The sequence below is a fragment of the Leisingera sp. ABM4_103 genome (genome assembly GCF_056158685.1).
Window position 1 is genome coordinate 3,276,073 of record NZ_JBSWTU010000005.1, and the last position, 56,212, is coordinate 3,332,284.

Annotated in this window: 51 protein-coding genes, 2 tRNA genes and 1 pseudogene (2 of these 54 running past the window's edge); 20 read left to right on the plus strand and 34 right to left on the minus strand. The window is 61.7% G+C overall.

What is annotated here, in order from left to right; all coding sequences use genetic code 11:
• The 3 genes in view from ACXAED_RS17880 to ACXAED_RS17890 are tightly spaced (each overlapping or abutting the next) and all read right to left on the minus strand, a layout consistent with a single transcriptional unit that may run on beyond the window.
• Positions 1-284, minus strand: partial view of a uracil-DNA glycosylase gene (locus ACXAED_RS17880; RefSeq protein WP_475051966.1) — the beginning only. It extends 370 nt beyond the left edge of the window; only the first 284 of its 654 coding nucleotides appear in the window; the start codon lies at positions 282-284; the stop codon falls past the left edge of the window.
• Entirely contained in the window at positions 281-1,300 is a 1,020-nt protein-coding gene (gene trpD, locus ACXAED_RS17885) for an anthranilate phosphoribosyltransferase (protein WP_475051968.1), read from the minus strand. Before trpD ends, ACXAED_RS17880 begins: the two co-directional genes overlap by 4 nt.
• Complete coding sequence (locus tag ACXAED_RS17890; RefSeq protein ID WP_475051970.1) at positions 1,297-1,878, minus strand: anthranilate synthase component II; 582 nt, start codon at positions 1,876-1,878, stop codon at positions 1,297-1,299. Before ACXAED_RS17890 ends, trpD begins: the two co-directional genes overlap by 4 nt.
• A gap of 191 nt (positions 1,879-2,069) precedes the next feature.
• On the opposite strand from ACXAED_RS17890, the gene ACXAED_RS17895 reads away from it, so the two are divergent.
• Positions 2,070-3,644 carry a divergent polysaccharide deacetylase family protein gene (locus tag ACXAED_RS17895; protein ID WP_475051971.1) on the plus strand — a complete coding sequence of 525 codons (1,575 nt, stop codon included), beginning with the start codon at positions 2,070-2,072 and terminating at the stop codon, positions 3,642-3,644.
• Between the two features lie 80 nt (positions 3,645-3,724).
• Here the strand turns inward: ACXAED_RS17895 and trpE are convergent, their stop codons facing one another.
• The 5 genes from trpE to fabI all read right to left on the minus strand — a co-directional run bounded on the left by trpE (position 3,725) and on the right by fabI (position 9,915).
• A complete protein-coding gene (gene trpE, locus ACXAED_RS17900) occupies positions 3,725-5,236 on the minus strand; it encodes an anthranilate synthase component I (protein ID WP_475051973.1) in 1,512 nt (503 codons plus the stop codon).
• Between the two features lie 15 nt (positions 5,237-5,251).
• A complete protein-coding gene (locus ACXAED_RS17905) occupies positions 5,252-7,093 on the minus strand; it encodes a peptidyl-prolyl cis-trans isomerase (RefSeq protein WP_475051975.1) in 1,842 nt (613 codons plus the stop codon).
• 118 nt (positions 7,094-7,211) lie between these two features.
• Positions 7,212-8,387, minus strand: a complete 1,176-nt coding sequence (locus ACXAED_RS17910) for an aminotransferase (RefSeq protein WP_475051977.1) — start codon at positions 8,385-8,387, stop codon at positions 7,212-7,214.
• Positions 8,388-8,536: 149 nt separating this feature from the next.
• Positions 8,537-9,040: a xanthine phosphoribosyltransferase gene (gene gpt, locus ACXAED_RS17915; RefSeq protein ID WP_475051978.1), complete on the minus strand. Its 504-nt coding sequence runs from the start codon at positions 9,038-9,040 to the stop codon at positions 8,537-8,539.
• 71 nt (positions 9,041-9,111) lie between these two features.
• Positions 9,112-9,915 carry an enoyl-ACP reductase FabI gene (gene fabI, locus ACXAED_RS17920; protein ID WP_421055384.1) on the minus strand — a complete coding sequence of 268 codons (804 nt, stop codon included), beginning with the start codon at positions 9,913-9,915 and terminating at the stop codon, positions 9,112-9,114.
• Positions 9,916-10,049: 134 nt separating this feature from the next.
• On the opposite strand from fabI, the gene pdxH reads away from it, so the two are divergent.
• The 5 genes from pdxH to ACXAED_RS17945 all read left to right on the plus strand — a co-directional run bounded on the left by pdxH (position 10,050) and on the right by ACXAED_RS17945 (position 16,299).
• Entirely contained in the window at positions 10,050-10,655 is a 606-nt protein-coding gene (pdxH, locus tag ACXAED_RS17925; protein WP_475051979.1) for a pyridoxamine 5'-phosphate oxidase, read from the plus strand.
• Positions 10,656-10,788: 133 nt separating this feature from the next.
• Positions 10,789-11,328, plus strand: a complete 540-nt coding sequence (locus ACXAED_RS17930) for a cold-shock protein (RefSeq protein ID WP_475051980.1) — start codon at positions 10,789-10,791, stop codon at positions 11,326-11,328.
• 4 nt (positions 11,329-11,332) lie between these two features.
• Positions 11,333-11,809: a DUF192 domain-containing protein gene (locus ACXAED_RS17935; protein WP_475051982.1), complete on the plus strand. Its 477-nt coding sequence runs from the start codon at positions 11,333-11,335 to the stop codon at positions 11,807-11,809.
• A gap of 43 nt (positions 11,810-11,852) precedes the next feature.
• Positions 11,853-11,929, plus strand: a tRNA-Pro gene (locus tag ACXAED_RS17940).
• A 725-nt stretch (positions 11,930-12,654) separates the two neighbouring features.
• Positions 12,655-16,299 (plus strand): vitamin B12-dependent ribonucleotide reductase, encoded by a 3,645-nt coding sequence (locus ACXAED_RS17945; RefSeq protein WP_475051984.1) that lies wholly within the window; start codon positions 12,655-12,657, stop codon positions 16,297-16,299.
• Positions 16,300-16,630: 331 nt separating this feature from the next.
• Here the strand turns inward: ACXAED_RS17945 and ACXAED_RS17950 are convergent, their stop codons facing one another.
• The 3 genes from ACXAED_RS17950 to ACXAED_RS17960 form a co-directional block, all read right to left on the minus strand.
• The gene (locus tag ACXAED_RS17950; RefSeq protein ID WP_475051986.1) at positions 16,631-17,494 is read right to left on the minus strand and encodes an acyl-CoA thioesterase; all 864 of its coding nucleotides are present in this window, start codon (positions 17,492-17,494) and stop codon (positions 16,631-16,633) included.
• Between the two features lie 68 nt (positions 17,495-17,562).
• Entirely contained in the window at positions 17,563-18,774 is a 1,212-nt protein-coding gene (locus ACXAED_RS17955; RefSeq protein ID WP_475051988.1) for a serine hydrolase domain-containing protein, read from the minus strand.
• On the minus strand, positions 18,764-19,045 hold the full coding sequence (locus ACXAED_RS17960) for a hypothetical protein (protein ID WP_475051990.1): 282 nt from the start codon (positions 19,043-19,045) through the stop codon (positions 18,764-18,766). Before ACXAED_RS17960 ends, ACXAED_RS17955 begins: the two co-directional genes overlap by 11 nt.
• A 3-nt stretch (positions 19,046-19,048) precedes the next feature.
• Between ACXAED_RS17960 and aroQ the strand changes: the two genes are divergently transcribed.
• Positions 19,049-19,498 carry a type II 3-dehydroquinate dehydratase gene (gene aroQ, locus ACXAED_RS17965; protein WP_475051992.1) on the plus strand — a complete coding sequence of 150 codons (450 nt, stop codon included), beginning with the start codon at positions 19,049-19,051 and terminating at the stop codon, positions 19,496-19,498.
• Positions 19,495-20,250 carry an autoinducer binding domain-containing protein gene (locus ACXAED_RS17970; RefSeq protein ID WP_475051995.1) on the plus strand — a complete coding sequence of 252 codons (756 nt, stop codon included), beginning with the start codon at positions 19,495-19,497 and terminating at the stop codon, positions 20,248-20,250. The genes aroQ and ACXAED_RS17970 overlap by 4 nt, the downstream gene beginning before the upstream one ends.
• Before the next feature lie 489 nt (positions 20,251-20,739).
• Here ACXAED_RS17970 and tsf read toward each other — a convergent pair whose 3' ends face one another.
• The 5 genes from tsf to ACXAED_RS17995 form a co-directional block, all read right to left on the minus strand.
• Positions 20,740-21,615: a translation elongation factor Ts gene (gene tsf / locus ACXAED_RS17975; protein WP_475051997.1), complete on the minus strand. Its 876-nt coding sequence runs from the start codon at positions 21,613-21,615 to the stop codon at positions 20,740-20,742.
• 79 nt (positions 21,616-21,694) lie between these two features.
• Positions 21,695-22,468 (minus strand): 30S ribosomal protein S2, encoded by a 774-nt coding sequence (gene rpsB, locus ACXAED_RS17980; RefSeq protein ID WP_475052000.1) that lies wholly within the window; start codon positions 22,466-22,468, stop codon positions 21,695-21,697.
• 188 nt (positions 22,469-22,656) lie between these two features.
• Positions 22,657-23,487, minus strand: coding sequence for a lyso-ornithine lipid O-acyltransferase (gene olsA, locus ACXAED_RS17985; protein ID WP_475052002.1), 831 nt, complete (start codon positions 23,485-23,487; stop codon positions 22,657-22,659).
• Positions 23,484-24,245: an L-ornithine N(alpha)-acyltransferase gene (olsB, locus tag ACXAED_RS17990; RefSeq protein WP_475052004.1), complete on the minus strand. Its 762-nt coding sequence runs from the start codon at positions 24,243-24,245 to the stop codon at positions 23,484-23,486. Before olsB ends, olsA begins: the two co-directional genes overlap by 4 nt.
• Before the next feature lie 105 nt (positions 24,246-24,350).
• A complete protein-coding gene (locus ACXAED_RS17995) occupies positions 24,351-24,533 on the minus strand; it encodes a DUF3553 domain-containing protein (protein WP_475052007.1) in 183 nt (60 codons plus the stop codon).
• 34 nt (positions 24,534-24,567) lie between these two features.
• On the opposite strand from ACXAED_RS17995, the gene ACXAED_RS18000 reads away from it, so the two are divergent.
• A complete protein-coding gene (locus ACXAED_RS18000) occupies positions 24,568-25,164 on the plus strand; it encodes a histidine phosphotransferase family protein (protein WP_475052009.1) in 597 nt (198 codons plus the stop codon).
• Between the two features lie 63 nt (positions 25,165-25,227).
• Here ACXAED_RS18000 and ACXAED_RS18005 read toward each other — a convergent pair whose 3' ends face one another.
• The 7 genes from ACXAED_RS18005 to ACXAED_RS18035 form a co-directional block, all read right to left on the minus strand.
• Positions 25,228-26,493 (minus strand): glutamate-5-semialdehyde dehydrogenase, encoded by a 1,266-nt coding sequence (locus ACXAED_RS18005; protein WP_475052012.1) that lies wholly within the window; start codon positions 26,491-26,493, stop codon positions 25,228-25,230.
• Positions 26,494-26,568: 75 nt separating this feature from the next.
• A complete protein-coding gene (gene proB / locus ACXAED_RS18010; RefSeq protein ID WP_475052014.1) occupies positions 26,569-27,675 on the minus strand; it encodes a glutamate 5-kinase in 1,107 nt (368 codons plus the stop codon).
• Positions 27,663-28,697, minus strand: a complete 1,035-nt coding sequence (obgE, locus tag ACXAED_RS18015) for a GTPase ObgE (protein WP_475052017.1) — start codon at positions 28,695-28,697, stop codon at positions 27,663-27,665. The genes proB and obgE overlap by 13 nt, the downstream gene beginning before the upstream one ends.
• 121 nt (positions 28,698-28,818) lie before the next feature.
• Entirely contained in the window at positions 28,819-29,355 is a 537-nt protein-coding gene (locus ACXAED_RS18020) for a GNAT family N-acetyltransferase (protein WP_475052019.1), read from the minus strand.
• Between the two features lie 283 nt (positions 29,356-29,638).
• Positions 29,639-29,908, minus strand: a complete 270-nt coding sequence (gene rpmA, locus ACXAED_RS18025; protein ID WP_222475790.1) for a 50S ribosomal protein L27 — start codon at positions 29,906-29,908, stop codon at positions 29,639-29,641.
• An 11-nt stretch (positions 29,909-29,919) separates the two neighbouring features.
• Entirely contained in the window at positions 29,920-30,474 is a 555-nt protein-coding gene (gene rplU, locus ACXAED_RS18030; protein ID WP_475052022.1) for a 50S ribosomal protein L21, read from the minus strand.
• A gap of 201 nt (positions 30,475-30,675) precedes the next feature.
• Positions 30,676-31,527 carry a DUF2059 domain-containing protein gene (locus tag ACXAED_RS18035; protein WP_475052025.1) on the minus strand — a complete coding sequence of 284 codons (852 nt, stop codon included), beginning with the start codon at positions 31,525-31,527 and terminating at the stop codon, positions 30,676-30,678.
• 119 nt (positions 31,528-31,646) lie between these two features.
• On the opposite strand from ACXAED_RS18035, the gene ACXAED_RS18040 reads away from it, so the two are divergent.
• Positions 31,647-31,736: transfer RNA gene (locus tag ACXAED_RS18040), tRNA-Ser, on the plus strand.
• 205 nt (positions 31,737-31,941) lie between these two features.
• Here ACXAED_RS18040 and ACXAED_RS18045 read toward each other — a convergent pair.
• The 3 genes and pseudogenes from ACXAED_RS18045 to ACXAED_RS18055 all read right to left on the minus strand — a co-directional run bounded on the left by ACXAED_RS18045 (position 31,942) and on the right by ACXAED_RS18055 (position 34,262).
• Positions 31,942-33,002 (minus strand): annotated as a pseudogene (locus ACXAED_RS18045) (methyltetrahydrofolate cobalamin methyltransferase).
• A 9-nt stretch (positions 33,003-33,011) separates the two neighbouring features.
• Positions 33,012-33,938 (minus strand): methylenetetrahydrofolate reductase, encoded by a 927-nt coding sequence (locus tag ACXAED_RS18050; RefSeq protein ID WP_475052028.1) that lies wholly within the window; start codon positions 33,936-33,938, stop codon positions 33,012-33,014.
• A gap of 27 nt (positions 33,939-33,965) precedes the next feature.
• Positions 33,966-34,262 (minus strand): virulence factor, encoded by a 297-nt coding sequence (locus ACXAED_RS18055; RefSeq protein ID WP_039182980.1) that lies wholly within the window; start codon positions 34,260-34,262, stop codon positions 33,966-33,968.
• A 284-nt stretch (positions 34,263-34,546) separates the two neighbouring features.
• Between ACXAED_RS18055 and ACXAED_RS18060 the strand changes: the two genes are divergently transcribed.
• Positions 34,547-35,659: a Ppx/GppA phosphatase family protein gene (locus ACXAED_RS18060; protein WP_475052031.1), complete on the plus strand. Its 1,113-nt coding sequence runs from the start codon at positions 34,547-34,549 to the stop codon at positions 35,657-35,659.
• A 77-nt stretch (positions 35,660-35,736) separates the two neighbouring features.
• Entirely contained in the window at positions 35,737-36,453 is a 717-nt protein-coding gene (locus tag ACXAED_RS18065) for an RlmE family RNA methyltransferase (protein WP_027237657.1), read from the plus strand.
• 6 nt (positions 36,454-36,459) lie between these two features.
• On the opposite strand, the gene ACXAED_RS18070 is transcribed toward ACXAED_RS18065, so the two are convergent.
• Together ACXAED_RS18070 and ACXAED_RS18075 are read right to left on the minus strand one after the other, a co-directional pair.
• Entirely contained in the window at positions 36,460-36,648 is a 189-nt protein-coding gene (locus ACXAED_RS18070) for a hypothetical protein (RefSeq protein WP_475052033.1), read from the minus strand.
• Between the two features lie 129 nt (positions 36,649-36,777).
• Entirely contained in the window at positions 36,778-37,644 is an 867-nt protein-coding gene (locus tag ACXAED_RS18075; RefSeq protein ID WP_475052034.1) for a YihY/virulence factor BrkB family protein, read from the minus strand.
• A 145-nt stretch (positions 37,645-37,789) separates the two neighbouring features.
• Here ACXAED_RS18075 and cls point away from each other — a divergent pair, with 145 nt between their 5' ends.
• Complete coding sequence (gene cls / locus ACXAED_RS18080; RefSeq protein ID WP_475052037.1) at positions 37,790-39,205, plus strand: cardiolipin synthase; 1,416 nt, start codon at positions 37,790-37,792, stop codon at positions 39,203-39,205.
• On the opposite strand, the gene ACXAED_RS18085 is transcribed toward cls, so the two are convergent.
• The gene (locus tag ACXAED_RS18085; protein ID WP_475052038.1) at positions 39,202-39,651 is read right to left on the minus strand and encodes an ion channel; all 450 of its coding nucleotides are present in this window, start codon (positions 39,649-39,651) and stop codon (positions 39,202-39,204) included. The two genes, cls and ACXAED_RS18085, sit on opposite strands and share 4 nt — an antisense overlap.
• A gap of 194 nt (positions 39,652-39,845) precedes the next feature.
• Here ACXAED_RS18085 and ACXAED_RS18090 point away from each other — a divergent pair, with 194 nt between their 5' ends.
• Genes ACXAED_RS18090 through ACXAED_RS18100 form a run of 3 tightly spaced genes read left to right on the plus strand, consistent with a single transcriptional unit; the run spans position 39,846 to position 43,955 of the window.
• Positions 39,846-40,502, plus strand: coding sequence for an ABC transporter ATP-binding protein (locus ACXAED_RS18090; protein WP_475052040.1), 657 nt, complete (start codon positions 39,846-39,848; stop codon positions 40,500-40,502).
• Positions 40,499-42,916 carry an FtsX-like permease family protein gene (locus ACXAED_RS18095; RefSeq protein WP_475052042.1) on the plus strand — a complete coding sequence of 806 codons (2,418 nt, stop codon included), beginning with the start codon at positions 40,499-40,501 and terminating at the stop codon, positions 42,914-42,916. Before ACXAED_RS18090 ends, ACXAED_RS18095 begins: the two co-directional genes overlap by 4 nt.
• A complete protein-coding gene (locus ACXAED_RS18100; protein WP_475052044.1) occupies positions 42,906-43,955 on the plus strand; it encodes a lipocalin-like domain-containing protein in 1,050 nt (349 codons plus the stop codon). The genes ACXAED_RS18095 and ACXAED_RS18100 overlap by 11 nt, the downstream gene beginning before the upstream one ends.
• Positions 43,956-43,982: 27 nt before the next feature.
• Here ACXAED_RS18100 and ACXAED_RS18105 read toward each other — a convergent pair whose 3' ends face one another.
• From ACXAED_RS18105 to ACXAED_RS18115, 3 genes are all read right to left on the minus strand, one after another.
• On the minus strand, positions 43,983-44,414 hold the full coding sequence (locus tag ACXAED_RS18105; protein ID WP_475052047.1) for a universal stress protein: 432 nt from the start codon (positions 44,412-44,414) through the stop codon (positions 43,983-43,985).
• Positions 44,411-47,020 carry a TRAP transporter permease gene (locus ACXAED_RS18110; protein ID WP_475052048.1) on the minus strand — a complete coding sequence of 870 codons (2,610 nt, stop codon included), beginning with the start codon at positions 47,018-47,020 and terminating at the stop codon, positions 44,411-44,413. Before ACXAED_RS18110 ends, ACXAED_RS18105 begins: the two co-directional genes overlap by 4 nt.
• 109 nt (positions 47,021-47,129) lie before the next feature.
• Complete coding sequence (locus ACXAED_RS18115; RefSeq protein ID WP_475052051.1) at positions 47,130-48,095, minus strand: TAXI family TRAP transporter solute-binding subunit; 966 nt, start codon at positions 48,093-48,095, stop codon at positions 47,130-47,132.
• 244 nt (positions 48,096-48,339) lie between these two features.
• On the opposite strand from ACXAED_RS18115, the gene ACXAED_RS18120 reads away from it, so the two are divergent.
• Positions 48,340-48,813 carry a hypothetical protein gene (locus tag ACXAED_RS18120; RefSeq protein ID WP_475052053.1) on the plus strand — a complete coding sequence of 158 codons (474 nt, stop codon included), beginning with the start codon at positions 48,340-48,342 and terminating at the stop codon, positions 48,811-48,813.
• Positions 48,814-48,881: 68 nt separating this feature from the next.
• Here the strand turns inward: ACXAED_RS18120 and ACXAED_RS18125 are convergent, their stop codons facing one another.
• Together ACXAED_RS18125 and ACXAED_RS18130 are read right to left on the minus strand one after the other, a co-directional pair.
• Complete coding sequence (locus tag ACXAED_RS18125; protein ID WP_475052054.1) at positions 48,882-52,007, minus strand: efflux RND transporter permease subunit; 3,126 nt, start codon at positions 52,005-52,007, stop codon at positions 48,882-48,884.
• Positions 52,008-52,010: 3 nt separating this feature from the next.
• The gene (locus ACXAED_RS18130; protein WP_475052056.1) at positions 52,011-53,159 is read right to left on the minus strand and encodes an efflux RND transporter periplasmic adaptor subunit; all 1,149 of its coding nucleotides are present in this window, start codon (positions 53,157-53,159) and stop codon (positions 52,011-52,013) included.
• Between the two features lie 361 nt (positions 53,160-53,520).
• On the opposite strand from ACXAED_RS18130, the gene ypfJ reads away from it, so the two are divergent.
• The 3 genes from ypfJ to ACXAED_RS18145 form a co-directional block, all read left to right on the plus strand.
• Positions 53,521-54,366, plus strand: coding sequence for a KPN_02809 family neutral zinc metallopeptidase (gene ypfJ, locus ACXAED_RS18135; protein ID WP_475052057.1), 846 nt, complete (start codon positions 53,521-53,523; stop codon positions 54,364-54,366).
• A gap of 134 nt (positions 54,367-54,500) precedes the next feature.
• On the plus strand, positions 54,501-55,607 hold the full coding sequence (gene mtnA / locus ACXAED_RS18140) for an S-methyl-5-thioribose-1-phosphate isomerase (protein ID WP_475052059.1): 1,107 nt from the start codon (positions 54,501-54,503) through the stop codon (positions 55,605-55,607).
• Between the two features lie 14 nt (positions 55,608-55,621).
• Positions 55,622-56,212 carry the 5' portion of a class II aldolase/adducin family protein gene (locus ACXAED_RS18145; RefSeq protein ID WP_475052061.1) on the plus strand. 75 nt of this gene lie beyond the right edge of the window, so 591 of the gene's 666 nt are visible here — the first part of the coding sequence; the start codon lies at positions 55,622-55,624; its stop codon lies off the right edge, out of view.

A 56,212-nucleotide genomic window follows, 5' to 3' on the forward strand; every position in this document is an offset into this window, starting at 1 on the left:
AGCTCCTTGTAAATATTGGATAAGGAGCGGGGAAGCGGGCGCACGCCCGGTTCTGCCGAGAACGCAAGCCCGTGGGCGTGGCCGGGCGTGGGATAGGGGTCCTGGCCCAGGATCACCACGCGGGTGTCCTCCGGCTGGGTCAGCTCCAGCGCGGCAAACCGCTGCAGCGCCGGCGGCAGGACCTCACGCGGGTCCGCCTGCAGCGCGGCTGCAATACCGGACCATTGATCTGTGAAGAAGGGCAGGCCGGCCCAGCGGCCCAGCCCTGGCGGAAGAGCGGTCATGCGGCTGAGGTGATGCGGGCCAGCGCCTCTACCTTGGCTTTGGCAGCACCGCTGTCGATCGACGCGGCGGCGCGGGCGACGCCCTCCTTGAGGTCCGCAGCCTTACCGGCCACCACCAGCGCAGCGGCTGCGTTTAGCAGCACTGCATCGCGGTAAGCCGAGGGCGTGCCCTGCAACAGCACACGGAAGGCCATCGCGTTTTCTTCCGGCGTGCCGCCGACAATCTTGTCGAAGGAATGCACCGGCAGGCCTGCGTCCTCCGGATGCAGCTCGACGTCGCGGATGCTGCCGTCCTCTTCGAGCGCGGATACCCAGCTGATGCCGGTAATGGTCAGCTCGTCGGTGCCGTCGGAGCCATGCACCAGCCAGGCGCGCTCAGACCCGAGCGCCTTGAGGGTTTCCGCCATCGGACGGATCATCTCGCGGCTGAAGGCACCCGTCAGCTGGCGCTTGACGCCTGCCGGGTTGGTAAGGGGGCCGAGAATGTTGAAGATGGTGCGGGTTCCCAGCTCCTGCCGGGTGGGCATCACATGCGCCACTGCCGGGTGGTGCATGGGCGCCATCATGAAACCGATACCGGCTTCATTGATCGCTTTTTCAACAACTTGCGGGCCGACCATCACGTTGATTCCCATCTGCGACTGCAAGTCCGCGGTGCCGGATTTGGAGCTGAGGTTCCGGTTGCCGTGTTTGGCGACCACAACGTCGGCGCCCGCAACAACAAAGGCGGTGGCGGTGGAGATGTTGAGGGTGTTCTTGCCGTCACCGCCAGTTCCAACGATGTCCATCGCGCCTGCGGGTGCCTTCACCGGGTTGCACTTGGCGCGCATTACGGCGGCGGCGGCGGCATATTCATCAACGCTTTCGCCGCGGGTGCGCATCGCCATCAGCAGGCCGCCGATCTGACTGGGCGTGGCCTCGCCTTCGAACAGCAGTGTAAAGGCGGTTTCAGCCTCTTCGCGGGTCAGGGAGCGTTCGGCAGCGGCTCCGATGAGCGGCTTCAGGCGGTCGCTCATGCGGGCACCTTCATAACGTCGAGAAAGTTTTTCAGCAGCGCGTGGCCGTGTTCGGAGGCGATGGATTCGGGGTGGAACTGGACCCCGTGAATCGGCAGCGCCTTGTGCTGCAGGCCCATGATGGTGCCGTCTTCCAGCTCCGCTGTGATCTCCAGGCAGTCCGGCAGGCTGTCGCGCTCCACCACCAGGGAGTGGTAGCGCGTCGCTTCAAAGGGCGAGGGCAAGCCTTTGAAAACACCCTTATCTTTGTGGTGCATCTTGCCCATCTTACCGTGCACGATCTCGTGGCAGCGCACCACCTTGCCGCCAAAGGCCTGGCCGATGGTCTGATGGCCCAGGCAGACGCCCAGCAGCGGTGTTCCGGTCTCAGCCGCCGCTTCGGTCAGCGCCAGGCAGATACCGGCCTGATCGGGATCGCAGGGCCCGGGCGACAGCAGGATGCCGGACGGCTTCATCGCCATCGCTTCCTGCACGTTGATGGCGTCGTTGCGGTGCACTTCCATTTCCGCGCCCAGCTCGCCCAGATAGTGCACGAGGTTGTAGGTAAAGGAATCGTAGTTGTCGATCAGCAGCAGCATCGTAGCGGGCTCTTTTAAGGGTGGCGGGCCGGGGGCGCGCCGCAGTATAGTGGTCGAAACATACATGTTCAGGGATACGGGGCAGCGTCAAGGGCAGGAAAGGCGATTGCGGGACAGGGCCGGTAACAGGGCCCGTCCAGGCAGGCCGGATTGACGCAGCACGGAAAGACGGATTGAGAGGCAAAACAGGCATGCGTGGATTTCTGGGCGGCGTGAGTGTTGGGGCTTTGCTGGCCGCTGGCGGGCTGGCGATGCTGTCATTATCGGTGCCGCTGCCGGTTTCGGAACCGGAGAAACAGGCCGGTGAAGACCAGACGGCTGCCGTGCCGCAACCTTTTGAACAATCAGATGAAGATATGGCCGGCACCGCGACGGAGCCGGCGCCGCATGAGCCTGGCGATGCCCCGCAAATGCCTGATGGCGGCGGCGAAGTTGCGGAAATCCCCGGCAATGGCCAGGGGCGCGATGCAGACCTTGTGGAAGCACAGCCTGCAAGTCCGGCCGCAACTGGTGCAGCCGATGATCTGAGCGCCTTGACTGGAGTTGATACGGCACCTGCAGGCAAGCCGGAGGTCGGCCTTGCCGCATCTGCGGTTGACGGAACCAGTCCCGCACCGGCCCCAGCGCCGGGTGTGGAGCAGACCAGTCCTGAAGGCCAGCCGCAGGCCGCCCAGCCGGAGGCCCCGCAAGCGCCCGGCAGCGAGACCGCAGTTATAGCCGCAAAGGAGCCGGCGCCAGAACCCGAACAGCCGGCCGAAGAAGAGACTGCCTCTGTCGCGGCGCCTCAGGAAACAACACCATTGCCCGCCGTGCAGCAAGACCCCGCCTTGCAAACGACCGCATCGGTTCTGGCCCCCGATATCGGTGCGGCGCCGCAAGCGACCACATTGCCGGTGATCGGCGCGGCGCCGGCTGTCCCTGAGACCAGCGCCGGGGATGAAGCTGTGCAGACTGAGGACGAGGCCGGCGTTGCTCAAGAGCCGGAGCAGGAGGTCCTGGCTCCGCGCATCGGAACGCCGGTGGTTCCCCTGACCGAACGGGACAAGACGCAGGAATTTGCGCAGGCCGGCCCCCAGCCGCAGGACAAGCCGCCGTTTCTGGCTTTTGCGGAACCGTTCGCCAACCCGGAAGACCGGCCGCTGATGTCGATCGTGCTGATTGATGACGCCGGTGCCGTGGGCGCAGAAGCGCTGGCAGAGTTTCCGTATCCCTTGAGCTTTGCCATTGACCCTGACGACCCTGAGGCCGCGGCGAAGATGGCGGCGCGCCGGGCGGCGGGGTTCGAGGTTCTGATGCTGGCGGACCTGCCGCGTGCCGCCACGCCGCAGGACGCCGAGACGGCGCTGGAAGTCTGGCGCGGGAACTTGCCGGAAGCGGTGGCCATTCTGGAAGGGGTGGACACCGGAGTGCAAGGCAACCGGCCGCTGGCGGATCAGGTGGCGGCGATGGCGGCCTCTGCCGGCTATGGCCTGGTGACACAGAACAGCGGCCTCAACACGGTGCAGAAACTGGCGCTGCGGGATGGTGTGCCTGCCGGTGTGGTGTTCCGCGACTTTGACGGGGCGGGCCAGAATCCGCGGGCGATCCGGCGGTTTCTGGATCAGGCGGCGTTCCGGGCCGGACAGGAGGGCGCGGTGATCATGCTGGGCCGTCTGCGGCCCGATACGATTTCGGCGCTGCTGCTTTGGGGGTTGCAGGACCGGGCCGCCCGGGTGGCCCTGGCGCCGGTATCTGCCAGCCTTGAGGCGCAGCTGCCGTCAAAGTGAAACGGCGCCCTGGGCGGGCGCCGTTGCCTCCGGCGGGAGTACTTCGGGAAACGTGAAGCTTCGGCGGTGTCTCTTGGGCGTTACCGGTTGCCGTTGCCGGTAAAGCGGGCGGCATCTGCAGCGGCGCGGCGGATGGCGTTGGATTTATGGACTGTCTCCATATACTCCGCCTCCGGGTCGCTGTCGTAGACAACGCCGCCGCCTGCCTGGATGTAGAGGTTCTGGTCCTTGACGATGGCGGTGCGCAGAGCAATGCACATGTCCATGTCGCCACCGGCCGAGAAATAGCCGACACCGCCGCCGTAGATACCGCGCTTTTCCGGTTCCAGCTCGTCGATGATCTCCATCGCACGCACCTTGGGCGCGCCGGAGACGGTGCCTGCGGGCATGCCGGCAAAGAAGGCATTCAGCGCATCCTTGTCCTCTGCCAGTTCCCCCACGACGTTGGAGACGATATGCATCACGTGGCTGTAGCGTTCGATGATGAATTTCTCAGTCGGGCGCACGGTGCCGATTTTAGAAACCCGGCCGGTGTCGTTGCGGCCAAGGTCCAGCAGCATCAAGTGCTCGGCCAGTTCCTTCTTGTCGGCGAGCAGATCCAGTTCCAGCGCCTTGTCTTCCTCAGGCGTGGCGCCGCGGGGACGGGTGCCTGCGATCGGGCGGATGGTAACTTCTTGGCCGAAGACGCGGACCAGGATTTCAGGGCTCGCGCCCACCACCTGGAAGCCGCCGAAGTTGAAGTAGAACATAAAGGGCGACGGGTTGGTGCGCCGCAAAGAGCGGTAGAGGGCGAAGGGCGGCTGGCGGAACTCCTGGGTCCACCGTTGTGCCGGCACCACCTGGAAGATGTCGCCTGCGCGGATGTAGTCCTTGGCCTTCTCCACCGCGGCCATGTAGCCCTCTTTGGTGAAATTCGATACCGGCGGCGCGACCTCATCAGCATCGCCGAGATCGCGGCTTTCCGCGGGCATGGCGCGTTCCAGATCGCGGACCGCGTCCATCACCCGTTCCGCAGCCTGAGCGTAGGCCGCCTTGGCGGTCTGGCCGTCGCTGGCCCAGGCGGGGGAGACCACGGTGACCTCGCCCTTGACCCCGTCCAGAACCGCAATCACCGAGGGCCGCAGCATCAGCGCATCGGGCAGGCCGAGCGGGTCGGGGTTCACGTCCGGCAGGTGCTCCACCAGCCGGATCATGTCATAGCCAAGATAGCCGAAGAGACCGGCGGCAGCCTGGGGCAGATCGTCGGGCAGGGCAATTTTGCTTTCTGCAATCAGCGCCCGCAGGTTGTCCATTGGGTTGCCGTCCTGCGGCGTGAAGTCATCCGCGTCAAACCGCGCTGAGCGGTTGAGCGCGGACTGCTCGCCGTGGCAGCGCCAGACCAGATCCGGTTTCATGCCGATGATCGAATAGCGCCCGCGCACTTCGCCGCCGGTCACCGATTCCAGCATGAAGGCATCCTTTTGGGCGCCGGTGAGCTTGAGCATCAGCGACACCGGCGTGTCAAGGTCGGCGGCAAGGCGGGTGTAGACGACCTGGTTTTCGCCGGCCTCATAGGCCTTGGCGAAACTGTCGAAATCGGGGGTCAGGGCCATGGGTGCTTGCCTTGATTACTGGAAGTTTGCCTGCGCTGCATTCAGCGCCTGCTGGTCGACACGGGGTTCGGCGCGGGCTTGGACATCCTGCACATAGGCCTGGAACAGCTCCTCGGCCAGCGACTGGTCCAGTTGCGCCTGCAGGGCCTGGGTGAGCAGGGTCATGTCGTCGCTCTGCTCCGGCGGCAGGATGGCATCGAGACGGACCACAACGGCCGAGTTCGCATCTTGCACCAGGCGGAACTCTCCGACCTCCATATCGAACACCCCGGTAACCAGCTCCGCCGGCACGGTGTCGATGTAGGCAGTGCGGGTCAGTCCGGTTTCGGTTTTGACCTCGGCGTCTTCCGCAAAGTTATCCTGGGCCTCTGCCTGAGCCAGCAGCTCCTCACCCTGTGCTTTCAGGGCGTTTGCCAGGCGGTCAGCCTGCCAGGCAGCCAGGACCTTGTCTTTGGCTTCTGCAAAGGGTTCGGGGCGTTCGGGCAGAACCTCGTCAAGGCGCAGGGCGAACAGGCTGCCATCGTCCAGGAAATTCACTTCCGGAAAGTCATCTGCGGTGACCGCAGCAGCGGCGGTGCGGAACCCTTCATATGCGGCGATGCCCTCGCTGGACTCTTCGGTCCAGTTGATCTGAACCAGTTCCAGCCCGCTCTCGGTCGCCAGCTCCTCCAGGGTCGCGCCGCCGGCAAGCATGTCGTCGATATCTTCGGCCTGCGCCTCCACCAGGCGGCGGGCACGGCCGGAGGCGAGTTCCTCGCGCAGTTCCGGCTCTGCCTGATCAAAGGTTGTGATCTGGGCTTCCAGACGGCCGTTCACACGGTAGAGCGCCGGGCCGAGATCGGAGGGCAGGGGGCCTGCCACAGTGCCAACCTCAGCAGCAAACACATCTGTGCCTGCCGCGCCGAGATCACCCATGGTCACGTCGCCCATGTCAACGTCCTGCAGAGTCAGCCCGCGGGCCTCGACAACGCTTTCAAAGGTGGCTCCGCCGGTTTCCAGCTGCGCCTTCGCGCTGGCCGCGGCCTCCTGATCGGCAAAGACCAGACGCTCGACCAGGCGGCGTTCGGGCACCTGATACTGTTCGCTGCGGTCTTCAAACAGCTGCTGCAGGGCAGTCTCGTCGATCTCAACCTCATCCATCAGCATGGAAGGGCGCAGGGCGGCGTAGGTAATGACCTTGGTTTCCGGCAGCATGAACTGGTCCTGATTGGCCTCGTAGAAGGCTTGCAGGTCCTCATCTGACGGAACCTCGGCGGTCAGTGCGATGTCAGCAGCATTGAGCTGAACGTAAGAGAAGCTGCGGCGGGCGCCGATGAAACCGGTCAGGGTTTCGGTCAGCGTTTCCGGCATTTTGGTGCCGGACAGAACTGCACCCTGCACCATTGTGCGGGCGGCTTCGCGGCGCAGGTCCTCTTCGAATTCTTTCTCGGTCAGGCCGGCGTTGCGCAGGGCAAAGCGGTAGGCGTCGCGGTCGAATTCGCCGCTGACGCTTTGGAAGGCATCAATTGAAGAGAGTTCTTCGATCAGGTTTTCATCGCCGATCGACAGGCCCAGCTGCTTGGCTTCGTGGTCCAGTGCCGCCAGAGAGATCAGCCGCCCGAGAACCATCCGGTCCATCCCGAAGGCAGTCATCTGCGACATCGACACCGCCTGTCCGGTCTGAGCCTGCAGGGCGCGCTGCTCGCGCTGAAGCTCGCGGACATAGTTTCCGATGCTGACTTCCTCATCGCCGACCTGGGCAACGGAGGAGGAGGAACTGGTGAAATTCACCGCGCCAAATCCGGCGAGGCCGACAATCAGCATCCCCATCAGGATCCAGACAAAGGTTTTGGATAGGTGTTTCATGCCTGCGGCCATGATGCCCTCTTTATTGTTCTGCTGCGCAAGGGTTTGCCTGGCAGCGGGAAATGCCGCTGACTGAATACGCGGCTGCCCGCAGAGGGGCAAGACGGTTGCGGATCAAACTGCTGGATGATCAGGGATTAAAGGCCGCCAGACGGTCGAACAGCGTCCGGATGCCTGCCCGGTCCACATTTGCAAAGGCAATGCGGAACTGGCGGTCGCCATCCGGGTCGCCTGCGGGCATGAACATCGAGCCCGGCAGCATCAGGATCGAGGCATCAGACACCAGCCGCTTTGCGATCTCCTCGGATGGCGCGTCAAAGGGGTGTTCGACATAGGCAAAATAGGCGCCGCAGCCGAGCAGTTTCCAGCCTTTGGCCGCCAGTACCGGGAACCCTTCCTCAATCGCGGCGCGGCGGTCCAGGATTTCCTGGCGTTCGCCCGCCAGCCAATCCTGCAGGTTTTCAATTCCCCATAGGGCGCCGGCCTGGCCCAGCTGCGAGGGGCAGATTGTGACGGTATCCAGAAACTTCTCCATTTCGAACATCCGGTCCTCAGATGCCGCAATGGCGCCGACCCGGTGGCCGGTCAGCCGGTAAGCCTTGGAAAAGGAGTAGAGATGGATCAGGGTCCTGTCCCACTCCGGCATCTGAAACAGCCCGTGCGGCGCGCCCTCACGGCTGTCGAAATCGCGGTAGGTCTCGTCTACGATGAGCGCCAGGCCGCGGTCGCGGGCGAGGCTGAAGAAGGCCTGCACCAGCCCGGCGGGGTATTCGACGCCGCAGGGATTGTTGGGTGTCACCAGAACGATGGCGCGGGTGCGCTCCGTGATCAGGGATTCTGCAAGCGCGAGATCCGGCAGCATGCCTTCGCCGACGTGCAGCGGAACGGCCGTGACACCGGATATGTCCAGCCACATTTTGTGATTGAAGTACCAGGGGACCGGGATGATCACCTCGTCGCCTTCACCGCAAAGCGCAGCAATGGCGGCGGCAAAGGCCTGGTTGCAGCCGGAAGTGATGGCGATCTGCCCAGCCCGCACGCCGGCCCGGTAATGCGTGGAGATCTGCCGCGCCAGCGCCTGGCGCAGAGGCTCATTGCCCAGCACCGGGCCATAGAGGTGGGCTGAAACGTCGGTCAGCGCAGCGTCGGCCAGCGCCTGGCGCAGCCCCTGGGGCGGGGCTTCGGCCGGGGCAGCTTGGCTCACGTTCAGCAGAGGGCGGTCCGGGGGAAATGCGGTCCCGGCCACCCAGCGGCGCGATTCGACGATGGGCGAGACAAAAGTGGTTTGGGTGCGGGGCAGGGGCATGAGCGGCTCCGGGCTGCGGCGTGTCTTCCGGCGCGTCCGATTGCGCCCGGCATATGTCTGGCACGGCGCCGGTCGCGGCTCAAGCAGGAAGGCCCAAAAGAAAAGGCGCGCTGTAACGCGCGCCTCTGACACCTTGAAACAGAGCCGGGTCAGTCTTTGCCGCGGTAGGGCTCCACGTACTGCAACGCCATGTCCCAGGGAAAGAAGATCCAGGTGTCCTGGCTTACTTCGGTGATGAAGGTGTCCACCATCGGGCGCCCCTTGGGCTTGGCATAGACAGTGGCAAAATGCGCCTTGGGGTACATCTCGCGCACCAGTTCCAGGGTTTTGCCGCTGTCGACCAGGTCGTCGATGATCAGCACGCCCTCGCCGTCGCCCATCAGATCAGCGTCCGGGGCTTTCAGCACCTCTGCTTCGCCTTGGGCTTGGTGGTGGTAGGACCGTACCGAGATCGTATCGACGGTACGGATGTCCAGTTCGCGGCTGACGATCATGGCCGGCGCCATGCCGCCGCGGGTAATCGCCACAACGGCACGCCAAGCGCCGCCATCGGGGCCTTGCCCGTCCAGACGCCAGGCCAGCGCGCGCGAGTCGCGATGGATCTGGTCCCAGCTGATGTGAAAGCCTTTTTCGTGCGGCAGACGGTCAGTCATGTTTCTTGCTCCCCGCGAAATCGCGTCAGCTTGCCGGATCCGGGGCTGCAGCCCGGGCCCGGTATCAGATTTTACTTCGAAATATCCGGTGCATCCACCGCCTTCATGCCCACTACATGATAGCCTGCATCCACATGCAGGTTCTCGCCGGTCACGCCGGAGCTGAGATCGGACAGCAGGTAAAGTGCGGAATTGCCGACGTCGCCGATGGTCACATTGCGGCGCAGCGGCGAGTTGTACTCGTTCCACTTCATGATGTAGCGGAAGTCGCCAATGCCGGAGGCGGCCAGGGTCTTGATCGGGCCAGCCGAGATCGCGTTGACGCGGATGCCGTCCTTGCCCAGATCCTCGGCCAGGTATTTGACCGAAGCCTCGAGCGCGGCCTTGGCCACACCCATGACATTGTAATGGGGCATCACCTGTTCGGCACCGTAGTAGGTGAGGGTCAGCAGCGAGCCGCCTTCGGTCATCAGCTTCTCGGCGCGTTTTGCAACCGCAGTGAAGGAAAAGACCGAAATGTCCATGGTCATCTGGAAATTGCTGCGGCTGGTGTCGACATAGCGGCCGCGCAGCTCGTTCTTGTCGGAAAACCCGATGGCGTGAACCACAAAGTCCAGCTTGCCCCACTTGGCTTCCAGCTCGGCGAACAGGCCGTCGATCGAGGCTTCGTCCGAAACATCGCAGGGCAGGACGATATCGCTGCCCAGCTGCTCGGCCAGCGGTCCGACCCGCTTTTTCAGTGCTTCACCCTGATAGGAAAAGGCAAGCTCGGCGCCGGCATCGGCGCAAGCCTTGGCAATCCCCCAAGCAATGGATTTGTCGTTGGCCAGGCCCATGATGAGGCCGCGCTTACCGGCCATCAGTTGACTAGACATGCAGGTTCTCCGCCTGTGATCTCTTGAATTAGACGGTGTTTAGTATGCCGCGCGGGCCGCTTCAAGGGTGCACGCCCTTGCCGCCGGGCAGGAAGCTGCATAGGTTGCAGCGAAACCCCACGATGAGGTGCACAATGTCCGACCGTTCCGGAATTTTTGCAGGCGACGATCCGTTTGCAATCGCCCGCGCCTGGCTGGCGGAGGCGGAGCAGTCAGAACCCAATGATCCCAACGCCATTGCACTGGCCACGGTGGACGAAAGCGGACTGCCCAATTCCCGGATGGTGCTGCTCAAGGAAATCGAAGACGGTGCCTTTGTGTTTTACACGAACTACGAAAGTGCAAAGGCGCAGGAGTTGGATCAAGCAGGCAAGGCCGCTTTTGTGATGCACTGGAAATCTCTGCGCCGCCAGATCCGGGTGCGCGGAACAATCAGCCGCGAGGACGGGCCGCAGGCTGACGAATACTACAGGTCCCGTTCGCTCAAAAGCCGCCTTGGCGCCTGGGCATCGAAACAATCGCAGCCCCTGGACAGCCGCGGTACGCTGATGGCGGAGGTAGCCAAGGTGACGGCTTTGAAGGGGCCGAACCCGGAGAGGCCGCCATTCTGGGGCGGCTACAGGCTGGCGCCTGTTGAGATCGAATTTTGGGCTGATGGCGCATTCCGGCTGCATGACCGGTTTCGCTGGCGTCGCAAAGAGGGCACCGCAGAATGGGAAATTCTGCGGCTAAACCCGTGATGGAAATAGTTAACGTTTACCTAGGGTCAATAGCAGTTTCATGACAATTTCAAGACTTTTTAGCTTGAAATCCAAGGTCAGAATTGCGCATCAGAGCTTCATCAAAAATAATAAAACGTGGTGGGAAAAGTAAGTGGCAGAAGATCTCAGCAGCTTGCATCAGATTCAGGGGCTGGTGAAGTGGTTCGACCCGGCCAAAGGTTACGGGTTTGTCGTATCTGACGAGGGCGGTCCGGACATTCTTCTCCACGTTAACGTGCTGCGCAATTTCGGCCAAAGCTCTGTCGCGGACGGGGCAAGGATCGAAATTGTAACGCATCAGACCGGCCGCGGTGTTCAGGCGGTTGAGGTTCTTTCCATCATGCCGCCGGAACGCGACGACACTCCGGTGCTGAGCGATTTCGCCGAGCTGGATATGGACAGCCTTCAAAGCGAACCGCTGGAGCCGGCGAGGGTCAAATGGTTCGACAAGGGCAAGGGGTTCGGCTTTGCCAATGTCTTTGGCCGCGGCGAGGATGTTTTCCTGCATGTCGAGGTTCTGCGCCAGTCCGGGCTTGCCGATCTGCAGCCGGGCGAAGCGCTGGCGATGCGGGTGATCGACGGCAAGCGCGGCCGCATGGCGGTAGAAGTGCTGGCCTGGGAAGCCGCGCTTCAGCCCGGCGCGTCGGACTGACACCATGAGACGGCGCCTAGTTCAACTGAGCTTGTGCGCCGCCCTGACCGTTATTGCTGCCCCGGCGCTTGCAGCGGACTGCGCGCCGGGCCGGGTCGATTTACGCGGCGCCTGGGGACAGGCAGCCTTTGACGTCGAGATCGCCGACAGCGAGGCCGAACGGGCAAAGGGGCTGATGTTCCGGAAAGAGCTGCCGCGCGGGGCAGGGATGCTGTTTGTTTATGAACAGCCGCAACCGGCCGCCTTCTGGATGAAGAACACGCTGATCCCCCTGGACATCATCTTTCTGGATGAACGGGGACAGGTGACGTCTATTCACGAAAACGCAGTGCCCGGCGATCTGACACCGATCCCCGGCGGCGACCAGGTGTTTGCGGTCCTTGAAATTAACGGCGGGCTCGCCCGCAGTTATGGCATCTCAGCCGGCAGCCAGATGCGCCACAAAATTTTTTCCGGTAGCGGCGCAGTTTGGCCCTGTTAGGGGTTTTCAAATCAATCCGCCGGAGATAGGAAGGCGCACGGTCCGGGGCGTGGCGCAGTCTGGTAGCGCACCTGTTTTGGGTACAGGGGGTCGTGAGTTCGAATCTCGCCGCCCCGACCACTCCACATCATAAAACCTCAGCGAATCTTTCGCGGCAGCGCAGCCTGCAGGGAATCGTTTCGCGCGCATGGAGAGTTGTTAGACGCTAGCGCAACCTAAGGCGTTAATACTTCCTTAACCCCTTGTTAAGGCTTCTTCAATCAATTGGCGCGAAGGCGCATCAGATTGTTAACTGCGGTGCGGGTGCCGTAAGGGGAAGGCCATTAAGTCACGGTAAGGTCACCGTTAACTCCCTTAGGCGGCTGCAGTCTCCTGTTCTGGCCGAAGAATCCTCTGGCGGGCGTTCTTCCGGTGCTGGCGTCTTCAGCAGCCAAGGAGGCAAGTCACTCGCCTGACAATAGAAATTCGAGGTCACTGCTAGGTGTACTGAATGAGTTGAAACAGTGACCGCCTGTGGATGAATCAAATCGCACCGGCGGACCCTGCAAAGCGTAGAAAGCGTCAACAGCAAAGATCCTTTCCAAGACGTAAATTTAACGTTGACCCCTTGTGTCAGAATACGCCAAATTGTGTTCACCGGTTGCGGTGGCACTAGATCTGGTGGGTTTTGGAGCCGCAGCAACAACGCTGAAAACAGCACACAGTCCTGGGAAGAACGGCCGGCGAGGGCCTCGGGTACGCCAAATGCGGTGTGCACAGGAATGTTCGTGTGTTCTGCAGCCGGGGCAGATTGGTGCGGGGGCACCGCGACACATGAACGATGAGTGCTTGAGAAGGGGCAAAGCATGAAGATCGAACGGAAATTCACCAAACCCGGACAGGATGCCTATGCCGATCTGGCCTTTGTCTCGGCCACTTCGGAAATCCGCAACCCGGACGGGACCATCGTTTTCCGTCTCGACAATATCGAAATTCCCGCGTCCTGGAGCCAGGTTGCCAGCGACGTCATCGCCCAGAAGTATTTCCGCAAGGCCGGCGTGCCGTCCCGCCTGAAGAAGGTCCGCGAAAAGGGCGTGCCGGAGTTCCTGTGGCGCTCTGTGCCCGACGATGGCGCCGTCCTCGGCGGCGAGACCTCCTCCAAGCAGGTGTTTGACCGTCTGGCAGGCGCTTGGGCCTATTGGGGCTGGAAGGGCGGTTATTTCTCCTCCGAGGAGGACGCGCGCGCCTATTACGACGAGATGCGCTATATGCTGGCGACCCAGCGTTCGGCGCCGAACTCGCCCCAGTGGTTCAACACCGGCCTTCACTGGGCCTATGGCATCGACGGCCCGGCGCAGGGCCATCACTATGTCGACTACAAGACCGGCAAGCTGACCAAATCGGACAGCGCCTATGAGCACCCGCAGCCGCACGCCTGCTTTATCCAGTCGGTGTCCGACGATCTGGTCAAGGACGGCGGCATCATGGACCTGTGGGTGCGCGAGGCGCGGCTGTTCAAATACGGCTCCGGCACCGGCACCAACTTCTCCCATCTGCGCGCGGAGGGCGAGCCGCTGTCCGGCGGCGGCAAATCCTCAGGCCTGATGGGGTTCCTCAAAATCGGCGACCGCGCGGCGGGCGCCATCAAATCAGGCGGCACAACCCGTCGGGCAGCAAAAATGGTGATCGTCGACGCGGATCACCCGGATATCGAACAGTTCATCGAATGGAAGGTTCTGGAAGAGCAGAAAGTCGCGTCGATCGTCGCAGGCTCCAAAATGCACGAGAAGATGCTGAACGGCATTTTCGAGGCGATCCGCAGCTGGGACGGGGCCGAAGCGGATGCCTATGACCCGGCGGTCAACGGCGGGCTGAAGTCGGCGATCCGCGAAGCCAAAAAGGTAGCGATCCCGGAAACTTACATCAAGCGCGTGCTGGACTACGCCAAGCAGGGCCACACCTCGATCGAGTTTCCGACCTATGACACCGATTGGGACTCGGAGGCCTACAGCTCTGTTTCCGGGCAGAACTCCAACAACTCGATCCGGGTGACCAACGCCTTCCTGCACGCAGTCGAAAAGAACGCGGACTGGGAGCTGGTCAACCGCACCGACGGCAACGTTGCCAAGGTGGTCAAGGCCCGCGACTTGTGGGAAAAAGTCGGCCACGCGGCCTGGGCCTGCGCCGATCCGGGCATCCAGTTCCACGACACGGTGAACGAGTGGCACACCTGCCCGGAAGACGGTGAGATCCGCGGTTCAAACCCTTGTTCGGAATACATGTTCCTGGACGACACCGCCTGCAATCTGGCGTCGCTGAACCTGCTCAGCTTCCTGAAGGACGGGCTGTTCCAGGCGGATGATTTCATGCATTCCTGCCGTTTGTGGACGCTGACGCTGGAAATCTCGGTGATGATGGCGCAGTTCCCGTCCAAGGAAATCGCGCAGCGTTCCTATGACTTCCGCACCCTGGGCCTGGGCTATGCCAATATCGGCGGGCTCTTGATGAACATGGGCTACGGCTATGACTCGGACGAGGGCAGGGCGCTGTGCGGTGCGCTGACTGCGCTGATGACTGGTGTCGCCTATGCCACCTCGGCCGAGATCGCCTCGGAGCTGGGGGCCTTCCCGGGCTATGCGAAAAACGCAGACCACATGCTGCGGGTGATCCGCAACCATCGAAATGCTGCAAAGGGTAACGCAGACGGCTATGAATCGCTGTCCGTGAAACCGGTGCCGCTGGACATCGCCAGCTGCCCGGATGCGCTGCTGACCGATCTGGCGGCCAGCGCCTGGGATGAGGCGCTGGAGCTCGGCGAAAAGCACGGCTACCGTAACGCGCAGACCACGGTGATTGCGCCCACCGGCACCATCGGGCTGGTAATGGATTGCGACACCACCGGGATCGAGCCGGACTTTGCGCTGGTGAAGTTCAAGAAGCTGGCTGGCGGCGGCTACTTCAAAATCATTAACCGCTCGGTGCCGTCGGCGCTGGAGGGGCTGGGCTACAGCTCTGCCCAGATTGAGGAGATCGTGTCCTATGCGGTGGGCCACGGCTCCATCGGCAATGCGCCGGGCATCAACCACACCTCGCTGGCCGGTCACGGCTTTGGCCCCAACGAGCTGGCCAAGGTGGACGCGGCGCTGGAATCGGCCTTTGACATCCGGTTCGTGTTCAACCAGTGGACCCTGGGTGAGGATTTCTGCACCGGCGTGCTGGGCATCCCGGCGCCCAAGCTGAACGATCCGACCTTTGATCTGCTGCGCCACCTGGGCTTTACCAAGGCAGACATCGATGCGGCCAACGACCACGTCTGCGGCACCATGACCCTGGAGGGCGCGCCGCATCTGAAGGAAGAGCATTACGCGATCTTTGACTGCGCCAACCCGTGCGGCAAAAAAGGTAAGCGTTTCCTGAGTGTTGACAGCCATATCTACATGATGGCAGCAGCCCAGAGCTTTATCTCCGGTGCGATCTCCAAGACCATCAACATGCCGAATTCGGCCACCATCGAGGACTGCCAGAAAGCTTATGAGCTGAGCTGGAGCCTGGGGGTGAAAGCCAACGCGCTGTACCGCGACGGCTCCAAGCTGAGCCAGCCGCTGGCGGCCGCGCTGGTGGAGGATGACGACGACGCGGCGGAGGTGCTGGAGAGCGGCTCGACCCAGGAAAAGGCCGCGGTGCTGGCGGAGAAGATCGTCGAGAAAGTGGTCATCAAAGAGGTGCTGAAATCGCACCGCACCAAGATGCCGCAGCGGCGCAAGGGTTACACCCAAAAGGCGGTTGTTGGCGGCCACAAGGTGTACCTGCGCACCGGCGAATATGAGGACGGCAACCTCGGTGAGATCTTCATCGACATGCATAAGGAAGGCGCAGGCTTCCGGGCGATGATGAACAACTTCGCCATCGCGGTGTCGGTCGGCCTGCAGTACGGCGTGCCGCTGGAGGAGTTTGTCGACGCCTTCACCTTCACCAAGTTCGAGCCCGCGGGCATGGTCCAGGGCAACGACTCGATCAAGAATGCGACCTCAATCCTCGACTACGTGTTCCGCGAACTGGCGGTCAGCTATCTGGACCGCACCGATCTGGCGCATGTGAAGCCGGAAGGCGCGACCTTCGACGACCTGGGCCGCGGCGAGGAAGAAGGCGTGTCGAACGTCTCCGAGCTGAGCGAAAGCGCCGCAACGCGGTCTCTGGAAGTGCTCAAGCAAATCTCCTCGACCGGCTACTTGCGCAAGCGTCTGCCGCAGGAACTGGTGGTGCTGCAAGGCGGCCAGACAGATGCGGGGATCTTGGGAACCGGCACCGATCCGGTTGCAGCATTGCAGTCGCTGGTACCGGAAACCACTGAGGCACCAGCGCAAAGCACTGGCGGAATGGACGCCCGCACCAAGGCAAAAATGCAAGGATACGAGGGCGAAGCCTGCGGCGAATGCGGCAACTACACGCTGGTGCGCAACGGCACCTGCATGAAATGCAACACCTGCGGGGGCACCTCCGGCTGCAGCTGAGGACCTCTGCCTGCGGCGCCGGCATACCCCCGACGGCGCCGCAAACAAGTAAACTGAAGCAGGACGAACCTGCTTTGCACGAGATCCGGAATGGGTGCGCCTGTTCTGAACACCGGGATGGCCCAGGTAAGAAAATACTTTCGGGCAGTCAATGAAGGAGCCTGACCGGTGATAACTGGCTTCCTCTGTCGCAGAGGAAGCCATTTTCTTTGGTTATCTTGGGCTGCTTGGGTGGGTAATCGGGCAGCCTTATAATCAGAATTATGTTATATAATAGCTGCTTCAGGCGGCATTGCACCCACACGGCCATCCGAGTATTTTAGAATAGAAATCAGGGCCTTAAAGGCCGAAGTAAACCTTCTTGCGCGACGCTGGCGACCAGTTGCCCGTCCTCCGTATAGATAGCACCTCGGTTAAAACCGCGGCCACTGCCGGTGAATGGCGCATCCATTGTGTACAGATGCCAGTTCTCGAAATGCACCGGCGCGTGGAACCACATGGCATGATCCAGGCTGGCGGTCATGGCGGCGGGCTTGTGGAACGTCAGCCCATGCGGCCGCATCGATGAACCTAGCAAACCGAAATCCGATGCATAGGCCATAAGGATATGCTGCAGTTCCGGCCCGGCGTCCTTGGCTGCTTCCATTCTGATCCACATGTGATTGACGTCACTGGTTTCCTCGGGCGCCAGAGGATCGCGCGGCTCAACCTCGCGGATCTCAAACGGCCGCGGTCGTGTGAACTCGCCTCGCTTGGCTGGATCCACCCGGAAGGCATTGCGCAGCAGGATTTCATGGCGCGGCTCCAGGCCTTCAGGCCCTGCAACCGGCGGCATCGGATGCTGATGCTGCCAGCCGTCTTCCTGGGCATGGAACGATGCTGCCAGGTTCAGGATCTGCTTGCCGTTCTGCATGGCGACAACCCGGCGCGTTGTGAAGCTGCCGCCGTCGCGGGCTGGATCAACCTCGTAAATGACGGGCCTGGACGGATCGCCCGGACGGATGAAATATGCATGAAGAGAATGGCATAAGCGTCCGGAAACAGAGGCATAAGCCGCGGCCAATGCCTGTGCGATAACCTGACCGCCGTAAATGCGCGTCGGCGTTTCACCGCCGGAGCCTGAGCCGCGGTAAAGGTTGGTGTCCAATAGCTCCAGATCCAGCAGATCGAGCAGCACCTTTGCGGTATCTGTCATTTGCAGCGCTTTCTATGGTCGGGTCATCTCAGGCTGCTCATCATAGCCGGAAACGCGGCGCTTGGAAGTCATGCCGTGATTGCGCTTTGCACCAACGCTTTGAGTTCCGGCCGCGACGGGTAAGAGCTGGACGGCGCCAGTTGGGTCAGAAACACTACCGACAGATCCAGCTGCCGGTCGATCCAGAAAAACGTCGAGGCTATGCCGCCCCAGCTGAAATCACCAACCGAACCGGGGCAGCGGGCCCGGGCCGGATTTAGCACTACGGCACCGCCAAGGCCAAAGCCCATACCTTCCATCGGCTGCTCCGCAAAGCTTTGCGGCCCCATTGACGCGATCTCACCCGGCAAATGGTTTTGCATCATGAAATCAGCGGCTTGCGGGCTGATAATAAAGCCGTCGCCGCATCTTCCCCGGAGCCGGAGCATGTCTGCAAATCTCATGTAGTCGTCAAGCGTTCCGACCAGACCGCCGCCGCCGGAGTGCATCGTTGCCTTCTGAAACGGCGACTTTTCCCAGCTGTCCGTCAGCCGCAAGCTTTCGGTTCCAGTCTCCGCTGAGTTCAGTGCCATGGCGTCACCGGCCAGCGGTGTGTAGAGAGAGGCGAACCGGTTCCCTGCCCCGGCTGGCACCTGGAAGCCGGTCTCGCACATGCCGAGCGGTTCAAATATCTCCTCAGAAATGAACTGGCCCAGGGTTTTTCCGGAGACCACTTCGACGATACGGCCCAGCACATCGGTTGCCACCGAGTATTCCCACCGGGTCCCGGGCTGAAAGGCCAGCGGCAGTTCCGACAGGCGCGACACCATCGAGGCCAGGCTGCCTTGGTCCGGCTTGAACATAAGATCCGCGCGCTCCATTGCCTCTGGAAGAAGCCCGGGATTGAAGGAATAGCTGAGCCCGCTGGTATGGGTCAGCAGCTGATGCAGCGTAGGCACCGGGCAGCGCTCCGTCTGGCTGATGCTGCCAGCACTTGGTGTCAACGCCTGCATGTCACTGAATTCGGGCAGAAAATCACTAATGGGCGCATCCAGATGGAACAATCCCCGTTCCAGCAGGATCATCAGCGCCACCGACGTCACCGGTTTGGTCATCGAATAGAGCCGCACCAGGGTGTCGCGGGTGAACGGCAGCTCGTCCTCAACGTTCCGCAGGCCGGTTGAATGACTGAAAACCTCGTGGCCGCCGCTCTTGATCAGAAGAGCGCTTCCAGGATATTTCCGTTCATCCACATAGCGTTGCTGCCAGGACTTGATCCGTTCGAACCGGTCAGTTTGCATCACCGCTCTCCTGTATTGAGCCATTGTCCGTCCGGTTGGAAACACAAGGTGTGCAGCCTTGACCGCCCGGCCGGGTGAAAGTCGCGCAAGGCGTCATGTGTTGGCAAGAGGTGAAATGCTTTTTCACATTGCCAGCAAACCGCGCAATCGAGAGCGTGATGCGCACAAATAATTCCCGCAGCGTTTTTTCATATTCGCATCCTTTTGTGTATTCGCATTTCGAGGAAAATTGTCTTAGTAGTTCAAGGAGAAGGACAGCAAGGAATTTCATCTGATGAAGAGTATTCTGGTATTGAACGGCCCGAATTTGAACCTGCTCGGCACCCGGCAGCCGGACGTTTACGGGTCCGTCACTTTGCCAATGGTCGAACAGGGTTGTCAGGCACACGGCAAGACGCTTGGGTTGGATGTTGCCTGCCTGCAGTCCAACCATGAGGGCGCGCTGATCGACGCCATTCACGCCGCCAAAGGCATGCACCAAGGGATTATTTTGAATGCCGGGGCCTATACGCACACGTCCATTGCGTTGATGGACGCGCTGATTTCCGTGGAAATTCCGGCAGTTGAAGTCCATCTTTCAAACATCCACGCACGTGAGCCATTCCGGCACACGTCCTATATTGCCAAGGCAGCGTTGGGTCAGATCTGCGGCTTCGGTGCCAAAGGTTATCTCTTGGCGCTGGATGCCTTGGCCGAACATCTGAACGCGGCTGGGCCGGCATGACGTTCAAGGACTACCTGAACTTCGTTTGCGGGGCTCAGAGGCTGGAGGTGCTGTGGCACCAGCATGTGAGGCAGATGGCCTCGTTCGGTTTTGACCGGCTGATTTACGGACACACGCGGTTCAAGACGGAGACCTCTCTGGGAGATCCCGAGGACTTTGTCATCTTGTCCAATCACCAAAACGAGTATCTGAACGGCTTTCTGCACAAGGGGCTGTACTTGTCGGCACCTATGCTCCGATGGGCGCTGGACAATGAGGGCGCCGGCAGCTGGCGCATTGTCCAGGACATGGCAGCAACCGGGACGTTGACGCCGGAGGCCAGAAAGGTGCACGAGTTTAACCAGAGGTTGGACATGACAGCCGGGTACACGATCAGCTTTCATTCGGCCTCGAACCGCTACAAGGGCGCAATCTCGCTTGCGGCTAAACCCGGCATGACCCAGGACGAGGTCGACGCGGTATGGGCGGACTGCGGTGAGGACATTGTCCTGATGAACAACGTCGCGCATCTGAAGATCCTGACCCTGCCCTATGCCGCACCAAACCGCAGCCTGACCAAACGGCAACGGGAAGTCTTGCAATGGGTCGGCGACGGTAAGACCACACAAGATATTGCGCTATTAATGGGATTAACACCCGCTACGATTGAAAAACACCTGCGTCTTGCGCGCGCCTCCTTGTCGGTTGAGACGACTGCACAGGCCGTTTTGAAGGCCGCCTTGCACAATCAGATGTACGTTGTAGACGCATAATTGCACGTCTGGGCTGTTTGTGGCGGCTGAAGCAGCTTTATGAAATTATTCGCCTTTTTCCGGATAACTCTGACCCTGTAGCACGGGCCGGAGAAATACCTGATGCGCAAAAGCGCTAGACGCCAATTAGCATCAAAAAGTAAGGAATTCTGTACTACCGTTAAAGGGTAATTCACTGCATGTTGCACATGTTCCGTGAGTGGTGGCTTTGGCCAAGGAACTTTGGGTATCGACCCTTGCGATTACAAGGCTCTCCTACCTGGTCGGGTATAGGCGCGTATTGGTCCGCGTCTATCCCGGATATCAGAGGGGCTCCATCCATCCCCATCAGTGGGGCCCCTCACATGCAGCACAGCTTGTTTTCGACGTAACCTGGCAATCCGGCGCCAGTCCTGGATCTGCCGCAGCCTTAGCTATAGGCGATAAAAAGAAACCGGCGGATGGAAGCCACCCGCCGGTCAAAACAAAAAAAGGTGTCAGCAGTGCTGATCAGCCCTGAGCGGCTTTGGCCACTTCTGCTGCGAAGTCTTCTTTTTCGACTTCGATGCCTTCGCCGACTTCCACACGGACGAAGCCGGTGATGGTGGCGCCAGCTTCCTTGGCCGCGGCTTCCACGGTCAGGTCCGGGTTCACCACGAACTGCTGGTTCAGCAGGGTCGATTCAGCCACGAATTTCTTCATGCGGCCTTCGATCATCTTCTCGATCACCTGCTCCGGCTTGCCGGACTCGCGGGCGATGTCCATCTGGACCTGCTTTTCCTTCTCGACAACCGACGCATCCAGGTCGGCTTCGGACAGTGCGGCCGGGTTAACGGCGGCAATGTGCATTGCAACCTGCTTGCCGATCGCTTCGTCGCCGCCGTTCATGGCAACCAGAACGCCGATCTTGCCCATGCCAGCGGTGGCCGCGTTGTGCACGTAGGACACAACGGTTTCGCCTTCCAGCTTCTCCATGCGGCGCAGCGACATGTTCTCGCCGATGGTGGCGATTTTGTCGGTCAGGGTTGCTTCGACGGACTTGCCGCCCAGGTCGGCTGCTTTCAGCGCTTCGACGTCGTCTGCGGACAGAGCGGCCTTGGCGATGCCTGCGACCATTTCCTGGAATTCGCCGTTCTTGGCAACGAAGTCGGTTTCGGAGTTCACTTCAACCGCAACGCCTTTGCCGCCTTCGACGACCACGGCCACCAGGCCTTCAGCAGCGGTACGGCCGGATTTCTTGGCGGCTTTCGCCAGGCCCTTGGTGCGCAGCCAGTCCACAGCGGCTTCCATGTCGCCGTTGTTTTCGACCAGTGCTTTCTTCGCGTCCATCATGCCTGCGCCGGTGGATTCGCGCAGTTCTTTCACCATTGCTGCAGTGATTGCCATCTTGGGCTCTCCTCAATTCAAAAACGGATTTGGGGCAGGTGATACCCTGCCCCGCATGTCAGTTCCGTGACAGGACGGATCAGGCTTCGGCGGCTGCTTCTTCAGCAACGGCTTCTTCTGCCGGTGCCTCTTCCAGCGCGCCCAGGTCAACGCCTGCTGCGCCCAGCTGAGCCGACATGCCGTCCAGAGCCGCACGGGCCACCAGATCGCAGTACAGCGAGATGGCGCGCGATGCGTCGTCGTTTCCCGGGATGATGAAGTCCACGCCGTCGGGGGAGCAGTTGGTGTCGACAACAGCCACAACCGGGATGCCCAGTTTCTTGGCTTCGGCGATCGCCAGTGCTTCTTTTTTCACGTCGATGACGAACAGCAGGTCCGGCACGCCGCCCATTTCGCGGATGCCGCCCAGGGAGGCCTGCAGCTTCTCCTGGTCGCGTTCCATGCCCAGACGCTCTTTCTTGGTCAGGCCTTCGGCGCCGGAGGACATCTTCTCGTCGATTTCCTTCAGGCGGTTGATCGACTGGGAAACGGTTTTCCAGTTGGTCAGGGTGCCGCCCAGCCAGCGGTGGTTCATGTAGTACTGAGCGGATTTCTCAGCGGCTTCGGCGATCGGGCCGGCTGCCTGGCGCTTGGTGCCGACGAACAGGACGCGGCCGCCTTTGGCGACGGTGTCACGGACAACCTGCAGCGCCTGGTCCAGCATCGGAACAGTCTGGGTGAGGTCCATGATGTGGATGCCGTTGCGCGAGCCGTAGATGAACGGCGACATGCGCGGGTTCCAGCGCTGAGTCTGGTGGCCGAAGTGAACGCCAGCTTCCAGCAGCTGACGCATGGTGAACTCGGGAAGAGCCATGCTATTCTTTCCTTTCCGGTTTCTATCCTCGGCGGGGGTTCAGAGCAAAAGCTCCAACCGGGGGTCCGTCAGGGATGTCTCCCCTGATCAGGCCAAACCCCGCCTGCGGGTTCGTATGCGCGCCTATAGAGCAGTTATTGTCAGCTGACAAGTACCGTCCCGCAGAAATCGGCGCCCTGCCCCGGATTTCAAGCCTGCAAGGCTTCTTGATGACCGCTGCGCACCAATTCCTCAGCCCTGGCGGCCAGCGCCTTGCGGTCCGGGAAGTCCGCCACTTTCAGCGGCGGATGATAGATCAGCTCTACTGCGCCCTGCCGCGGGGCGGCTAGAACTTTGAGAAGGTGAGGGCCGAAGTCCATATCCCCCCACCAGCCATATAACCGGGCGGGCGCTCCTTTGGGCGCATGATACACCACGGAAACCGGCTGAACGTGCAGGCCGTCGCGCAGGTGGTCTGTGAAAAAGGCAGCGAAAAGCGTTGTTTTGAACCGCAGAACACGCAACCCATCGGTTGATGTGCCTTCCGGGAAAAACAGCAGCTTGTGCCCGGCGCGCAGGCGCTGCTCGAACAGGTCTGCCTGCTCCCTGGCTTTCTTTGGGTTGCGTTCAATGAACACGGTCCCTGTGGCCCGCGCCAGCCAGCCGATCCCTGGCCATCCGGCAACCTCGGCTTTGGACACGAAATAGATCCGCTTGCGCGCGTTCAAGGCAAAGATGTCCAGCCAGGAAGAATGGTTGGCGACGACCGGACCACGCTGGCGCATCAGGGTGCCGCGGGTTTTGTAGCGAATCCCCATGAGGCGGAACGCATTGCGGCAGACAAACTGGGTGATGAACGGCGTGACCGGCCGCTGGAGCCCGAATAGCGGCCGTTCTGCCAGCCGCACGGCCAGCAGCAGCAGGAGGCCGCCAAACACCAGCAGCGCCAGCGGCACGCCGCGCAACAGCACCAGGCACCAGCCCAGAGCACTGATCCGGACCGGGTCCGGAGCCTCCTCGCTTTGCCAGCTGACGCTCATTCCCTTCCCCGCCCCCCAGCATAAATCTTGCGCTGCCGGTCGTTCATCCGCGCGGTGTCCAATATCAGGCAGACATCTGTGGTGTTGAACGCATGGTCGATATAGGCGCCCTCACCGACAAAGCCGCCCAGCCGCAGATAGGCCTTGATCAGCGCGGGCGTGTCCAGCATCGCGCGTTTGCGGTCCAGGTCAGCTTTGGGAACCAAGTTCATAGGCTGAAAGGATTTCGCCCGCACGCGCAACTCGGGTGGTGCCAGGTGGTTGTGGTGCAGCATCGCCAGCGGATCGGCCAGCTGCTGCGGATCGGTTCCGTGAAAGCTCGCCACACCGAACAGCACCTCGATCCCGTGCGCCTCGACATACTCCGCCAGCCCGGACCAGAGGTGGAACATCGCCATCCCGCCGCGGTATTCAGGATGCAGGCAGGACCTCCCAAGTTCCAGCAGCCTGCGGCCGGAGGCTTTCAAAACACTCAGATCGTATTCATCCTCGGAATAGAACTGCCCGGCCTTGGCCGCCTGATCGTCCCGCAGCAAACGGTAGACGCCGACAACCATGTCCGTGGAGGTATCGGTCACCAGCATGTGGTCAAAGAAGGGGTCGAACCGGTCCTGCTCAAGTCCCGCCTCGTGATCCACCATCGCACCACCGCCGCCCAGTTCCCGGACGAACACTTCATACCGCAACGCCTGCGCGGCGCGCAGCTCTTCCTCCGTGCCGGCGATTTTCACGGAAAACTCCGGGGCGCGGTCTTGCATACGGCTTCCTTGCATGTTTCGGCTTGAGCGCAGCCTGCCCTTGGGGCAAAGAGTGCGCGGCATTTATGGCTAATTCGAGGGGGTTCGTTAACCCTTCATAAACCGTTATGGCTCAAAGACGGGGATAAGGGAGATGCGCGCTCCGTCAATCACGAGCTTTCCTTGGTCGGGAAAATTCACGGTGATCTTGCCGCCCGCGTTCGACTGAACCTGACCGACTCCCCATTCGGGGTGATCCGGGTGCCGGACGAACATTCCGGGAGCTAAAATTGCGTTGAGGTCATTCATTTGCGGGTGGCCCAGTTCGGAGGAAGTAGAAGTTATGGGTGTAGATAACGCCAATCTGGCGGCATTGGTAGGGTCCCGGATCTGCCATGATCTGATCAGCCCGGTCGGCGCCATCAACAACGGTCTGGAGCTGCTTGGCATGGCAGGCAGCATGTCGGGCCCGGAATTGGAGCTGATCTCCGACAGCGTCGCCAACGCAAATGCCCGCATCCGGTTTTTCCGGATTGCCTTTGGCGCGGCGGGGGATCAGCAAATGGCGCGGGCCGAGATCGTTTCGGTTCTGGAGGACATCAGCAAGGGCGGCCGCATCAAGTATCAATGGTCGCCGCTTGAGGGCTGCACCCGCAGCGAGGCCCGCCTGGCGCTGTTGGCGGCACTGTGCCTTGAATTGGCACTGCCCTATGGCGGCACGGTCAAGATTTTCTGCGCCGACGGGAAGTGGACCGTGATGGGCGAAGGCAGCAAGCTGAACGTTGATGACGAGTTGTGGGCCCGGGTCAGCGGCGGCACATCCAACGCCGAGATCACCCCTGCCCTGGTTCAGTTCGCACTGCTGCCCGAGGCAGCGAAGGAAGCAAACCGCACCGTCCGGCTTGAGCAGAACCTGGAGAAGATTACGCTGCAGTTCTGATTGCCAGCAAATACGCAAAGAAACGCCGGGCACGTTGCCCGGCGTTTTGCGTTAACGGTGCTGTCAGGCGCGGGTCGTCCCGTTGCCGCGCACCAGATACTTGAAACTGGTGAGCTGTACCGCTCCGACCGGTCCGCGGGCATGCATCTTGCCGGTGGCAATGCCGATCTCTGCACCCATGCCGAATTCGCCGCCGTCAGCAAACTGTGTCGAGGCGTTGTGCATCAGGATGGCACTGTCCAGCTCAGCAAAGAACTTTTGAACTGCGGCCTCATCCTCGGTGATGATGCAATCTGTGTGCTGGGAGTGATGGGTGCGGATGTGCCGGATCGCATCATCTATGCCCGCTACCTGCTTGGCAGCAATGATGGAATCCAGGTACTCCTTGCCCCAGTCCTCGTCCTGCGCTGCGGTCATCCCGTCCGGCCCGGGCAGCCCTGCTTCGGCGCGGATTTCAACGCCCGACGAGGACAGAGCTTCCAAAACCGCCTTGCCCAGTGTCGGCGCGATGTCCTGATGGATCAGCAGGCATTCGGCGGCGCCGCAGATGCCCGTGCGGCGGGTCTTGGCGTTCAGCACGACATCCAGCGCCTTTTGCGGATCGGCCGCTTTGTCGAGGTAGATATGCACGATGCCTTCAAGGTGGGCAAAGACCGGCACCCGCGCCTCGCGCTGGACCAGCCCGACCAGTCCTTTGCCGCCGCGGGGCACGATGACGTCGACATACTGGGTCATGGTCAGGAGTTCCTGAACCGCCGCGCGGTCGCGGGTCGGCACCAGCTGGACGGCGTCTTCGGGCAGGCCTGCGGACTTCAGGCCTTCGGCCAGGCATGCATGAATGGCTTGCGAGGAATGGAAGCTCTCGGAGCCGCCGCGCAGGATCACCGCATTGCCCGATTTCAGGCAAAGCGCGCCGGCATCGGCGGTCACATTCGGGCGGCTTTCATAGATCACGCCGATCACGCCCAGCGGGGTGCGGACGCGCTGGATCTTGAGGCCGGAGGGCTGTTCCCACTCCTCCATCACCTCGCCAACCGGGTCGCGCTGGCCGGCCACCGCACGCAGGCCATCGACGATGCCCTGAATGCGGGCCTCGTCCAGCATCAGCCGGTCCATCATCGCATCGGACAGGCCCTTGCCGCGGCCGAACTCAAGATCCTTGGCATTGGCGGCGATGATCTCCGCCCGATGGCGCCAGACCGCGTCTGCGGCGGCGGTCAAGGCTGAAGTTTTGCGCTCAGCGCTGGCTGTTGCCAGGATCTGCGCTGCTTGCTTTGCACGTTTGCCAAGCTCCGCCATCATGGCGGGGATATTTTCATTGTCTTTCATGTGTCTCGCGCCCTTGCCGGTCCCTGTCTGGCACGTCAGTGCTTGCCGGCTGGAATACCCTATCAAGTGGTCTGATCAAAGCGCCATATCATCGCGGTGGATCAGCGCGGCGCGGGCGGGATAGCCCAGCGTCGCCTCGATATCATGCGAGCGGCGCCCCTGGATGACGCGGGCTTCATCGGCGGTGTAGCGCGACAGCCCCTGCCCCAGCTTGCGCCCGTCTGGGCCGAGGATGGCCAGCGGATCCCCGCGGCCAAAGTCACCCTCCACGTGACGGACGCCTGCGGGCAGCAGGCTCTTGCCGGACATTAGCGCGCGCGCCGCGCCCTCATCCACGGTCAGCACGCCGCGGGTCTTCATCGCGCCGATCCAGCGTTTGCGGGCAGTTTGCGGATCGCCCTGCCCGGTGAACCAGGTGCAGGGAGCGCCTTCTTCAAGTGTTTTCAGAGGGTTCAGAGGCGAACCTTCAGTGATTGCCATGGCGCAGCCGGCTGCCGTGGCCATCTTGGCCGCCTGCAGTTTGGTGATCATGCCGCCTTTGGACAGACCGGACACCCCATCGCCCGCCATCGCCTCGATCTCCGGCGTGATCTCGTCAATCCGGTCGTAACGCCGGGCGTCGGGGTCCAGCGCCGGGTTGGCACTATAGAACCCGTCGACATCAGACAGCAGGATCAGGCAGTCAGCCCCAACGGTCACCGCCACCTGGGCGGCCAGCCGGTCGTTGTCGCCATAGCGGATTTCATCTGTGGCGATGGTGTCGTTTTCGTTCACGATCGGAACCGCGCCCATGCTCAGCAGCGTTTCCAGCGTCGCGCGGGAGTTCAGGTAGCGGCGGCGGTTTTCGCTGTCCTCCAGCGTCACCAGCACCTGCGCAGTGGTGATCCGGTGCGGCGCCAGCGCCTCTTCATAGGCGCGGGCCAGGCGGATCTGGCCAACCGCGGCTGCGGCCTGGGATTTCTCCAGCGGCAGATCTGCGCGGGGCAGCCCCAGCACGCCGCGGCCCAAGGCGATGGAGCCTGAGGAAACCAGAACCACATCGGTTCCGCGTGACTTCAGCCAGGCGACGTCATTGGCCAGCGAATGCAGCCAGCCTGCCCGCAGCTCGCCGGTCGCCCGGTCGACCAGCAGCGCCGAGCCGATCTTGACGACGATCCGTTTTGCCGAAGTCAGGGCTGCCAAGGCTTTTCCTCCTCGGCGGGTTTCATCCGGACGCGGTCATCGTCGATTTCAGCACGCACAGCGCGCAGCACCTCGTTCAGCCCTTCGCGGCTGACGCCAGACATCATCATCACCGGCCCGCCAACCGCAGTTTCCAACGCGGCACGCTTCTCTTCGCGCTCCTCCGGATCCAAGGCATCGACCTTGTTCAGCGCGGTGATGCGGGGTTTGGTGGCAAGCTCGCCGCCATAGGCCTCAAGCTCGCTGATGATGGTCTCGTAGTCCTCCACAACCGTCTCCGAGGTGCCGTCCACCAAATGCAGCAGCACCGCGCAGCGTTCGACATGGCCCAGGAACCGATCGCCGATGCCACGGCCCTCATGCGCGCCTTCGATCAGGCCGGGAATGTCGGCCACAACAAATTCGGTGTTGTCGATCCCCACCACACCCAGGTTCGGGTGCAGGGTGGTAAAGGGGTAGTCGGCGATCTTGGGGCGCGCGTTGGAGGTTGCCGCCAGGAATGTGGACTTGCCCGCGTTCGGCAGGCCGAGAAGGCCCGCATCCGCAATCAGCTTGAGCCGCAACCAGATGGTGCGGTCGACGCCCTCCTGCCCAGGGTTGGCGCGGCGCGGTGCCTGGTTGGTGGCGGATTTGAAATGCAGGTTGCCAAAGCCGCCATTGCCGCCCTTGGCGAGCAGCACCCGCTGGCCCGGTTCGGTCAGGTCGGCCAGTACGGTTTCCTGATCCTCGTCCAGGATCTCGGTCCCGACCGGAACCCGCAGAACGATATCGTCACCGTCCTTGCCGGTGCGCTGGCGGCCCATGCCGGACTGGCCGTTTTTGGCAAAGAAATGCTGCTGATAGCGGAAGTCGATCAGGGTATTCAGCCCCTCGGTCACCTCGGCCCAGACCGAGCCGCCCTTGCCGCCATCGCCGCCGTCGGGGCCGCCGAATTCGATGTACTTTTCACGCCGGAAGCTGACGCAGCCGTTCCCGCCGGCGCCCGAACGGATATAGACCTTTGCCAGATCGAGGAATTTCATGACAGCTCCTTAATGCGGCAGGATCTAGCGGCCTGCCCGCGCAGTACAAGTGTCCCGCCAAGGCGCGGGGCTTTGGCGGGAATGTTTCGTTTGCCTTACCGCAAAGCGCGCGCCGCGCCAATCACAGTTTTCGGCTATAGGTCCAGGTTGGAACGGTGGTGCCGCGCGCAACAGCAAAGCTCTCGGCGTCGCCCAGATAGTCAAAACCGCAATGGATCAGCACCCGCGCAGAGGCCGGGTTGTCCTGGAACACGCAGGCAAACATCGCCGCGTTGTTTTGCGGGTTTGCATCCACCAGCGCCTTGAGCGCCGCAGAGGCCAGCCCGGTATTCCAAAACGGCGGTGCGGTCCAGTAAGACACCTCTGACTGGTTGCGGTCCATCCGTTTGAGGCCGATCACACCCTTCAACTCGGCATCGCCATCGGCAGTGCCGTCAATCACCCAGACATCCTCGTCGCGTTCATCCGACATGGCGCGCGCCACAAACGCCTCTGCCGCGCCAGGCGGCAGCGGGTGCGGAATGGAGCGGGTCATGCGGGCAACACGCTCGTCGCTGACATAGTGCTCAATCAGCCCGGCATCAGATTTCCGCAACGGCCGCAGAATGAAACGTTCGGTTTCAATGACCTGCTGGCACACGATTTGATCCAGATTCATGGATGTGCTCCTCCTCTGCCGTGTTTTTCCGGGCGGACAAAGCCCTGTTTATTGTGGCGGCCAAATTCAGATGTGCACGCCCTGCCCTGACGGCAAGGCACGCGCTGTTCAAATTGCGCAAAACTTCCCGTAGGCCGGGCGTGAACACCCGGGAGCCGCGGCGCTGCGCTTGGGGGCTTGGCCTGTGCTGGGAAAATCATCATTCACTCGTATACTCAAAACAGAAAGGGGGACCGGCCTTGTAGCCGATCCCCCTAAAGATTTCTTTACCCTTCGGGTCGGCTTACTCAGCGGCCTCCGCCACTGGGAGAACCGATACAAAGGTGCGGCCTTTCAGGCCTTTGCGGAAGCTTACAGCACCGTCAGCAGTGGCGAACAGAGTGTGATCCTTGCCAATGCCCACGCCTTCGCCCGGCCAAAACTTGGTGCCGCGCTGACGCACGATGATGTTGCCTGCGATGGCCGCCTGGCCACCGTAGAGTTTCACGCCAAGGCGGCGACCGGCAGAGTCGCGGCCGTTACGGGAGGAACCGCCAGCTTTTTTATGTGCCATTCTCTCTCTCCTTAGCCTTTGGCCAGCTCTTTGGCCTGCTCAACCCACTCGGGCTTCACTTTGATTGCTTCGATACCAGCAATGTCGTCTTCGGACAAGGCTGCGATCTGGGCAAAGCTGGTGAGGCCTGCTTCTGCCAGTTTCTTGGCAGCTGCGGGGCCGACGCCGGTCAGCTGGGTCAGGTCGTCCGATGCAGCAGCGTCAGCAGCAGGAGCGGCTTTGGCAGCAGCTTTCGGAGCGGATTTGGTTGCACCCGATGCCAGGATCTCGGTGATCCGGACCAGGGTCAGTTTCTGACGGTGGCCTTTGGTGCGCTTGGAGGAGTGCTTCCGGCGGCGCTTCACAAAGTTGATCAGCTTTTCGCCTTTGATCTGGTCGATCACTTCTGCCTTCACGGCAGCGCCTTCCACCAGCGGAGCGCCCACAACGGGTGCGTCGCCGCCAAGCATCAGAACTTCGTCGAACTGGATGGTGTCGCCAGCATCTGCAGCAAGTTTTTCAACGCGGAGCACGTCGCCCGCCTGAACCTTGTACTGCTTGCCGCCAGTCTTGAGGACCGCAAACATGTGCGTCTTTCCTTTTCTTACCGCGTCCTACGGCCCCCTCGCGGGCGTTCCGGCTGATGCCGCCTCGAACAGCGCGCCCCTGTGCGGGGCGGATTACAAGTGAATCCCGGCGCGCGGATTCCGGGCCGGGATGCGGGCTTATGCTTCGGAATGCCGGGGCTGTCAACTGTTTTCCACAGGTTGTATCAGCGGCTTGCCGGGTCAGATATCCTGCCCCGGTGTCAGCTCAGCCATGCGGTGCGCCAGTTCCTCGAAGCGGTTGGCGGTGATTTCATACTGCACCGCATTCAACAGCTCGTAAACCCGCTGCATCGGCGCCTCTTCCAGCGCCTCGACGTAAGCCTCGACCTCTGCGTCGGTGAATTCCTGATAGGTATAGGCAGAGGCCGCTAGGCTGGAGGCCTGCAGACTGAGGCGCAAGTCGCTCTCCTGCTCCTTCATCAGCGCCCGTAAGCCATCGGCGTCCAGCTCCAGTTCAATCACGCCGGCCGCAGCGGCCGCCATCAGAAAGCGGAACTGGATCTGCTGAAGCGCCCGCACGCCGGTGCCGGCCGCATCAATGGCTGATCCCATCCGCTGGTACATGGCGACGCGCTCGCTGCCCTCCTTGACCAGACCGGAAATGATCCGGTTGCCGGCCAGCTGCTTTACCTCTTCATCCTCCACCATATGTGAGGCGTTCTCCGCCCGCACCAGCCGCTTGCCTAGATCGCTGGCGTAAAAGGCCGCAGCGTGATCCAGCGCCTCGTCATCCAGCGTGTTTTCCAAGATTTCCACGGCCTGTCCGCGCATTTCCCGGGTGTCAAAAACGTCCTCGGACAATTTGGTCCACTGGCTGCCGAAGGCTCCTGTGTCGACACCCAGCATTTCCGGCGCGCTGGAGGCGGACAGTGCGATGCTGTCGAGCGCCACATCAAATCCGGTCACTTCCAGAAACGCCTCAACCCGCTCCCGGTCGGCTGCCAGCGCCGGCAGCGGAACGGCGGCAATGGCGAAACACAGCACGGCGAGAAAACGCATAAGCACGGCGGGGGTCGGAGCGATCATCTGCATAGGGCAAATCTAGGCAAAAACCTTTGGCTGGCAACGGATTTCCGGCTTTTTTTGTCAAAGGCGCATTTCGCCCCTTGCGCCGGTCCGGAATCAACATTAAACCGCGCCTCACCCCCCGCGGAGAGGTGCCGGAGTGGTCGAACGGGGCGGTCTCGAAAACCGTTGTGGGTGCAAGCCCACCCAGGGTTCGAATCCCTGTCTCTCCGCCACTTTCCCTTACAGACCGCTTCCCACAAATGCTGCACGGCCTTCGTCAGACTGACGAGCCGCCTATTGGGATAGCCGTTTGGCATCCTTTTCAGCTACTTCAACGGTTTGCAGTTACTCCCGGAAAGAAACCCGTGCAAATTCCTGATTGGAAACGAAAAAGGCCGGACACTACTGCCCGGCCCCTTGCATCCCAGATTGCGCGGATCAGGCGCGGCGGCGACGTCCGCCGGCGCGGCCGCCACGGCCGCGGCCTTCTTCGCCTTCGGCTGCCGGCGGCTTGTTGAACTTGATCCACTCACCGCCATGCGGGTCGTTGTTGGTCAGGAAGTTGGCGGCACGGATGGCCTCCATTTCCTTACCGGCGCGCGGCTTGGTGGAGCCCAGGCCAAACATGGTGACGAATGCCTCATCGTCCATGCCTTCCGGCAGGATGATGCCCGCGGCTTCGACCGCAGCTTTCTTCTCGGCAATCGCCTTTTGGGTCACCGGCAGCGCCACCGGGTTCATGATCGCAGAGGTCATGCCCGCGCCCATTGCCATCGGCAGGAAGGCGTTGTTGATGCCGTGGCGGTTCGGCAGGCCGAAGGAGATGTTGGACGCACCGCAGGTGGTGTTCACGCCCAGCTCTTCACGCAGGCGGCGGACCAGTGCGAACACCTGCAGGCCAGCGGTTGCCATGGCGCCAACCGGCATCACCAGCGGGTCAACCACGATGTCATGCGCCGGAATGCCGAAATCGGCTGCGCGCTCAACGATCTTCTTGGCAACGGCAAAACGCACATCGGGGTCTTCCGAAATGCCGGTATCGTCGTTGGAAATTGCCACGACCGGAACGTTGTACTTTTTGACCAGCGGCAGGATCTGCTCCAAGCGCTCTTCTTCGCCGGTGACAGAGTTCAGCAGCGGGCGGCCTTCGCAAACTTCCAGGCCGGCTTCCAGAGCGCCGGGAACCGAAGAGTTGATGCACAGCGGCACATCGACCAGCCCCTGCACCAGCTCGACGATTTTCTTCATCAGCGGCGGCTCGGTCTCGTTCGGGTTCGGGTTGGAGTTATAGACCACGCCCGCATTGATATCGAGAACGGTTGCACCGGCCAGCACCTGTGCCACGGCGTCCTTCTCGACGGTGGAGAAATCGCCGGCTTCCAGCTCGGCCGCCAGCTTCTTGCGGCCGGTCGGGTTGATGCGCTCACCGATCACGCAGAACGGCTCATCAAAGCCCAGGACCGCGGTTTTTGTTTTTGATTTACGACTGTACGGGTCATGGTTGATCCTTAGGAGTTGACCGGCTTCGCCGAGGCGCCGCCGTTGTTGATGGCCCAGGTGGCATTGGTCTTGATGCCGCCCAGCGGGAAGAAGTGGACGTTAGTGATTTTGAAGTCCGGGTTTTCCGCCTTGTAAGCGGCCAGTTCGGCAACGACATCGGTCGGCTCGTAGGGCAGCAGCAGCTTGGACACGTCCATCGCGCGTTTCTGCAGCACCTTCAGCGACGGGCCAACGCCGCAAGCGATGGCGAATTTGATCAGCGTCTGCAGCTTGGCCGGACCGGCGATGCCGATGTGGATCGGCAGATCGACGCCTGCGGCCTTGAGACCGTTTGCCCATTCGATGATCGGCTTGGCCTCGAAAGCGAATTGTGTGGCCAGCGCCATCTTGGCATCGGTGCGCTCGGAGAATTTCTGTTTCCACTGAAGCGCATCGGAGACGTTCTTGGTAGAACCGTCCGGGTCGATATCCTTGTTGCCTTCCGGGTGGCCGGCAACGTGCAGGTTGGTGAAGCCCGCCTTGTCGAACAGGCCTGTCTCCAGCAGCTGCATGGAGCTGTGGAAGTCTCCGTGCGGCTTGGCTACGCCGCCTGCCAGCATCAGCGCCTGCTTGACGTCTGCCTCGCCCTGGTAGCGGGCGATCCAGTCGGCCAGAGTGGCCTCATCCTTGATGATCCGCGCCGGGAAGTGCGGCATCACCGGGTAACCTTCGGCATTCAGGCGCTTCGCAGTGGCGACCATGTCCTCGATCGGGGTGCCTTCGATATGCGCGATGTAGACACGGGTGCCGGCCGGCAGCAGGTCGCGGAAATCGGCGACTTTTTCAGCCGTGCGCGGCATGACTTCGATCGAGTAGTCCTGCAGGAAGGCCTCGACCTGCGGGTTGACGGTCTGGGCGGCGCCCGTGTCACGTTTTTTAAAGTTCAGCAAAGCCATCACGGCCTCCCAAGAGTGGTCTGCGGGTCATGCCCATCCGTCATTTGCAATCAGGGCCTTCAGGCGATCCTGATCATACTCAGTCTCCAGGCGTTTGGCCTCGGCTTCGGCGACATCAGCTGCCTCGCCTTCGGCTGAAAACGGGGCTGCCTTGCGCCACTCGGCGAGATAGGCGTCCGCGTCCTTGGCGTTCACCTTCATGGCCGCACGGTCAATGGCCTGCTCGAACCGCTCTTCGAGCTGACGCTTGGCGCCGCGGCGGCCTTTGCCAACGATGACCTGCGCAGGGATATCGCGCCAGTAAACGATCGTAACGTCGGGCATGCCCTGATTTCCTCCTAGCCTGGATAGACCACGTTCTAGAGCGGCGGCGCTCGGCAAGTTGGTCGAATTTCGACAACACGATGGGATTGAGCGACGTTTTACTGCCGCGACCCTAGCTTTGTGCACTTTCGAATGCCACAGGCGGTTTTCGCCAAAATATTCATGTGGATTATGAAGAACCCGCTAGACGGCGGAAATTGCTCTGCTTCTGGCGGCCAGAGCTTGCACCGCCGCGGCTGCGCACCTATTGTCATTCTTAACACGATAATCGGAGGGCGTGAATCATGGCGCCCAGGCGCTCGAAAGGTGCGGGCGCGTTTCCCAAGGCGGTTGAAACCCCTGCACCGGCCCGTCCCGATCCTGATGCGCTCTACGCCGCTTTGGATTTGGGAACAAATAGTTGCCGCATGCTGATCGCCCAGCCCAAGGGCAGCGGTATCCATGTGGTGGACAGCTTCTCCAAGTCGGTGCAATTGGGCGCCGGGCTGGAGCGGACTGGACGGCTGTCGCGGTCATCCATGGCGCGCACCATACAGGCGCTGCGGATTTGTCAGCAAAAACTCAAGCGCAACAGAGTCCGGCGGATGCGGCTGGTCGCGACTGAGGCCTGCCGCCGGGCGAAGAACGCCCGCGACTTTATCCGCCAGGTCAAGCGCGAGACCGGGCTGACGCTGGAAATCATCCAGCCGGAGGAAGAGGCACGGCTCGCCGTGATTTCCTGTGCGCCGCTGGTCTCCACGAAAACGGAGCAGCTGCTGGTGGTCGATATCGGCGGCGGCTCGACCGAACTGGTGTGGATCGACATCTCCTCAGTGCCGCGGCGCGACCGGCCCTCTGCTATCATGCGGCTTCACAACGGGTTCCACTCGACCGAGAGCCCCTTCCCCGCAGCGAAGGTCGTTGACTGGATTTCGGTGCCGCTGGGAGTCGCCACTTTACGCGATCAGTTCAACGATGTGGAGGATGATGCCGCCCGCTTTGCGCTGATGAGCTGGTTCTTCGAGGAGAACCTGGCCGACTTTGCCCCCTACAAGGATGAGCAAGCGCGCGAAGGCTTCCAGATCGTCGGGACCTCCGGAACGGTCACAACCGTTGCGGCGTCGCATCTGGGGCTCAAGCGGTACGACCGCACAAAGGTCGACGGATTGCGGATGACCAGCGATCAGATTGACAAGGTGATCCGGGGTTATCTAGAACTCGGCCCTCAGGGCCGCCGCCGCGACCCCCGCATCGGCGAGGACCGGCAAGCGCTGATCATGTCCGGATCCGCAATCCTGCAGGCGCTGCTGCGCTGCTGGCCGACCGACCGGCTGTCGGTTGCGGACCGCGGCCTGCGCGAGGGCCTGCTCTATGCGCAGATGAGTGCGGATGGCGTTCTGGAGGACGGCCCCTACTAGGCGGGGCCGGAAAAATTGGATTTTTCCGGGCCGGAATTTTTGTAAAATTCCGGGCTCCGGCGCAAATGGTGGCGGAAATGGCTAAGACACCGACAGGTAAAAATACATCCGGTCGCGGACAGCGCGACCTGAAGGTCAAGGTAAAGTCGGCACGCGGCCGCAAGCTCAGTTCCACCCGCTGGCTGCAGCGGCAGTTGAACGACCCTTATGTGAAACGCGCCCAGGCTGAGGGCTATCGCGGTCGAGCCGCCTATAAGATCATGGAGCTGGACGACAAATTCCGGTTCCTCGTCAATGGTGCCCGTGTTGTCGACCTGGGCTGCGCGCCGGGCGGTTGGGCCCAGGTTGCGGTGAAGCGCATCAATGCGCTGGGGGAGAAACCAGGAAAGGCCGTGGGCCGCATCATCGGAATCGACTTACAGGAAGTGGAGCCGCTGGCCGGGGCCGAGTTCCATCAGCTCGACTTCATGGACGACGGCGCCGACGACAAGGTCAAGGAATGGCTGGGTGGCAAGGCGGATGTGGTGATGTCGGACATGGCGGCGGCCAGTTCCGGCCACAAGCAGACCGACCACTTGCGGATCATTTCGCTGTGCGAAACCGCGGCCTATTTCGCCTTTGACGTATTGGAAGAGGGCGGCACTTTTGTTGCCAAGGTGCTGGCCGGCGGCGCCGAAGGCGAGCTTCAGAAGCTGCTGAAGCAGAAGTTCACCAAGGTGATGAATATGAAGCCGCCCTCCTCCCGTTCGGACAGCTCCGAGAAATTTGTGGTTGCCACAGGGTTCCGCGGCTGAGCGGCCTCAGACTGGCCGGTTGTGCGGAGTTGTCAGCGACCGGCTTGCGAGGGTGCGCAACAGGATTGCCTCCTCGCCGTCGTCATCGGTCAGCCGCGAAACACGCAGCTTGCGGGTGACATGGCTGGCCATTTCCCGCTGGCGCATCAGTTCGAACAAGCGCATGCGGCGCAGTTTGTTTTGCAGTTTTGTCATAGTGCCCCCTTCTGGCCGCGCTTCATACTTGCAGGTTTAAAGGGACTTTAAGCCGCAAACTGGGCTCAATTGTGGCAAAGGCGCCTTATTGTTGCGAAGCCGGAAACAGTTGCAGAAAAACCGCAACGGTCAGATCCGCCCCATCCCGTTGGCCATATCGATCAGCGCTCCATTGAACTCTGCTCCCAAAATCAAAATCACGGAGTTCAGATAGAGAAAGATCATTGCCGCCATCGCCCCGGCGAGGCCAGCGTAGGTGGCGGAGTATTGAGCAAACGAGCTGACATAGATTGCAAAGCCGCTGCCGCAGGCCAGCCACAGCAACAATGTCAGTACCGCGCCCGGCAGGATCCGCCGCAGCCGGTGCACCCGGCCCGGCAGCAGAATGTGAAAGGCCAGCACCGCGCCGACCGGCAGCGCCAGGGCCAGAATACCGCTCAGCCCCTGTTCCCAGCCTTGCGGCACGCTGGCAAAGGGGAGCAACTTGGTGATGTGGCGAACATACAGCGGCAGGAATACCTCGAAAAATGCCACCGCGAGGATGCCCACTCCGCCCATGATCACCAGCCCGATGCACAATGCGCGCGCGCGCCAGAACGGCCTGGTATCAGTGTCATGATAGGCCTGCACCATGGCCACCCTCACCGCATCGACTCCATTGGACGCAAAATAGAGCGCGAACAGCCCGCCCAGGGTGACCAGCTGCGTGTTTGAGGTGCTCAGAACCGCCTTCAGTTCGGTCAGGATCGGCCGGGCCACGGCGTCCGGCCAGACGCTGAAAACCTGCTCGGTCATGAGGTCCATTTCCACCTCTTGCGACAGCATCTCAGCGACAGTGCCCGCCAGCGCAACCGTGAACAGAACAAATGGAAACAGCGCCAGCATCATCGACATCGCGATATGGCTGCTCATGACCCAGCCGTTCTTCCGGTCGAACCGGCGGGCGGCGGTCAATAACGCTGCGGGCCAGCGGCTCAGAGGGGGCAGGATCGGCATGGTTGCAAGGTTCCACAGACACCGGCAAATATCCAGTAGCAATGGCCCTTTATGCGGTTTTACCGTTGCGTGTAGCATAACCGCCTATGGTGTGCAGACAGTGCGCATACTAGGTAGAAACAAAGGGCCAAAGCAGGGCTGCAGAATGTTCTGGTTTATTTTCAGCACGGGAGCGATTGCCGCAACTTGGACGGCGGCCGGACTGGCCGCTTTGAGCGCGGCCCGGACGGCCCGCACCCCGCAGGGGGCGATCGGCTGGGTAGTGTTCCTGCTGGCTGCGCCCGTTATCGCCCTGCCCGCTTACATGATCTTTGGCCATCACAGGTTCAAAAGCTACTGGAACGCCCGCCGCCGCGCGGAGCAGGCAGTGATTGCCACCCGGAACTACACCACCGCCCATTCAGAGGACGCGCAGGAACTGCCGGTCAACACCAGCCCGTTCGAAGCGATTGCTGGCATGAATGTATGCCGCGGCAACGGCATGACACTGCTGATCGACGGCCAGGAAACGTTCAACGCCATCTTTGAAGCGATTGAAAACGCTCAGGAATACATCCTTGTGCAGTATTACATCCTGCACGCGGACGACCTTGGGCTCGCGCTGCAAAGACGGCTGGTCGCCGCGGCAGAGCGCGGAGTGACCATTTGGCTGATGACTGACAGCATCGGCAGCCGCAAGCTGCCGCGCGCTTACACAAGCGCGCTCGAGGATGCCGGTGTTAATCTGATTGACCCGGCGGTGCAGCGGGGGCCGTGGCACCGGCTGCGGATCAATTTCCGCAATCACCGGAAAACCGTCATCGTGGATGGGCGCATCGGTTTTACCGGCGGTTTGAACGTAGGCGACGAATACATGGGGCTGGACCCCGCATTTGGTCCGTGGCGTGACACGCATGTGCGCCTCACCGGTCCCGTGGTTCAGCAGCTTCAGCTTTCGTTTGCCGAGGATTGGCACTGGCGCACCCAAGAGCCGGTTCTCGACTTGCTGAACTGGGAGGCTGCCGCTTCACCACAGGACCGTCCAGCCCTGATTGCTTCCACCGGACCTGGCGACACCACAGGCAACGGCTCCATGCTGTATTTCTCTGCCATTTCTGCGGCGAAGGAGAAGGTGTGGCTGGCCTCGCCCTATTTCGTTCCCGATCAGGATGTCTTTGCTGCCTTGAAACACGCGGCCTTGCGCGGGCTTGATGTCCGGATCCTGCTGCCGGAAACCGCTGACCACGTGCTGCCGTGGCTTGCAGCCTTCGCCTATTTTGACGAGTTGCGCGACGCTGGCGTGCGCATATTGCGTTATCAGGGCGGTTTCATGCATCAGAAGTGTTTTGTCATTGATGATACGATCTCTGGCGTCGGCACCGCCAACCTCGACAACCGCTCTTTCCGGCTGAACTTTGAAACCATGGCGCTGTTCTTTGATCACCAGTCTGCCGGTGAAGTCTCGGAAATGCTGAGCAACGATTTCAGGCGCGCAACCGAACTCAGCCTGTCGCTGGAGCAGCAAAAGCTTAGCATCCGGCTGCTGGCCCCGGTGGCGCGTCTGCTGGCTCCGGTGCTCTAATCTCTGCCGTCATATGACTGGCCATTAAGAGAAAAAAGCCGACCCATGGCACTGACCAGAAAGGCGGTACTGATGCCGAAACCGAACAGCCCCGTTACGGCAGCAAAGGCAGCAAAGATCCGCAGTGCCGGCCCTAGCACCACATCGCCATAGCCCAGCGTGGTATAGGTCGCGAGCGAGAAATAAACCGAGGTGTTCCAATCCTCGATTGCACCAACCAGGACAAATGCTGAGGACCAGATCCAAACCTGCGCTGTGTGGCCGCCGAGAATGATGAAGATCGCCGCCACGAGCATCAGGCCGATCTGCCACCGCCGGTAGGGTTTGGAAAACCGGGACGACAGCTTGTTCAGCACCGACGCGCACCAGACCAGAACCAAAATCTCCAGGATCAGGCAGACGCTCAGATAGATCGAGCCCCAAAGCAACTGGTTCCACAGTGTCATTCCGGCCCTCGTATCCGTTGGTTGCTCAGCCTTTCCTGGCGGCCTGATTGGCTTCTGTTCCTAAACACTTGCATCAGGAACCGCTAGTGCCCTGGGCCGCAGCCCTGCCTTTGTGCCGCACTGGACTTCCAAGGGCCAGAGGTATTGAGTGCATTGGCAGCAATGGACGGCCAAACGCCGGAGGATGCCACAGGATGGTTCTGAAAATCCGCAACGTGACCAAGGCTTATCCCGGCCAAACCGCGGAAACCGCGGTACTGCGCGGTGTCTCCCTGGATCTGCCGGCGGGAACCAGCCTGGCCCTGACGGGTGACAGCGGTTCCGGCAAAAGCACCCTGCTGCACTTGGCCGGGGCTCTGGACCATTTCGACAGCGGCGAGATCGAGATTGGCGCGACGCGTCTTTCCGGCCTTGGAGATTACCAGCGCGCGGCGCTTCGCAGGCAAGATGTTGCTCTAGTTTTTCAGCAGTTTAATCTGATCCCTTCACTCACCGTCCGGCAGAATATCTCGTTGCACGCGCGGCTTGGCGGGCGCTGGGACGCGATTTGGGGCCAGCAGCTGGCAGATCGCCTCGGCCTGTCCGCGCTGCTGAACCGCTATCCGGAGCAGCTCTCCGGCGGGCAGCAGCAACGTGTCGCAATCGGGCGTGCTCTTGCCTTGCGTCCTAAGCTGCTGCTGGCGGACGAGCCGACCGGAAACTTGGATGAGACCGCCAGCGCAGCGGTAATGGAGCTGATGCTGGAGCTAGTCCGGGAAAGCGGTGCCGCGCTGTTTCTCGTCACTCATTCCGCGGCCATCGCACAGATGCTGGACCGACAGCTGCACCTCAAGCACGGCAAGGCCGCATGATCCGCGCCGCGCTGGCAGCGATCCTGTCCCACTGGCGGCGCCACCCGCTGCAGCTGGCGACACTGATAATCGGGCTGGCTCTGGCCACAGGTCTGTGGTCGGCGGTTCAGGCGATCAATGGCGAAGCGCGGGCCAGCTATGCACGGGCAGCGGAGCAGCTGGGCACCGCCGGGGCAGACCGGCTGGTGCCAGACAGCGGCAGCGTTGCGCTGCGCCAGTATGCTGATCTGCGCCGCGCGGGTTGGAGCCTCGCGCCGGTGCTGGAGGGAACTGTCAGGTTCGGGCGGCAAAGCTTTGATATCATGGGCATTGATCTGCTTAGTCATCCGCTGGTAGCGGACCTGGCAACGGCTGCAGAACAGGACGGCGCGCTGCCATTGGACGCATTGCTTCCGCCGGGCCGGGTCTTTGCGCACCCTGTTACAGCGGCGGAACTTGCAGCCGCACAACAGAAACACCCGGTCACCCCGACGGACGCGCTGCCGCGCGGTATATTGGTCGCCGACCTGAGCCTTGCCAGCCGCCTGCTGAAGCAACCGGATACATTGAGTTACCTGCTGGTGCTGCCGAACCAGGTTCCGGGCTTGGTTCCTCTGACTGAGCTCGCCCGGAACCTGTCCCGCGTTACCGCCCAAACCGCAGCGTCTGATACGGCACGGCTGACAGACAGTTTTCACCTCAACCTGACTGCCTTCGGCTTACTGTCCTTTGCGGTCGGTCTGTTCATAGTTCAGGGCACCATAACGCTCAGCCTGGAGCAGCGCCGAGGCTTGATCAGGACGCTGCGAGGGCTGGGTGTGCCGATGCAGGTGCTGGCCGGACTTTTTGCCGCGGAACTGGCGGTTGTTGCTTTGATCGCGGGCGCAGCGGGACTTGCAGGCGGCTATCTGATTGCGGCGGCCCTGCTGCCGGACGTCAATGCCACGCTGGCCGGGCTGTACGGCGCACCAGTCGACGGCAGCCTGTCCTTGCGGCCGGGCTGGGTTCTGTCCGGGCTCGCCATGGCGCTTGGCGGCACATTCCTCGCGGGGGCCAAGGCGCTTTTTGATATGTGGCGAATGCCGCTTCTGGCGGCACCAGCAACCCGCGCCCGCGGACAGCAGGCCGCCCGGTCGCATCTGCTGTCTACCGGCGCAGGCGCTGCCTGCATTTTGGCAGGGTTCGCCACTCTTATGAGCTTCCAAGGACTTGTTGCCGGTTTCTTCTTCCTCGGTGGCCTGATGCTGGGCGCTGCGCTTGTTCTGCCGTTGCTGATTGCCGTTGGCCTCCGGCTGGGCGCGCGGCTGGCCCGGCGCCCCTATGCGGAATGGCTTTGGGCCGACACGCGTGCGCAACTGCCGGGCATGTCGCTTGCCCTGATGGCGCTTCTGCTGGCACTGGCGACTAATATCGGCGTCGGAACAATGGTTTCCAGCTTCAGGCTCACCTTTTTGGGCTGGCTGGACCAGCGCCTGTCTGCTGAAGTCTATGTGACCGCTGCAACAGACGCTCAAGGCGCGGAGCTTGCCCGCTGGCTTGAGGAGCAAGGCATCACTGTCCTGCCCATTCGCCGCAACGATCTTCGTTTCAAGGGGGCGCCGCTGCGGATCTATGGCGTGGTGGACGATGCGACCTACCGGGAGAACTGGCCGCTGCTGGAGGCGCTGCCGAAAGTTTGGGACCGGCTGGCTGCCGGAGAGGCAGTACTGGTCAATGAGCAGCTTGCCCGCCGTCATGACCTGGCACCTGGCGGGAGGATCAAGCTGGAGCCCGGATGGGAGCTAACCATCGCCGGGGTCTATTCCGACTACGGCAACCCTAACGGCCAAGCCATTGTCGCACTGGACCAGCTGCTTGCCCGCACGCCCGGTGTTCCGAACCGGCAATTTGGCCTGCGTCTGCCGCCTGCGGAGGTTCCACAGCTCATCAGAAAAGTCCGGGAACAGTATGAAATACCAAGGGAAAACATAATTGATCAGGCGAGTCTCAAGGCGCGGTCGCTGGCAGTGTTCGACCGTACATTCGTCATAACCGCAGCGCTCAACCTGCTGACACTCGGGGTTGCCGCCTTTGCCATGCTGACCAGCCTGCTGACCTTGTGGAGCCAGCGCCTGCCGCAGTTGGCGCCGGTCTGGGCGATGGGTCTCAGCCGCCGCCAGCTGGCCGCAACAGAGGTTCTGCGCAGTCTCCTGCTTGCCGCGATCACCGCGGTGCTGTCACTGCCGCTGGGGCTGATCCTGGCCTGGGCATTGCTTTCGGTGATCAACGTCGAAGCTTTTGGCTGGAAGCTGCCCATGCATGTTTTCCCGGCTGACTGGCTGCGGCTGTTCCTGCTGGCGCTGCTGGCTGCCGTGGTAGCCGCCGCCCTGCCCGCGCGTCGGCTCAGCCGGCTGGATCCGGCCGAACTGCTCAAGGTGTTTGCCAATGAACGCTAGAACTGTCTTCGCGCTTGTTTTCGCTGGTTGGGCCTCACCCGCGCTGCCGCAAGGCTACGCCGGGTTGGGCACTGAGGCTGAAGGATTTGCCATTCCGCAGCGCGGCCACCGGCTGACTTTCCCTGACGATCACGGCCCTCACCCTGATTTTCGAATTGAGTGGTGGTACTTGACCGCAAATCTTGAAGGCGCAGATGGCCGGGATTACGGCATCCAGTGGACGCTGTTCCGCTCGGCTCTGGCTCCAGGCGAAGGCATCGGCTGGCAGAGCCCGCAAATCTGGATGGCCCATGCGGCGGTGACCGGGCCGGATCAGCACCTGTTTGCCGAACGCATTGCCCGCGGCGGTATCGGCCAGGCAGGGGTAACAACGGAGCCATTTGCGGCCTGGATCGACAACTGGCAAATGTCATCCACCGGAAAATCTCTTGATAACCTGACGCTTACGGCCTCGGGTGAAACCTTCTCCTATGATCTTCAGCTCACCGCGGACGGTCCTTTGGTGCATCATGGGGAGGATGGCTACTCCGTGAAGTCTGCCAGTGGTCAGGCGAGCTATTACTACTCCCAGCCGCATTACCAGGTCACTGGAACAGTGGCGCTTCCGGACGGTGCGGTTGAGGTCACGGGCCATGGTTGGCTCGACAGGGAATGGTCCAGCCAACCGCTGGCTGCGGATCAAAGCGGCTGGGACTGGTTTTCGCTCAGCTTTGAGAGTGGTGCCAAACTGATGGGATTTGTCCTGCGGGGAGAAAGCGGCGACTTTACCTCCGGCACCTGGATTGCCGCCGATGGGACGGCTGAGCCGCTGGAACCGGGGGCCTTTCAGGCCGAGGCGCTGGAATCCAGCGACGTGCAGGGGCGCAGCATCCCGACGCGCTGGAACGCGCGCCTGCCGGAGAAAGGTGTTTCCGTGGAAGTCCAGGCCCTTAATCCGCAAAGCTGGATGGGCACTTCGTTTTCGTATTGGGAGGGGCCGGTTTCTGTCACCGGCAGCCACACAGGCAAGGGATACCTGGAGATGACCGGCTACGAATAAGGGCGCCCGAAGGCGCCCCTAAACTGATCAGCGAACCACAAAGACCGAACAATCCGAGTGCCGGATCACCCGGGCCGCATTAGGCCCGAGCAGGTAGTCCTTCAAGTCCGGCTTATGCGCGCCGATCACGATCAGCCCGCTGCCGGCGGTTTCGGCCACTTTCAGGATCTCCTGATAGGCCGTGCCGGTGGCGACCAGGTGGCGCACCTTGGCATTGCGCTCTTCGCCCAGCACTTTGCTGCACAGCTCCTGCAACCGCTTTGTGGCGTCCTCTACGGCCTTCTCGTGGTGGTGCTCTTCGAAAAAGCCGGACACCCAGGTTTCGCCAAAGTTCGGCAGGACGTTGACGACATCAAGCTGGGCGCCGTCAAGGTCCGCCAGCCGGGCGGCCTCAGTCAGGACCTTCTCGTCCAAGGCACGGTCGCTCAGTTCCAGGGCACAAAGAACGGGTTTGCTCATGCCGGTACTCCTTCCTGTTCACCTGCACGTCCGCGCTGCAGAAACGCAATCAGCGCCACCAGCAGCAGCGCCGGGATGAAGATCAGCTCCTTGGGCAACTGACTGGCCGGGGCCTGGATGGCGACGATCTGCACTGGTTCGTCGGCGTAGAAGTCAAAGCTCTCCAGATTCGGAGCAGCCGGAGTGCCGAACATCGGTTCCTCCAGTTTCACAGCGCCGTCCTCTTCCAGCAGCAGCAGCCCGTAGGCATCCACCGCCTGCTGGCCGCCGGTGCCGTCCGCCGTCACGATCATCGTAGTGCTCTTGATTTCGGACGTATCGAAATCGGGGCCTTCCACAGTGATCCGCAGCTCAGCACCCGGCTCCGCTTCATCCAGTGCCTGTACCAGCTGCGCTGGCGGGACTTGGGCAAAGGGCGGCATAACGCGGTCCATGAAGAAGTCCGGCCGGAACAGCGCAAAGGCTGCAAAGATCAGCAGGATGCTTTCATAGATCCGGTTGCGGCTGACGAAGTAGCCCATGGTGCCCGCGGTGAAGACCAAAATGGCGATGGTGGCTGATATGGCGACAAGGACCCCCTGTATCCAGTTAACATCGATCAGCAGAAGATCGGTGTTGAAGATGAACACGAACGGCAGCGCCACAGTCCGAAGGCTGTAGAAGAAGGCGGTGAACCCGGTGCGGATTGCATCGCCGCCCGAAACAGCCGCCGCCGCAAAGCTGGCAAGCCCCACCGGCGGCGTCACATCGGCCATAATTCCGAAGTAAAACACAAACAGATGCACAGCAATCAGCGGCACGATCAGGCCGGACTGAGCGCCCAGCTCGACCACGACACCGGCCATCAGCGAGCTGACGACGATGTAATTTGCCGTGGTCGGCAGCCCCATGCCCAGAACCAGGGACAAAAGGCCAACCATCACAAGCATCAGGATCAGGTTGCCGCCCGAGATGAACTCAACCAGCTCAGACATCACCTGCCCTACGCCGGTCAGGGTCACGGTGCCGACGATCACGCCCGCGGTCGCCGTCGCCAGCGCGATCCCGATCATGTTGCGCGCTCCGTCAATCAGCCCGTTCCAAAGATCTCCGACACCTTCCATGAAAGCATTGGCCATATCACTTTGACCCCGGAAAATCGCTTTGAGCGGTTTCTGGGTCAGCAGGATCACAAACAGCAGCGCGGTGGCCCAGAAGGCGGACAGGCCGGGCGACTTCTGCTCGATCATCAGGAAGTAGACCAGCACGATGATCGGCAGCAGGTAATGCAAACCCGCCTTGTAGATCTCTGCCACCACCGGCAGCTCGACCTCTTCGGCGTTGGGATCATCCGGTACCAGGTCTTCAACGCCGGCGGCCAGCCACAGAAGTGCGATATAGGCGGCCACCACCAGTGCTGACAGCGTGAGCCCGGAGGCACCCGGCATTGCCGCGACGATCCACTTCACTGGATACTGCACGCCATAGCAAAGGGCTGCAAAGCCGGCAAAGAACAGCGCCATGCCGCCAATGGTGCGGCCCATGGACACCACGCGGTTGCCCAGCGTCGGCATGTTCCGCTTCACCGCCTCCAGATGCACGATGTAGACCAGCGCGATGTAGGAAATCGCGGCGGGCAGGAAGGCGTGGGTGATCACCTCGACATAGGAGATGCCGACGTATTCCACCATCAGGAAGGCCGCAGCCCCCATCACTGGCGGCATGATCTGCCCATTCACGGAGGAGGCCACTTCGACCGAACCGGCCTGCTCAGATGTAAAGCCCACACGCTTCATCAGCGGGATGGTGAAGGTACCAGTGGTGACCACGTTGGCGATGGAGGAGCCGGAGATCAGACCGGTTGCCGCAGAGCCGACAACCGCCGCCTTTGCAGGTCCGCCGCGCAGGTGGCCGAGCGCGCCAAACGCCATCTTGATAAAGTAGTTGCCGGCGCCCGCCTTATCCAGCAGCGCACCAAACAGCACAAAGAGGAAGACAAACTTGGTGGAGACACCCAGAGCAATGCCGAACACGCCCTCAGACGTGATCCACATGTGGCTCATCGCTTTTTTTAGGCTCGCGCCCTTCCACCGGATGACTTCGGGCACCCATTCAGAGGAGCCGAAGAAGACATAGAGCAGGAAAATCGCCGCAATGATTGCCATCGCCGGACCCAGCGCACGGCGGGCGGCCTCAAACAGCAAAAGCAGGCCCGCGAGCGCGAACCATTTGTCTATATCATCGGCAAGTCCGCCGGAGTCGACGATTTTCTGATAAAAGATATAGCCATACAGCGCGATGCCGGTGCCCGCGATGGCAAAGATCCAGTCCTGGACCGGAACATAACCGCGGGGGCTAGATTTCAATGCAGGATAAGCGGCGTAGGCCAGGAAGATGGCAAACGCCAGATGGATTTGCCGCGAATTATTGATCACGCTGCCAGGCAGCAGCTGATTGGCCAGTGGCGAGGCCAGAATGACTTGAAAAACCGACCAGATGACTGCGACAATCGCCAGGAATAGCCCCACGCTTCCCACCGGGTTGCGGGCGCCTGCGTCGGAGGACGCGACAAGTTCCTGCAGCTCTTCTTCGCTGAGCGGTCGATTTCCCTGAGCATCGGATGTCATGGATAATCTCCCCTAGGGCCGGCGCAGTGCGGCTCGGCCTCAAATTTCCTCCCCCGACCAGGGGGCAGAAACGGGGCGCTGATGCGCCCCGCCCCAATTCTCTGGCTGATTACTCGATCCAGCCTTTTTCCTTGTAGTACTTGGCTGCGCCGGGATGCAGCGGAGCCGACAGGCCGTCCGCGATCATCTCTTCCGGCTTCAGGTTCGCGAATGCCGGGTGCAGCTTCTGGAACGCCTCGAAGTTTTCGAAGACCGAGCTGACGACCGCGTAAACCGCATCTTCAGACACGTCTGCCGAGGTCACGAAGGTCGCGCCCACACCAAAGGTGCTCACGTCCTCGTCAGTACCGCGGTACATGCCGCCGGGGATGGTGGCGGTGCGGTAGAAAGAGTTGTCGCCAACCAGTTTCTCAACCGCTTCGCCATCGACGGTGACCAGAACCGAGTCACAGGCAGTGGTGGCTTCCTGGATGGAGCCGGACGGGTGGCCGACGGTGTAGATCATCGCGTCGATCTGGTTGTCGCACAGCGCCGCCGACTGCTCTGCCGCCTTCAGCTCGGTCGCCAGGGCGAAATCTTCCATGCCCCAGCCCTTGGCTTCCATCAGCACTTCCATGGTGCCGCGCTGGCCGGAGCCCGGGTTGCCAATGTTGACGCGCTTACCCTTGAGGTCGTCAAAGGTGGAGATGCCGGCGTCAGCGCGGGCCACCACGGTGAACGGTTCCGGATGCACCGAGAACACGGCGCGCAGGCCTTCAAACGGGCCCGCTTCCTCAAACTTGGAGGAGCCGTTGTAGGCGTGGTACTGCCAGTCCGACTGGGCCACGCCGAATTGCAGCTCGCCCTCGCGGATGGTGTTGATGTTGTAGACCGAGCCGCCGGTGGATTCGACGGCGCATTTGAAGCCATGCTCCTTGCGGCCCTTGTTCACCAGACGGCAAATGGCACCGCCGGTCGGGTAATACACGCCGGTCACGCCGCCAGTGCCGATGGTGATGAATTCCTGCGCAGATGCTGCCGGAGCCATAAAGGCCGCGGTCACCAAAGCACCGATCGCCAGCTTGGTGTGTTTCATGATCAAGTCTCTCCCACTTGTCTTATGATTTGCAGCCCGGCCCGGAAATTAGCGAAAGCGGTATTATGCTCCACGCACGGCCAGAGAATTTGGCCCCCAAGCTAGGCAAGTGCGGATTTTTTTGCACGTCCACAAAGGTTTCACCGGGACCCGCCCAAGTCAAGGGTGCTATCTATTGACGCACCCCCGAAATCCGCATTTTTTCTCTGTCATGACGACAGTTAGGTAAATTTCCCCGTCCGCTTTGGAAGGTTTCGCGGTACCGGCAGGCAAAGAATTTAATTGCAAGGGGAATCTGCAGCCGGGCAATTCTTGCATTGCGGAAAAAGCGCTTGGGCTACTGCCTGCGGGGCTGTGCCCAACACAGCTTTTTATGCTGATTTGCGGGCGGCAGAGAATTGCCCTGGTGACAAATGAGGCGGATGGCGCTAACAAGCGTCACACAAAAATTGATCCGCGGTTCAAGAACCGAAACTGCGGGCACAAAGACAGGGAGCTTGCGGCAATGCTGCTGAGCCAGGTGATTCAAGACAACCCGTCATTGACGGATTTCTGGGCATTGGAACGCTGCGTTTCCGCCGAAGCCCGCAAGATCCCGCCGGAGGCCAGCGCGCCCCTGACATGTGATGTGGAGCCGGAGTTTCGCTGCACACCGCGCAAATGGGACATGATCCTTGCGGCGGCCCACAATCGCGGCCTGCGGGCGCGTCAAGCCTGATTTCAATTCAGCCAGCACCCTGGGGGAAATTGACCCCGCCAGCCTGATGGCCCGCGGGGTCAGTACGTTTACTCTGCCGGTCTTGCCTCAGGCGTGCCTTTGACGCGTTCGCGCATGGCCTGCATCATCGCATACAGCACCGGTACAACAATCACCCCGACCACCGTCGCTGCCAGCATCCCACCAAAGACGGCAATACCTATCGCACGCTGGCTGGCGGCCCCAGCGCCAGAGGCGAGCATCAGCGGCACGACCCCCAGCAAGAAGGACAGCGCCGTCATCATCACGGCGCGGAACCGCTGCTTTGCGGCCTCTTGCGCGGCCTCGCGGATGCTCAGGCCAGCCGCGCGCTGCTCCATCGCAAATTCGACGATGAGGATCGCGTTCTTTGACGCCAGGCCGATCAGCATGATCATCCCGATCTGGGTGTAGAGGTTGATGTCATTGCCTGCGATAGCCACCGCCGCGACAGCGCCGAACAACGCAACGATAACGGACAGCAGGATTGCCACCGGCATAGTCCAGCTTTCGTACTGCGCCACAAGGAACAGGTAGCCGAACAGCACCGCCATCGCCAGGATCACCGTGACCAGCCCCGCCGAGTCCAGCTGCTGCTGCGCTGTGCCGGTCCACTCATAGGCGTACCCCGGCGGCAATGCCGTTGCGGCCTCTTCCTGCATCACCCGGATGGCATCGCCGGTCGAAAGCCCGGGCGCGGGCACTGCCGTCACAGTGGCAGAACGGAAGATATTGTGCCGCTTGAGCAGCACTGGCCCCAACACGTTCTCCACGTCGATCAGGGTCGACAGCGGCACCATCTCGCCGGACTGGGCCCGCACATAGAGGCCACCGATGTCCTCGATCTTGTCGCGATAGGTGCCCTCGGCCTGGAGCATCACCTTGTAGACGCGGCCAAACAGGTTGAAGTCGTTGACATAGTAAGAGCCCAGATGCGCCTGCATGGTCTGGAAGACCTCGGCGATCGGCACGTTCAGCGTCTTGGCCTTCTCCCGGTCCAGATCGACAAACACCTGCGGCACGTTGGCCCGGAAGGTGGTGTAGGACTGGGCGATCTCGGGCCGCTGGTTGGCGGAATAGACCAGTGAGCCGATCGACTGCGCCAGATCCTGCGGTGTGCCGCCTGCAGTCTGCTGCACCGCCATTTCAACACCCGCTGACATGCCAAGGCCGGAGATTGGCGGCGGGTTGAACGCGACAATGCTGGCTGCCGCCTCGGCGTTAGCGATGCCGTAGATCTGGCCGAGGATGGCGTTGGGTTGCAGTGCCTCGCTCTGCCGCTCGTCCCAAGGGGCCAGATTGGCAATGATCATCGCGCCATTTGCGCTGGCACCATTCAGCAGGCTGAAACCGTTGACCAGCACGGTGCCCTGAACGCCGGGGATCTGACGGATCTGCTCGTCAATCCTGCTTGTCACCGCCTCCGTGCGCCCCAAGGCAGCCGCATCAGGGAGCTGAACATCGACAAAAAGATAGCCGTTGTCTTCCGACGGCAGGAACCCCTTGGAGGTCGAGTTGAAAATGCCGCCTGCCCCGAGAGCAACAGCCGCGATGATTGCCAAACCGATCACCGGCAGCCGCAGCAGGCGCGTAACGATGCTCAGGTAGCCTCTGCGCACACCGCCGATCATGTTTTCAAACATTGCCAGCAGCCCCTTGGGCGGGCCAGAGCGGGGCTTAAGAACGATGGCGCAAAGCGCTGGCGACAGCGTTAGCGCGTTGATTGAGGAGATCACCACCGCAACCGAAATGGTCACGGCAAATTGGGAATACAGCTTGCCTGTGATCCCGGGCATGAAGGTGACCGGCACAAACACCGCCAGCAGCACCAGTGTGGTCGCGATAACCGGACCGGTGATCTGACCCATTGCCTTGCGGGTCGCCTCAGCCGGGGGCAGCCCCTCCTCGGCGATGATCCGCTCGACGTTCTCGACCACCACGATGGCATCATCGACCACGATACCGATCGCCAACACAAGCGCGAACAGTGAGATGGTGTTGAGCGACATGCCGAGCGCCAGAAGGAAGGCGAATGTGCCGATCAGCGACACCGGAATGGCCACGGCTGGAATGATGGTCGCCCGGAAAGAGCCCAGGAAAACGAACACCACCGAAATCACCAGTACAAAAGTCATCATCAGGGTGGAGATGACGTCATTCAGCGATTGCTCGACAAAATCCGTGGTGTTGAACGGGACGGAGTAGGACACGTCCTCAGGAAAGTCCTGCGACAGCCTCTCCATTTCCTCCAGTACCGCTTCCGACACTGCAAGCGCATTGGCGCCAGGAGCCTGGTAGACGGCCAGGATGGTGGCCGGCACGCCATCGTAAAAGCCCGACGCGCTGTAGTTGGAAGCCCCCAGTTCCACCCGCGCGATATCGCTTAGCCGCACGGTGCTGCCGCCATTGCCGGTTCGGATAACGATTTCCTCGAATTCGCTGACTTCGGTCAGCCGACCCTTGGACTTGATGGTGTACTGGAACACCTGGTCGCCGGGCACCGGCGGTGCGCCCACCTGCCCCGCCGAGACCTCGATATTCTGCTCGCGCACCGCGTTGATCACGTCGCCGGGTGAAATGCTCAGGCCTGCCATCTTGTTCGGGTCCAGCCAGACACGCATGGCGTATTCGAAGTTGGTCAGGATGTCGGCCTTGCCGACGCCAGCCACCCGCGCCAGCGCATCCTTGATGTTAATTGCGGCGTAGTTCGACAGGAACACGCTGTCATATGATCCGTTCGGCGAGGTGAGCGCGGCCACCAGCAGCATGTTGGACGAGCTTTTTTGTGTCACCACGCCATTGGCGGTAACCTCGGCCGGCAGTGCGGCGACCGCTTGCGCCACACGGTTCTGAACATTGACCGAGGCAATGTCCGGATCAGTGCCAACCTCAAAGGTAACAGACAATGAATAGCTGCCGTTGTCGGCAGAGGTGGAGGACATATAGAGCATCCCGTCCACCCCGTTGACCTGCGCCTCGATTGGCGCGGCGACGCTTTTTTCAACCGTTTCCGCATTGGCGCCAGGATAGCTGGCGGTCACGTTCACCACCGGAGGCGTGATTTCGGGGAACTGTGCCACGGGCAGCGCGAAATAGCCGATGACCCCCATGACGGTCAGCACCAGAGAGATCACGATCGCAAACTTGGGCCGCGAGATAAAGAGTGAGGAAAACATCGCTTACTCTCCAGCCTGCGCGGCTTGCACCGGATCCACCTCAACGCCGGGGCGGATTTTTTGCAGGCCCTGGACCACCACGGTTTCGCCCTGGGTCAGCCCGTCCAGAACCACGATGCCGGTCCCCTGCACGTCACCGGTCACGATGTAACGCTGCTGAACCTGGTTCTGATCATCTACGACCAATACAAACGGCCCCTGCTGATCGCGCTGGATCGCCGCCTGACTGATGATGATCCGGTCGATTGCCTCCTGCGACTGCAGGCCAACGGTCAGAAAAGCGCCGTCCAGGATCAAGCGGTGATCGTTTTCGAACTTCGCCCGTACGGTGACAGCCCCGGTGTCAGGGTCAACGCGATTGCCGGCAAAGGCGATCCGGCCCTTTTCCTCCAGCTCCTCTCCATTGGGGAGCACAACGAACACTTCCGGAGCGGTTTCGGTATTTGCACGGTCGCGGCCGTTGGCCTCAAGCTCCTGAAGGATTTCGACAAACTGTTTTTCATTCAGCGAGAAGGAAACATAGACCGGTGCCTCCCGAACGATATTGACCAAGGGCGAGCCGCTAGGGCTCACCACATCGCCAATGCTGACCTCGACCCGGCCGAGGCGGCCTGAAAACGGCGCGTTGACCTCCGTATAGCTCAGGTCCAGCTCCGCTTGCTGAATGGCAGCTTGGGCGGCACGCACCCCGGCCTCCGCCACCAGCTCATTGGCGCGGGCAGTGTCGCGGTCCGCTTCAGAGACCGATCCGCGCTCGAACAGTTCCTGTTTCCGGGCCAGATCCAGAGCGGCCAGTTCAAGGTTGGCCTCAGCCTGCGCCAGCTCGGCCCGGCGGCTTTCCAGCACCGCCTCATAGGCGCTGCGCTCGATGCGGAACAGCAGATCCCCCTGCTCCACTTCTGCGCCGTCTTCGACCAGCACCTCCTCCAGATAACCGCTGACGCGCGCCATGATGTCGGCCTTGTCAATCGCTTCGCCGCGGCCGATGAAGGTCGCAGTGTCCTTGATCGGCTTGATAGCAGCCTGCGCAACCGAAACTTTCGGCGCCGCGCCCTGCTGGGCGGTTACAGGCCCCGCAAGCATCAGACTTGCCGCTGCAATCATCGCAAGACCGGTGCCTCCGGACAGGCCTGCAGTCCTAAATCGTGCCATGCTGTGCCCCTTCGAATTTTGATTGTGAACTAGGAATTGATGCGCCGGCGGCTGTGATGGCCGTCGTTGCGGTAACGAAATTTACCCCATTCAATAATTTGCTAACCTTATCTGCAAGAGCCGTCTTGCACCTCACGCGCTTTCTCTCATCGCGTGGTCCAGCCGCGAGGGCTGCCCAAGCGGTTTCATCGGCGTGCAGCGCCGCACCATCTGCGGGAGTGGGGAACCGCATGCGGCGGCGAAGTGTTATCTAATCGGATGCCTGACCAGAAACCCGCCGGGGCGGGTCCGCTTGATAGCGGAGGGCCAACCGCTATTTGGTTCCACGAACGCAGGCAGGCCAGGATACCAGGAGGAAAGAATGCGTTGGAGAGGCCGCCGGGGAAGCCGCAATATCGAGGACCGCCGTGGCCGGAGGCTGTCGGGAAGAACCGCAGGGATCGGAGGCGCCGGTGCCATCCTGATCGTGGTCGTAGGGGCATTTCTGGGCGTCGACCTCACACCGCTCTTGCAAGGCACCGCACCGCAAAGCCGCCAATCCGCGCCAGTCACCGAAGCGGATCAGGCCGCCGCAGAGTTTGTCAGCGTGGCGCTGGCCGACACTGAAGACGTCTGGGCCGCGATCTTTGAACAGCAGCTTGGCCGTGCTTACGATCCAGCCGTGCTGGTTCTCTACAAGGGGGTGACGCAATCGCCCTGCGGCGGGGCCTCTGGCGCGACCGGCCCGTTCTATTGCCCCTTGGATGAGAAGGTCTATCTCGACACCGCATTCTTCACCACGCTCAGCCAGCGGCTTGGCGCGAGCGGCGATTTTGCGGCTGCCTATGTCGTCGCGCATGAGGTTGCGCATCATGTCCAAAATGAGCTTGGCATCCTGAGTCAGACCCAGCGCATCCGCGCCCAGGTCAGCGAGGTCGAATCCAACGCGATTTCCGTGCGCACCGAACTGCAGGCAGATTGCTTCTCCGGAATCTGGGCCCGCTATGCCCGGGATCAGCTGGGCACGCTGGAGCCCGGTGACATCGGCGAAGCGATGAATGCGGCTAAACAGATCGGCGATGACACGCTGCAGCGCAACGCGGGCCGGGTGCCGCAGCCGCATACTTTCTCGCACGGCACCAGCGCCCAGCGGCAGGCATGGTTTGCGCGGGGATATGAGACCGGGGATATCAGCGCCTGCGACACCTTCTCAGCCAATTCGCTTTGATCCGAAGGTTCCGGTTCATTGAATTCTCCTGGTGTTGGTGGTTGTCTAACCTCACGGGCGGCGCTAGGCCGGAGCCGGAAACCGGATCGATTCCGGCGCCGCGCTTGGGGCCGCCGGATTAGGGAGACAGCCAGATGAAAGTTGACGGTACGCATTACCGGTCCCTGTGGTGGGATCATGACAAGGACGCGCTGCAAATCATTGACCAGCGCTGGCTGCCGCATGACTTCCGCATCCAGCAGGTCAGCACCCTGCAGGAATTTGCCGACGCGATTGTCGAAATGCGGGTTCGCGGCGCGCCGCTGATCGGCGCCACTGCCGCCTACGGCATGGCGCTGGCGATGCGCCTGGACCCGTCCGACTCCGCGATGGATCAGGCTTGGAGCTTCCTCAACGCAACGCGCCCCACTGCCATCAACCTGCGCTGGGCGCTGGACCGCTGCCGCAATTACTTGCGGCCGCTGGTGGAAGGCGAACGGGCAGCAGCGGCTCTGGCGCTGGCCCATGAAATCGCTGATGAAGATGTCGAGATCAATCGCAGAATTGGTGCGCATGGCCTTGATCTGATTGAAAAAATCGCCGAAGGAAAACCGGCAGGCGAGCCTGTGCGGCTGCTGACCCATTGCAACGCCGGCTGGATTGCCACCGTGGACTGGGGCACCGCCACCAGCCCGATGTACCAGGCCCATGACGCGGGCATCCCGATCCACGTCTGGGTCGACGAAACCCGCCCGCGCAATCAGGGCGCGCTGACCTCCTGGGAACTGGGCAGCCACGGCATCAGCCACAGCTACATCACCGACAACGCCGGCGGCCACCTGATGCAGCACGGCCAGGTCGATCTGGTGATCACCGGCACCGACCGCACCACACGCCGCGGCGACGTCTGCAACAAGATCGGCACTTACCTTAAGGCGCTGGCGGCCAAGGACAACGGCGTGCCCTTCCATGTTGCCCTGCCCTCGCCGACGATCGACTGGACTGTCTCGGATGGTGTCGCCGAAATTCCGATCGAGGAGCGCAGCGAACAAGAGATCACCCATGTCCAAGGCAAGACGGAAAGCGGTGATATCGGTGTGATTCAGGTTACACCCGACGGAACGCCCGGCGGCAACCCGGCCTTTGACGTAACCCCCAATAGGCTGGTCACCGGACTGATCACTGAACGCGGCATCTGCGAAGCCTCCGAGGAAGGCCTGGCCGGGCTGTTCCCGGAAATGGCCGCCGCCAAGTCCGCCTGACAGGGGCGCCAGACGTGAAGCCTCCCTATCAGGACAGCACAGAATTGCGGCAGGCGGTGATTGACGCCTGCCTTGAGATGAATGCCTCGGGTATCAATCAGGGCACGTCAGGCAATATCTCCGTGCGGGCGGGTGATCACATGCTGATCACCCCATCTGGCGTGCCTTACGAGAAAATGACACCTGCGGATCTGGTCCGGATGCCGCTGGACGGCAGCGCCCCGCCAGAGGGGCAGCTCAAACCCTCCACCGAGTGGCCGTTTCACCAGGCGATCCTGCAGGCCAAGTCTGCTGTCAACGCGGTTGTCCATGCCCATCCTGTTTATTGCAGCGCGCTGGCCATGAACCGGCAGTCGATCCCCGCCTGCCACTACATGGTTGCGGCCTTTGGCGGCAGCGACGTGCCGGTGGCGGACTACGCCTTGTTCGGCAGCCGCAAATTGTCAGAGAATATGATCCGGTCTCTGCAGGACCGCAGCGCTTGCCTGATGGCCAATCACGGCGCGGTGACAACGGGTGAGAGCCTTCCCCGCGCGCTTTGGCGGATGGTGGAACTTGAAACGCTTGCAAAGGGTTATACGACCAGTCTCGCCTTGGGCAAGCCG

Bases quoted from the DNA above. Each gene is read 5' to 3' on its own strand.
- rplU (WP_475052022.1), bottom strand. From the start codon at position 30,474: ATGTTTGCGGTCCTCAAGACTGGCGGCAAGCAGTACAAGGTTCAGGCG.
- pdxH (WP_475051979.1), top strand. From the start codon at position 10,050: ATGTCCGACCGTTCCGGAATTTTTGCAGGCGACGATCCGTTTGCAATC.
- ACXAED_RS18095 (WP_475052042.1), top strand. From the start codon at position 40,499: ATGATCCGCGCCGCGCTGGCAGCGATCCTGTCCCACTGGCGGCGCCAC.
- obgE (WP_475052017.1), bottom strand. From the start codon at position 28,697: ATGAAATTCCTCGATCTGGCAAAGGTCTATATCCGTTCGGGCGCCGGC.
- olsB (WP_475052004.1), bottom strand. From the start codon at position 24,245: ATGCAAGACCGCGCCCCGGAGTTTTCCGTGAAAATCGCCGGCACGGAG.
- ACXAED_RS18090 (WP_475052040.1), top strand. From the start codon at position 39,846: ATGGTTCTGAAAATCCGCAACGTGACCAAGGCTTATCCCGGCCAAACC.
- ACXAED_RS18065 (WP_027237657.1), top strand. From the start codon at position 35,737: ATGGCTAAGACACCGACAGGTAAAAATACATCCGGTCGCGGACAGCGC.
- ACXAED_RS18105 (WP_475052047.1), bottom strand. From the start codon at position 44,414: ATGAGCAAACCCGTTCTTTGTGCCCTGGAACTGAGCGACCGTGCCTTG.
- ACXAED_RS17890 (WP_475051970.1), bottom strand. From the start codon at position 1,878: ATGCTGCTGCTGATCGACAACTACGATTCCTTTACCTACAACCTCGTG.
- ACXAED_RS18060 (WP_475052031.1), top strand. From the start codon at position 34,547: ATGGCGCCCAGGCGCTCGAAAGGTGCGGGCGCGTTTCCCAAGGCGGTT.
- ACXAED_RS18075 (WP_475052034.1), bottom strand. From the start codon at position 37,644: ATGCCGATCCTGCCCCCTCTGAGCCGCTGGCCCGCAGCGTTATTGACC.
- ACXAED_RS18005 (WP_475052012.1), bottom strand. From the start codon at position 26,493: ATGAAAGACAATGAAAATATCCCCGCCATGATGGCGGAGCTTGGCAAA.
- ACXAED_RS17960 (WP_475051990.1), bottom strand. From the start codon at position 19,045: ATGAAATTCCTTGCTGTCCTTCTCCTTGAACTACTAAGACAATTTTCC.
- ACXAED_RS18050 (WP_475052028.1), bottom strand. From the start codon at position 33,938: ATGGCTTTGCTGAACTTTAAAAAACGTGACACGGGCGCCGCCCAGACC.
- ACXAED_RS17955 (WP_475051988.1), bottom strand. From the start codon at position 18,774: ATGCAAACTGACCGGTTCGAACGGATCAAGTCCTGGCAGCAACGCTAT.
- ACXAED_RS18000 (WP_475052009.1), top strand. From the start codon at position 24,568: ATGGGTGTAGATAACGCCAATCTGGCGGCATTGGTAGGGTCCCGGATC.
- olsA (WP_475052002.1), bottom strand. From the start codon at position 23,487: ATGAGCGTCAGCTGGCAAAGCGAGGAGGCTCCGGACCCGGTCCGGATC.
- ACXAED_RS17895 (WP_475051971.1), top strand. From the start codon at position 2,070: ATGCGTGGATTTCTGGGCGGCGTGAGTGTTGGGGCTTTGCTGGCCGCT.
- trpD (WP_475051968.1), bottom strand. From the start codon at position 1,300: ATGAGCGACCGCCTGAAGCCGCTCATCGGAGCCGCTGCCGAACGCTCC.
- ACXAED_RS18125 (WP_475052054.1), bottom strand. From the start codon at position 52,007: ATGTTTTCCTCACTCTTTATCTCGCGGCCCAAGTTTGCGATCGTGATC.
- cls (WP_475052037.1), top strand. From the start codon at position 37,790: ATGTTCTGGTTTATTTTCAGCACGGGAGCGATTGCCGCAACTTGGACG.
- ACXAED_RS18070 (WP_475052033.1), bottom strand. From the start codon at position 36,648: ATGACAAAACTGCAAAACAAACTGCGCCGCATGCGCTTGTTCGAACTG.
- ACXAED_RS17935 (WP_475051982.1), top strand. From the start codon at position 11,333: ATGAGACGGCGCCTAGTTCAACTGAGCTTGTGCGCCGCCCTGACCGTT.
- rpmA (WP_222475790.1), bottom strand. From the start codon at position 29,908: ATGGCACATAAAAAAGCTGGCGGTTCCTCCCGTAACGGCCGCGACTCT.
- fabI (WP_421055384.1), bottom strand. From the start codon at position 9,915: ATGTCTAGTCAACTGATGGCCGGTAAGCGCGGCCTCATCATGGGCCTG.
- ACXAED_RS18115 (WP_475052051.1), bottom strand. From the start codon at position 48,095: ATGAAACACACCAAGCTGGCGATCGGTGCTTTGGTGACCGCGGCCTTT.
- tsf (WP_475051997.1), bottom strand. From the start codon at position 21,615: ATGGCAATCACTGCAGCAATGGTGAAAGAACTGCGCGAATCCACCGGC.
- ACXAED_RS18035 (WP_475052025.1), bottom strand. From the start codon at position 31,527: ATGCAGATGATCGCTCCGACCCCCGCCGTGCTTATGCGTTTTCTCGCC.
- ACXAED_RS17950 (WP_475051986.1), bottom strand. From the start codon at position 17,494: ATGACAGATACCGCAAAGGTGCTGCTCGATCTGCTGGATCTGGAGCTA.
- aroQ (WP_475051992.1), top strand. From the start codon at position 19,049: ATGAAGAGTATTCTGGTATTGAACGGCCCGAATTTGAACCTGCTCGGC.
- ACXAED_RS18055 (WP_039182980.1), bottom strand. From the start codon at position 34,262: ATGCCCGACGTTACGATCGTTTACTGGCGCGATATCCCTGCGCAGGTC.
- gpt (WP_475051978.1), bottom strand. From the start codon at position 9,040: ATGACTGACCGTCTGCCGCACGAAAAAGGCTTTCACATCAGCTGGGAC.
- ypfJ (WP_475052057.1), top strand. From the start codon at position 53,521: ATGCGTTGGAGAGGCCGCCGGGGAAGCCGCAATATCGAGGACCGCCGT.
- ACXAED_RS17945 (WP_475051984.1), top strand. From the start codon at position 12,655: ATGAAGATCGAACGGAAATTCACCAAACCCGGACAGGATGCCTATGCC.
- ACXAED_RS18110 (WP_475052048.1), bottom strand. From the start codon at position 47,020: ATGACATCCGATGCTCAGGGAAATCGACCGCTCAGCGAAGAAGAGCTG.
- ACXAED_RS18085 (WP_475052038.1), bottom strand. From the start codon at position 39,651: ATGACACTGTGGAACCAGTTGCTTTGGGGCTCGATCTATCTGAGCGTC.
- mtnA (WP_475052059.1), top strand. From the start codon at position 54,501: ATGAAAGTTGACGGTACGCATTACCGGTCCCTGTGGTGGGATCATGAC.
- rpsB (WP_475052000.1), bottom strand. From the start codon at position 22,468: ATGGCTCTTCCCGAGTTCACCATGCGTCAGCTGCTGGAAGCTGGCGTT.
- trpE (WP_475051973.1), bottom strand. From the start codon at position 5,236: ATGGCCCTGACCCCCGATTTCGACAGTTTCGCCAAGGCCTATGAGGCC.
- ACXAED_RS17970 (WP_475051995.1), top strand. From the start codon at position 19,495: ATGACGTTCAAGGACTACCTGAACTTCGTTTGCGGGGCTCAGAGGCTG.
- ACXAED_RS18020 (WP_475052019.1), bottom strand. From the start codon at position 29,355: ATGAATCTGGATCAAATCGTGTGCCAGCAGGTCATTGAAACCGAACGT.
- ACXAED_RS17905 (WP_475051975.1), bottom strand. From the start codon at position 7,093: ATGGCCGCAGGCATGAAACACCTATCCAAAACCTTTGTCTGGATCCTG.
- ACXAED_RS18100 (WP_475052044.1), top strand. From the start codon at position 42,906: ATGAACGCTAGAACTGTCTTCGCGCTTGTTTTCGCTGGTTGGGCCTCA.
- ACXAED_RS18130 (WP_475052056.1), bottom strand. From the start codon at position 53,159: ATGGCACGATTTAGGACTGCAGGCCTGTCCGGAGGCACCGGTCTTGCG.
- ACXAED_RS17910 (WP_475051977.1), bottom strand. From the start codon at position 8,387: ATGCCCCTGCCCCGCACCCAAACCACTTTTGTCTCGCCCATCGTCGAA.
- ACXAED_RS17995 (WP_475052007.1), bottom strand. From the start codon at position 24,533: ATGAATGACCTCAACGCAATTTTAGCTCCCGGAATGTTCGTCCGGCAC.